Source organism: Bradyrhizobium sp. P5_C12 (genome assembly GCF_054049735.1).
On sequence record NZ_JBFULU010000045.1, the window covers coordinates 1 to 55,786 of the forward strand.

The window sequence follows — 55,786 nt, forward strand, 5'->3', positions numbered from 1 at the left end:
CTCAAAGCCAAGAGGGCGCAGGGAAGGCCGGGTGCCGGCTGGCACCCGCGGTCCGCTGCGCGAAAAGCACACGCAGGAAGAACCGCACAGCAGCATACAGGTGTAGCCAATCACTCGGCCTTCCCTGCGCAGTGGGTTGACGGCTTATGCCGTGCTCTCCCGGGAGCCGAGTTCGTTCTGGCCTCCCTCGCCCCGCGAATTGACGATGCCGTCCGCCCGGTTGGGCTCGCGAACATCTCCGCGACAGGCTTGACCGTAGCAACGACGGCCAGGACCACACGGTTTTGCCGTACGCGCGGCTCGCTTGTTCGCCGCATTATCCTCCGGCGTTGTCGACGTTGCCGGAAGAATGCTGGCGAGACGAACCTTTCAGCGCCGCTCATCCGCACGCGGTTTCGAGCTCACAGGGACTACCCGCCCTGCCCGCACCCTTTCGTGCCGACGCTGCCGCGTCCACCGCAACCCGGCTCACGACAAATGACGACACAAGATCGCCCCTCAAGGTCAAGCCGGGATGGGCAACACATACGCCATTTCCGAATTTCGGTAAAGTGGAATATTTTTGCGCAAGGAGATTGACAGGCGGCCGACACAGCCAGTGCCTGCCGGCGCGGAGGTGAGAACCGCGACGCGCAGACCGGCTCGCCCGGCCGGCATGCTGGCATCGTCCTTGCTGAACGACAGTCAATCCCTCAGATCCATGGTGGGTCTGTCTCATAGTGAGGCGATCGCATGCAACCGACGTCCCGTTTCGAAGCGACCATCCCGACACAGCTCCACGCCCTGATTTCCGATCTGCGTTGGCGCACGCAGATGCTCGACGCCGACATTTTGGAGGAAGAGCGGAAGGCCGGCATCTCCGACCCAAAGAACCCGGCCTACCCGATGCTCGCGCTGAACCTGAGGGTCCGGCGCGACAATATCCAGGTCAGCATCACGATCCTGGAAAGCCGCCTCGAGAAACAATCGACCGAGTGGCCCCACGCCGCCTGATGCGAATCGTCCCGGCCCGACCTGGCCACGCGACCTGCAGGCGGGCCGGGCGATGGCGCGATAGCTCCAGAGCCCCGTTCTGATGGAATCGGAACGGGGCTCTGGATTTTGACGCGTTTTCTTGACGCGAACCGGTCTCCGCTTCGCTGGAAAACGCTCTCTCGTCTGCGACGCGCATGGATTCGCGTTGCCAATCTGCAACGGTTCCCCACCGTCAGACGCCGGACAAAAGAAACTCCCAATGCGGCCACGAACCCCGCTCACAACGCCGTGAGACAAGCAGGGGAACTACGATGCGTGCACAACGCGTTTGGAAAGTGAATGGAGCCGCCAGCATCGGGCAGCTCCAGACCAGACTGGACGACCTGAACAAGCGTCTCAGTCAGCTCGAAAACCAGCACCCGGAAAGCTGGAACATCGACGAACTGAAATCGCGGGCGCTCAACCTGTCGCGCGAGATCGACGACATCCGCTGCGCCGAGGCGACGGCGGCATTGAGCGAGCTGCTGCGGAAGTAGCCAGGACCTCGCGATTCGAAGCTGCGCAAGGAACCAAGTTCCGCGGCCGCCATTTCCATGGAGAGCATGGAGCAAAATCATGACCAGGCACCTGAGGCGAGCCCATCTCGCGCGCGGCGTGGCCGGCGCGGTTTCCACGCTGGTCGTTTGCGCGGCGGCGGCATTCACCATCGCGCGCCACTTCGCGCCATGAGGGATGAGCTCGCATGACATCCGACCCAGAAGAGGCGGTGAGGCTGCAAGGCTACGGCGAGATGACCTTGCGCACGGCAATTGCGACGCTGATGGCGCTCGCGCCGCGCGACCGCTCGGAGGCCGCCGTCTTCCGCGTCCGCGACGGCTCGCGGCTAGCAACGAGTGAGATCGCCGAACTCGCTTCGGACTGGGGCATGGCGCCGGTGGCTGAAATCAGGTCGCCAAAACTCGTCCCGGACCAGCACTGGACGGACATCGTTCGCGGCATGGTGCGCGAGGCGCCACTGCCGTCGTTGATGGTGGCGTTCCTGCTGGGGGTGCTGGTGGCGCGGCGCTGATCGGCTTCGCAGCGCAGAAACCCGTGACGGTGTGCTGGAAATCCACGCAGGACTCGTCATTACCCCGCGCTTGTCTACCTCAAGCAATCTCGCGCTTGTGAAAACATGCTCCGGTTGCATGTGAACTGGTTCACGTTTGAACGCTCCACATGGTCCTAGCGTGGATGCGGGTCCGCTCGTTCGGTGCAGGCCGGGTCTGGGTCGCAGGACGACCTGACAGCAAAATCTGACAGCGAGGGCCCAAGTAACCGCCAACCGATCTCCAGAGGAGATTGCCATGACTCTGAAATCAGCAGCATCTTTGATGCGCACGCTCGTGGTGGCCGCCATTGTCTCGCAGACCACCGGTCCCATCGCCGGCAATCAGACGGCTGACACGGCGGCTCCAAATCAGACGGGCATCAATCGACCCGCTCCCGCACCCATGGTGGTCGCGCAAGGGCGCTGCTTCAACGGCAAGTGCTACTGATTGCCCGGGCTGATGACTACCGTGGTGCGTGCGTGATGGAGAATGGCGATGCCTACGCTTCCCATGAAGCTTGGAGTGCCGCTGGACCAGATGAGCGTGGTTTTCTTTGCGTCCCTCGCTCTCGCGGTTTGGCTCATCTATGTGTTCTGTCAGCGCAAATTCGCCGAACGCAGCGTCACCGGAAGCGGTGACTTCATCTATCAGATGCTGCCGCGTCAACTGGCAACACGTGAGGAATATTCGCACGGCTTCCTGATCTATTTCGGATCGATGGCGACAATCCTGGTGGTGCTATCGCTGCTGGGAGCAAACAACCTCGAGCAGCTCGGCGTCACGCTCCCGAAGCATCTCGGCTATCTGGGGGTTCCGCTCGCCCTCGCGTTCGTGCTGATGGGGGCGCTGCCGAACGTCCCTGGCCTCATGCTGATCGAGACGTATATGCGCCAGTACGCGCATGAGCGCGCCTACATTCCCGATGCCGCACGCGCCACAGCGGAGCGGATCGCCACCGCGGACTTCGATTTCACCGCCTACGCGGGCGAGGCGCTTCGATCGCCACAAATGCGCGGCATCCTGCCTGACGACTTCACGCGATCACGCCACACGCTCGAGCATAACTGGGCGCGGCTTTGCTGCCTCGTCTTTGCCCTGAAGTCCTATCGAATGGAAGGCTTCACCGGCGCCCTCGATGCGAGCCTCCTGCAGGATTACCAGAGCGATCTGGATCTCATCGAGAGCCAGAAAAAGTCCATGGAAGCCCAGGTGGAGGCCTATCGAAGCGCGCGTGAAAGCGATCCATATTACACGAACGAAGAGCTTCGCCGCTGCGTCGTGGATAATTTGCGCAAGCTCTACATCCTGCTCGGATGTGCGGTACGGCTCAAGACGCAGCCCAACGACGATATCGATCTGGCGCTGCGCCCATTTGGCGTCATGCTCAAGCGCACGCTGCGCCCCCAGGGCACAGGCGACTTACAGCTCGTCAGTCTGACGACTGTCGCAATGAGCGTCATCTTGCTGGGCCTCGCCGCCGACGGGCTTGGCCAGCTCGGCCTGTGGACGACGTCGCCCGTCTTTCCGCAAACGGTGATGCAGCCTTTCTGGGATGCCGCAGCGACGTTCGTGCCATACGCAACTGCGATCATCGTGGCCGATCTCGTGCGCAGGCGCGCGATCGACAAGGGACGATGGTTTGTGACCTCGGGCCAGCGCCAACGCGCAAGCGGAGCCAACTATGTCCGGGTGGCTGTGATTTGCGGCATCGCAGGATATCTCGCGCTCATTGTCTGGGGGCTTACCCAAGGCCCACCAACGCAAGACAGCTTCAGAATTGAGGTTCCCAGTGCCCTGCTCGCCATGGTGACGGGAGCATTCTACGTCTTTCACCTTGACAATGCGGAGGCCGGTCAGCGTCCGTCGCGTGCGTGGGAGCTTGGCGCCGAGACTGTCCTCACGGGGCTCTGCGGGCTCATCGCCGCCTGCGCCACATGGCAGATCATTCTCGGCACCGCGGGTGCCGCAATGGACAAAATCATCCTCACCACCCTGATCAATGCCGCAGTTGGGTTCGCACTTGCCTGGTACATCCCGCAAGCCGCGGCCGCACTCCGCTACGATCCGTTGGTCGAGGAAAGCCAGGAACGCGTGCGCGCGCTGCAAACGGCAGCCCAGGTTCGGCTGGGTGGCGCGGCCCCAATCTGGCTCGATCAGCAGCATCCCGCGCTTGACGGCACCTCGCCCCGCCTCGCTGCCGCCGCCGGCGTAGACGGGTTCGAGCGCGCAATCAGCTTGCTGCAACGTCCACAGTCTCTGACCGCCTGAGCCTGTCGCCTTTGCCAAGCCGGATCGGGATTGCCCGTCCGAGCTTGTCGGGGCTTCCGCATTGTGTGGCGAGGTCAAGAGCCGGATCAGCCATGCCGCCGCGGCAGACGCCCCTGCCCGGCCAAATCGGCCGTGGACCCGCCCCGAAATTCGTTGCAAAAAGGCGCATCCGAGGCGCTGGCGGCCGGTCCGCCAAGCCTCTGGAAAACGTCGACTTTTGGAAGAATGGTCGGAGTGGCAGGATTCGAACCTGCGACCCCTGCGTCCCGAACGCAGTGCTCTACCGGGCTGAGCCACACTCCGACAAGAGGCCGGCTTATAGCGTCGGGCTTGGCGCACCGCAAGCGGCCGATTTGAGGAATTTCGTCCCAGTGAAAACGGGTCTTGAAACGCTGATTTTACCGGCAGGCCCCACCGCCGCCGAGGCTGCCGCCCGGCGGCTCGCCGCGGGCGGGCTGGTCGCGTTCCCGACCGAGACGGTCTATGGGCTGGGCGCGGACGCCGGCAATGCCACCGCGATCGCCCATCTCTACGCCGCCAAGGGCCGGCCGGCCTTCAATCCGCTGATCGCGCATGTCGCCGACATTGCCGCCGCGCAGGCCATCGGCCGCTTCGATGCGTGCGCCCTGCGGCTCGCGGAGGCGTTCTGGCCGGGGCCGCTGACGCTGGTGGTGCCGAAGACCGCCGGCTGCCCGGTGGCGGATCTTGCCACCGCGGGCCTTGATACCGTCGCGATCCGCATCCCCGCCCACCCGGTGGCGCAGGCGATCCTGTGCGCCTTTGGCGGGGCGGTGGTGGCGCCGTCCGCGAACATCTCCGGGCACGTCTCGCCGACGCTCGCCGCCCATGTCGAGAGCGACCTTGCGGGCCGCATCGACCTGATCGTCGACGGCGGGCCGGTCGCGGTCGGCGTCGAATCGACCATCGTCGGCTGCTTCGAGACGCCGATGCTGCTGCGCCCCGGCGGGCTGTCACGCGAGCGGATCGAGGCCGTGCTCGGCGCAGCCCTGGCGCGGCCGCCGGCGGAGGCCGGGAGCGACGACAGCCAGCCGCTCGCGCCGGGCATGCTGGCCTCGCATTACGCGCCGCGCACCACCGTGCGCCTCAACGCGCGCGACGTGGCGCCGGGCGAAGCGCTGCTGGCGTTCGGGCCCGCGCACATGCCCGGCCTTGACGCCGCCTCGGCCGTCATGAATCTGTCGCCGGCCGGTGATCTCGATGAAGCCGCCGCCAATTTGTTCGGCCATCTTCGCGCTCTCGATGCGAAGAACCCACGCGCGATCGCGGTGATGACGGTGCCTGAAGACGATTTGGGCGAGGCGATCAACGACCGGCTGCGCCGGGCGGCGGTCGCGCGATAAGAAGCTTGAGAAGAGACGAGACCATGAACGTCAATCATTCCGCCACCCCGCCGCTTGCGCCCGAGCTGATCGAACAATTCCGCAGGATCGTCGGCGACAAGCACGCGATCACCGACGCGGCCGACATCGAGGCCTACGTCACCGAGGAGCGCAATCTGTTCCACGGCCGTTCGCCGCTGGTGCTGCGTCCGGGCTCGACCGCGGAGGTCTCGGCGATCTGCAAGCTCGCCTCCGCGCACAGAATCGCGCTGGTGCCGCAGGGCGGCAACACCGGGCTGGTCGGCGGCCAGACGCCGCACAATGGCGAGGTGGTGGTGTCGCTGCGCCGGCTCGACAAGATCCGCGAGGTCGATACCGCATCGAACACCATGACCTGCGAGGCCGGCGTGGTGCTGCAAATCGCGCAGCAGAAGGCGGCCGAGGTCGACCGGCTGTTTCCGCTGTCATTGGGCGCGGAGGGAAGCTGCACCATTGGCGGCAATCTCTCGACCAATGCCGGCGGCACGGCGGCGCTCGCCTATGGCGTCGCGCGCGAGATGGCGCTGGGGCTCGAGGTCGTGCTGGCCGACGGGCGCGTGCTCAACGTGCTGTCGAAGCTGAAGAAGGACAACACCGGCTACAATCTGCACAACCTCTTCATCGGCGCTGAAGGCACGCTCGGCATCATCACGGCGGCGACGCTAAAACTGTTCCCGAAGCCGCGCGCGGTCGAGACCGCGTTCGTCGGGCTGAAATCGCCGGAGGCGGCGCTCAAACTGCTCACGATCGCGCAGAGCGAGGCCGCGAATGCGCTGACGAGCTTCGAGCTGCTCTCGGAGATGGCGGTCGACTTCTCGATCCGCCACGGCATCGACGTGCGCGATCCGCTCGCGGAAAAGCATCCCTGGTACGTGCTGATGGAATTGTCCGCAGCCGGCGACGACGCCCGCACGCCGCTGGAAACGATCCTGACCCGCGCCATGGAAGAGGAGATCGTCGACGACGCCGTGATCGCGGCCAATCTCACCCAGCGCGCGGGTTTCTGGAAGCTGCGCGACGAGATGTCGTCGGCGCAGAAGCCGGAGGGCGGCTCGATCAAGCACGACATCTCCGTGCCCGTGGCCGCGGTGCCCGCCTTCATCGCGGAGGCCAATGCCGCCGTGGTGAAGCTGATCCCCGGTGCGCGGCCGGTGCCGTTCGGCCATCTCGGCGACGGCAATTTGCACTACAATGTCAGCGAGCCGATCGGCGCCAACACCGCGGATTACCTGGCGCGCTGGCACGAGATGAACGCGGTGGTGTTCGCGATCGTGCTGCGCATGGGCGGCTCGATCTCGGCCGAGCACGGCATCGGCGTGCTCAAGCGCGACGAACTGCCTGACGTAAAGGACAAGACCGCGATCGAGCTGATGCGGTCAATCAAGGCGATGCTCGATCCACTCGGCATCATGAACCCGGGAAAAGTGCTGTGAACGTGTCCGTCTCCCCTGCCCTCACGATCGATGCGATCAAGGATGCCGATGTCGAGACCGTCGTGGCGCTTTGGCAGCGCTGCGGCCTGACGCGGCCGTGGAATGATCCGCATGCCGACATCGCGCTGGCACGCCGTCGCGACAATTCGACGATCCTGATCGGCCGCGAGGACGGCGCGATCGTCGCCACCGCCATGGTCGGCCATGACGGCCATCGCGGCTGGGTCTATTACGTCGCGGTCGATCCTGACAGCCGCAAACGCGGCTATGGCCGCGTCATCATGGCCGCCGTGGAAGACTGGCTGCGCCAGGCCGGGATCTTGAAACTGCAGCTCCTCGTTCGTCGTGAAAACGCTCAAGCCAATGCGTTCTACGCCTCGCTCGGCTTCGAGGAATCCACCTCGGTGATGTTCCAGAAGTGGCTCGACGGCCGCGACACGACTCCAAAGAACTGAGATCGAGCCATGACCATTTCCGACCGCGTCCGCATCAAGGACGTCCGTGTGCTCTCGGACAATTGGACTCCCCTGAAGAACACCACGTTCGAATACCGGCGCGCCGATGGCGAGTGGCAGACGCAGCACCGGGAAACCTATGAGCGCGACAACGCCGCAGCGGTGCTGCCGTACAATCGCGCACGGCGCACGGTGATCCTGGTGCGCCAGTTCCGCCTGCCGGTGTTTCTCCGCGGCTACGACGATCTCCTGATCGAAGCCGCCGCCGGCGTGCTGGACGATGCCGCCCCGGAGGTGCGCATCCGCGCCGAGGCCGAGGAGGAAACCGGTTATCGCCTGCACCACGTCCACAAGGTGTTCGAGGCCTTCATGAGCCCCGGCGCCGTGACCGAGAAGCTGCATTTCTTCGTCGCCGAATACGAGCCGGAGATGCGCGTCAGCGACGGCGGCGGCCTTGCCCATGAGGGCGAGGACATCGAGGTGCTGGAGCTCGGGATCGACGAAGCCCTGGCGATGATCGCAGACGGACGCATCATCGACGCCAAGGCGATCATGCTGCTGCAATACGCGGCGCTGCATATTTTCAGGTGAGCTTGCTTACCCTCCCCCTCCAGCGGAAGGTAAGCGGCACCATCAACGCCGTACCATCCTCATCTGCAATTCTGGCCTGCGCCGCCCCACCCCCCGTTGAGCTCACCGCCGACTATCTCTAGTCTGGGCCTAACCAAGAACCAGGAGACGCGCCCATGTCCGCTCCGCGCGACGATGAATTCGGCTTTGCGCCCGACTACGACGCTCCCGTCCCCTATATGCAGCGCACGCGCGATTATTACGCGGCGATCGGCTACACCACGCCGTATCGCTGGGCGCACTACACCGAGGCGCCGTTCCAGCCGCTGAAGAAGACGCTGTCGCAGTCGCGCGTGACGATCATCACCACGGCCGCGCCCTACGATCCGGCCAAGGGCGACCAGGGGCCCGGCGCGGCGTATAATGGCGGCGCCAAATTCTACCAGGTCTATGACGGCGACACCTCGCAGCCCCACGATCTGCGCATCTCGCATATCGGCTACGACCGCAAGCACACCTCGGCGACCGACAATGGCACCTGGTTTCCGCTGCCGCAGCTCCTGAAGGCCGGCGCCGCCGGCCGCATCGGCGAGGTGGCCCCGCGCTTCTTCGGCGCGCCGACCAACCGCAGCCATCGCGTCACGCTCGACAACGACGCGCCGGAGATTCTGGCGCGCTGCCTCGCCGACAAGGTCGATGTCGCGGTGCTGGTGCCGAACTGCCCGGTCTGCCACCAGACCACGGCGCTGGTGGCGCGGCATCTCGAAGCAGGCGGCATCCCGACGGTGGTGATGGGCTGCGCCAAGGACATCATCGAGCACGCCGCCGTGCCGCGCTTTCTGTTCTCCGACTTCCCGCTCGGCAATTCCGCCGGCAAGCCACATGACGTCGCCTCGCAGGCGCAGACGCTCGAGCTAGCGCTGAAACTGCTGGAGAGCGCGAGCGGCCCGCAGACCACCATGCAATCGCCGCTGCGCTGGAGCGAGGACGCCTCCTGGAAGCTCGACTACAACAACGTCGCCCAGCTCAGCGCGGACGAGCTGGCGCGGCGTCGCGCCGAGTTCGACAAGCAGAAGGAGATCGCGCGCGGCAATCGCGCCGCCTGACGTCCTCCAATAACAACACATCAAGGGAGAGCGACGTGACGCGACCGTTCGAGGGCGTGAAGATCCTGGATTTCACGCAAGTGCTGGCCGGTCCCTATGCGAGCTACCAGCTCGCGCTGCTGGGGGCCGAAATCATCAAGGTCGAGCGGCGCGAGGGCGAGGACATGCGCCGCACGCCGCTCAGCCGCGAATGGGCAGAGCGCGGGCTGGCGCCGGCGTTCCAGGCCATCAACGGCAACAAGCGCAGCCTGACGCTGGATTTGCAAAAGCCCGATGCGATTTCCATCGTGAAGAAGCTCGCCGCTCAGGTCGACGTCGTCATGGAGAATTTCCGGCCGGGCGTGATGGACAAGCTCGGCATCGGCTACGAGGCGCTGTCCGCGATCAACCCAAAACTGATCTACTGCGCGGTGTCCGGCTTCGGCCAGACCGGGCCGGATCGCCTGCGGCCCGGCTATGACGGCAAGATGCAGGCGCTGTCCGGCATCATGGCCATCACCGGGCATCCGGAGACGGGACCGACCCGCGCGGGCTTTGCGGTGTGCGACGTGCTGTCGGGCGCCACCGCCGCGTTCGGCGTGTCGAGCGCGCTGTATCAGCGCGACCGCACCGGCAAGGGCCAGCTCATCGACGTCTCCATGCTGGAGGCGACGCTGGCGTTTCTCTCGGGGCAGATCGCGGACTGGTCGGTCGCCGGCCATCGCCAGCAGCTGTCGGGCAACCAGGCCGTGAGCCGCAGGACCACGGCCAACCTGTTCAAATGCGGCGACGGCCACATCCTGCTCGCCGTCAACAACGAGAAGCAGTACCGCGCGCTGATGAGCGCGCTCGGCCGCGAGGACACGCTGTCCGATCCACGGTTTGCCGACTGGTTCTCCCGCAACGAGAATGAGCCGGCGCTGCGCGCCATCATCGAGGCGGCGCTCGCGGCAAAACCCGCGCGCGAATGGGAGACGATTTTGGAAGACGCCGGTGCGCCCTGCGCCAGTATCTGGAAGGTCGAGGAGGTGATCGACCATCCGCAAATCAAGGCCCGCGGCGCGATCCAGGAGCTGGACACGCCCTACGGCCGCCTGCGTTTTGCCGGCAGCGGCTTCAAGCTCGCGCATGGCGGCGGCAGGCTGGACCGGATGGCACCGGAGCTGGGCGCGGACACGGATGCGGTGCTGGGCGAGCTGGGGTTCGATGCGGCGGAGATCGCGGGGTTACGGGCAAGGGAGATTGTGTGAGGGCTCGCGCTACACATTCCGCTGTCGTCCCGGCGACGGCGGAATTTTGGGCCGCAGTCGAATTTCAACAACAGCTAAAACAACGACCCCTGCCCGTCGTCCGCCGATCCAGCCGCAGCCTTCCGCACCGCGCGCTTCGGCTTCGACGCCTCCACCTCCGCCTCCATCTCCTCCGCGCTGATCGGCAGCAGCAATTGCTCGTCGTCATTGGCGACGCGGTTGACGCGGGTGGAGACCGGGTGCCAGGCGAATTCGCCGATCCGCGGGGCGGCCATCAGCGGCAACATCCCGTCGAGCTCGTCACCTCGGCAATCGAGCCAGCGCTCGAAATCGCGCGGGCTGATGGTCACGGGCACGCGGTCGTGCAATGTGGCGAGATCCTCGCTCGCCGCCGCCGTGACGATCGCGACCGTGTCGAGCTCCTCGCCGTTCGGCCCGGCCCAGGTCTCGAATATCGCGGCGAAGCCGAGCGGCGCGCCGTCGGCGCGGTGGATGAAGAACGGCTGCTTGCGGCCGCCCTCCGCCTTCCATTCGTAATAGCCGTCGGCGGGAATCAGGCCGCGGCGCCTGCGAATCGCGTTCTTGAAGGCGGGCTTCTCCAGCACCGTCTCGGAACGGGCGTTGATCAACAGCGTGAATCCACGGGGGTCCTTGACCCAGCCCGGCAGCAGGCCCCAGCGCATCAGGCGGAAGTGCCGCGCCCCGTTTTCGATCCATACGACCGGAATCGGTTGTGTCGGCGCGACATTGTACCGGGGCGGGAAATTCGGCTGCTCGACATAGCCGAACAGTTGCCGCAAAGCCGCGGGGGCCGAAGTTATGACGAAGCGTCCACACATCCTTGGGGGCCTATATAGGGTCCGTTCAGGTCCTTTTAACCCCGAACGTTAACACTGCGGCAGATGAGCTCAACGGTCTCCCAACCCGCGCGGACGCATGCACAAACGGGCCCCGAGGCCGTGGCCTGGGCCGAGCGGCTGCGCGTGGCCAACATCAACCCGCGGACCGGGCTTGCCACCGACTATCTCAACCATTTCAATGAAGCCGTGATGCTGCTCGAAATGGTCCCGGACATGCCGGAATGCGCCGAAGATTTTTTGACCTGGTCGCCGCTGTCCTATGCCGAGCATTTCACCGCCTCGAATTTCAAGGCGCGGGATCTGGCGATCGAGGCCTATGAGAAGGCCGAGCCCAGCGTGCGCGCCCAGTTCGACCACATCACCGACACCATGACCTCGATCCTGACCGCAGTCGGTTCCGCCATGCGCGAGGTCGAGAAGGACACCACCCGCGTCCGCCTCGCCGAGCAGGCCACGGCGTGGGTCAAGCCGCTGATCGCGGCCTGCGGCGGCATCATCAATGGCGGGGCCGAAGCCGACGTCGACACCATCATGTCGAACTGAGCCAGGTCCTTTAAGAAAATGTCCGCAATCGTCCAGCCCCAGCGTCCCCAGATCGCGGTCAGCGCGGCGATTTTTCGTGACGGCAAGGTACTTCTGACCCGCCGCGCCCGCTCGCCCGCCAAGGGGTTCTATTCGCTGCCCGGCGGCCGGGTCGAGTTCGGCGAATCGCTGCACCAGGCGCTCAAGCGCGAGGTGGATGAGGAAACCGGGCTTAAGATCGAGATCATCGGCCTCGCCGGCTGGCGCGAGGTGCTGCCGGCCACGGCCGGCGCCGGCCATTACCTGATCATGTCTTTTGCCGCCCGCTGGGCGGCCCGGGAGCCGGTTTTGAACGACGAGCTCGATGACTACCGCTGGATCGCCCCGGATGCCCTGGCGAGCCTCGGCGACCTCAAGCTGACCGGGGGGCTGGAGGAGGTCATCCAGTCGGCCGCGCGCCTGATCGGACACTGACCCCCGCCTTGCGCCCGCCGCCTCGAGGAGGCATACACCGGCCGATGTCCACGCGATTTCTGGCCATTTTTGCCCTGATTCTTGCCTGCGCCTCCGTGCCCGCCCGGGCCCAGGACGTGGCGGCGCCGTTTGACGGCGATCTGCAGCGGCTGGCCGAGATCCTTGGCGGACTGCACTACCTGCGCGGCATCTGCGGGGCCAACGAAGGCAACAAATGGCGCAGCGAGATGCAGGCGCTGATCGATGCCGAGACCCCCTCCGGCGAGCGCCGCACCCGCATGATCGCCGGCTTCAACCGCGGCTATAACGGTTTCCAGCAGACCTACCGGAGCTGCACCCCGGCCGCGACCGTCGCGATCCGCCGCTACATCGAGGAAGGCTCGAAGATCTCGCGCGATCTCACGGCACGCTACGCGAACTGATTTTCTTCGTCATTCCGGGGCGCGCGTGGCGCGAGCCCGGAATGACAGCGGCGGGAACGCTGTCATCGTCTTTGTCCACCGCCATTAACCGTTCCTAAAGATGTGGCCTAGCGGGCGTTAATACGCGTGCTACACCTTTCGAACAGCGCATCGCCGTGGATCGCGCCCCAGCCCTGTCGAGTTTCATGAGCCATCCAGTGTCCTATGCCCCCGCCCGCGCGCCGCTGCCCGACCACGAGCAGAAACAGGCCGCGCTGAGCTATCTCAACGAGGCCTGGGCCGAGGCGCGCCATGACGGCGTCGACGGCGACTGCCTGGCGCAGGCGAGCCTGTTCGCGGCGCTCGCCGAGCTGGTCGGCACCTATGGCGAGGACGCGGTGGCGAAATTCGTCGAGGGCTTTCCCGGCCGCATCCGCAACGGCGAATTCTCCGTCGACATCTCCCGGCAGTAGCCGCTTGTCGAAAATGACCCCGCCACGCGGGCGGGGCCAGTCTGCGGATGAATGACTTTGCAAACGTGTTTGCGAAGTCTGCCGCGTTTATCGCACGAAAGCCGTCTCGCCTGGTCAAGCATTAGTCTCACGACGGCCGGGAGATGTTCCCGCAGCGATCGGGAACGCGCTCCCTCCTCCCTCACGGCGCGACCTTGAGCGTCGCTTTCATGTTGGGATGGTAGCGGCAGTAATAATCGACTGTTCCCGCCTTCTTCAGAACCAACGTTGCCGATTTCTTCGGCGGCAGCGTCACGTCGAAATCGCCGTTCTTCGCGGTGGCGGTGTGAGCGAAGACGTCCTTGTTGATCCAATTGATGGTGTCACCGACCTTCGCCGACACATCAGCCGGTGAGACCACGAGATTCTCCATCGTGATCTCGATGGTCGCGGCTTGCGCCGGGACGGCGATCGACAGGAAGACGACCGCAAGCGCGATCGAAGCGAGGCGTCCCGGCTTCATCCCACACCCCCTATTTCAGCTCGGCCGCGACATGCTCGGCGTGCTGCTGATGGCCCTGAAAGATCTTCAGGCCGGTCTGCAGCAGGCTCTTCAGCTCGGCATTGCCGGCGGACGGGATGAGCTGGGTCTCCAGCGCGCCGTTGACCGCCTTGTGGTAGGCGACCTCGTTGGCAACATAGGCCTTGTCGAAGGCAGCACCGCTCAGCTTGTCGAGCTCAGCCAGCTTGTCGCTCGCCTGCTTCGACAGCGCCTTGCTGGTGTCGTTATCCTCGGGCGTGACGTTCAGCTTCTTGACCAGGGCGAGCGCCTGCTTGTTGACCGCCTCGTGGTCGCGCAGCATGTCCTCGGCAAACGCCTTCACGTCCTTGCTCCTGGCTTTCTTCTGCGCCTGCTTGGCCGCGTTGATGTCGATCACGCCCGCGGTGTAGGCGATATGGGCGATCTGTGGATCGGTGGGCTTGTCGGCTGCGCTGGCGCCCCGAAACAGCGTGGGGCTCGACAACAGAATTGCCGCGGCGAGCGCCGCGCTCCATCGGGTGAACATGTTTGACACTCCTGTGCTGCCGGGCGGTTTGCCGGCGTTGCTTCACAGGCATTGGATGGGATTTTCGCGCAAACGTTCCCGAAAAACTTCAGCCGCCGCTGCCGAGCCGCTTCAGCACTGATGCGGTCAATCGCTCGCAGCGCCAGCCGGCAAACGGGAACGCATCCATCACCACCGGACCGATCTCCTTCTCGACATTCTCGCGCAGCATGGTGCGGGCGCGGTGCAGCCGCGTCTTCACGGTCTCGGGCTTGACGCCGAGCAGATCGGCGGTCTCCTCGATGTTCATCCCCTCCATGACGCGTGCGACGAAGACCATGCGGAAGACATCCGGCAGCTCGTCGATGGCGCGTTCGACGACGCGCTGGATTTCACGTTGGGCCATGGTCCTTTCCGGGTCGCCTGCGGGAGAAACGGGAAACTTGATGATCTGCGCGTCGAGCACCTCTTCCGGCAGCGCGCCGATCTCGACATGCGGCATGCGGCTTCGCGCCCGGCCGAGCGCCTCGTTGATGGCGATGCGCGACAGCCAGGTCGACAGCCCGGACTCGCCCCTGAAGCCGTCGAGATGGGTGAAGGCACGGACATAAGTTTCCTGCACCACGTCCTCGGCCTCGCTGTCACTGCGCAGAATTCCCCGCGCAAGGCGATAGAGCCGGCGGTTATTGGCCTGCATGATCTCGCGGAGCGCGGCCTCGTCCCGGCGCCGCGCACGGTCGATCAGCTCGGCTTCCGATGCCCTGATTTCCGGGGTCTTTGCGCCGGCGGACAGGCCGGCGGCGGTCCGTTGCATGGCGGTCACCTGTCTCCGTTGGTTCCGGACATTGGATGCAGGCGGGCACAAAAGGTTCCCAACTTTCTTACCTCCCTTGGAGGGGTAGAAGGTCTTAATCCGTCTCGATCGGCAGCGCCGGATCCCTGGCCCATTCGCCCATGGACGCATCGTACAGCGTCAGCTTGTTGTAGCCGAGCTGCGTCAGCAGCAGGTCGATCGTCGCCGAGATGCCGCCGCCGCAATAGCAGATCACGGTCTTGTCGCGCGTGATGCCTTGGGCGGAGAACTTCGCTTCGGCATCCGCAAGCGAGGTCAGGGTCTTGTCGGCATTGGTCAGCGTTGCGGCTGGAACGTTGACGCTGCCGGGAATGCGGCCGGGCCGGCCGTAGCGGCTCGGCTCGAGGCCGCGATGAAATTGCGGCCCGAGCGCATTGACGATGACCGTTGCTGGATCGCCGATCCGTGCCGTGACAGCGGTCTTGTCGACGAAGAAGCCTGCGCGTGACGCGGCCTTGAAGGTCGTCGTGGGATAGCCCTTCGGAGCGCCGGTCTCGACCGGCCGCCCCTCGGCCTTCCATTTGTCGAATCCGCCATCGAGCACCTGCGCATCGACGCCGAGCGAGCGCAACATCCACCAGAACCGCGTCGCCCACATCAGCGTGCCGATGCTGTAGAGCACGATGGTCTTGGATGCGTCGGTGCCGTGGCGGCCGAAGGCGGCCTCTAGCTGGGCGACACCAGGCATCATGAAGAGCGGGCTTGCGGAGGTGTCGGAGAACTCGCCTTGCAGGTCGAGGAAATCGGCGCCGGGAATGTGGCCTGCCGCGAACGTCTTGTCGCCGGGGACTGCGCGATAGGGCACGTCGCTCCCGGGTGGAACAGGTTCGTTGTAGGTCGTGCAGTCGTAGAGGCGCAGATTGGGATCGCCGAGCAAAGCGGCGAGTTGGTCGGTGGCGATGAGGGGTTGGGTCATCGAATGCTCTCCCATGCTTCCTCGATGTCGTCCCGGCGAAGGCCGGGACCCATACCGCGTGATCTATCGGTGAACGTAGGTATCCGTACCGACGGGAAGGACTGGTAACCACCAGTCTTCGCCAAACGTCTCCCTGTGGTTATGGGTCCCGGCCTTCGCCGGGACGACACCGAGTGTGCAGCACAATCGTGCCACTTACCTGAACCCCTACGCCCTCAACGTCTCCAGAAACCGCACCGGCTCGCCCTGCGACGGCGTCACTAGTTCGCCCTGCCACATCACGCGACGGCCGCGGATGAAGGTGCCGACGGGCCACCCCTGGACGCGGACACCGTCATAGGGGGTCCAACCGGCTTTCGAGGCGACCCATTTGTTGGTGATGGTCTCGCTGCGCTTGAGGTCGACGATGGTGAAGTCGGCGTCGTAGCCGGCGGCGATGCGGCCCTTGCAGGCCATGTTGTAGAGGCGCGCGGGGCCGGCGCTGGTGAGATCGACGAAACGCGCCAGCGACAGGCGGCCGGCGTTGACGTGGTCGAGCATGAGCGGCACCAGCGTCTGCACGCCGGTCATGCCCGAGGGCGAGGCCGGATAGGTCTTCTGCTTTTCTTCCAGCGTGTGCGGGGCGTGGTCGGAGCCGAGCACGTCGATGATGCCCTGCTCGATGCCGCGCCAGATGCCGGCGCGGTGATCCGCCCCGCGCACCGGCGGGTTCATCTGCGCCAGCGTGCCGAGCCGTTCGTAGCATTCGGGCGCGGCCAGCGTGAGGTGATGCGGCGTCGCCTCGCAGGAGGCGACGTCCTTGTGGTCGCGCAGGAACTCGATCTCTTCCTTGGTCGAGATGTGCAGCACATGAATGCGCTTGCCGGTCTCATGCGCGAGCTTCACCAGCCGCTGCGTCGCCATCAGCGCCGCGGTCTCGTCGCGCCAGACCGGATGCGAGCGCGGATCGCCCTCGATGCGGAGCGATTTGCGGTCGTTGAGGCGATACTCGTCCTCGGCGTGGAACGCGGCGCGGCGGCGGATCACCTGGAAGATGCGGCGCAGGCTTTCGTCGTCCTCCACCAGCAGTGCGCCGGTGGACGAGCCGATGAACACCTTGACGCCGGCACAGCCGGGCGCGCGTTCCAGCACGGGCAGGTCCTGCACGTTCTCGCGGGTGCCGCCGATGAAGAAAGCGAAATCGCAATGCATGCGGTGATGGGCGCGCTTCACCTTGTCGGTGAAGGTCGCCTCAGTCACCGTGAGCGGTGAGGTGTTCGGCATCTCGAACACGGCGGTGACGCCGCCCATCACGGCGCTGCGCGAGCCGGTCTCGAGGTCTTCCTTCTGCTCCAGCCCGGGCTCGCGGAAATGCACCTGCGTGTCCATCACGCCGGGCAGGATATGCAGGCCCTTGCAGTCGATCGTCTCGGCGGCGGAGGCTTGCGACAGCGCGCCGATCTCGGCAATGCGGCCACCCGCGATACCAATGTCGCGGACAGCCTCGCCGTCCTGGTTGACCACGGTGCCGCCCTTGAGGATGATTTCGAAACGCTGGGTCATGGCTGAAGGCCCCTCTCATCCCCAAGCGCAGGGCTCGAGGTCTTGTCGTTTATGCGTTGCGGGCTTACGTTCCGGAGCAACATGTCGCAAGAGATTTTCGCATGAAATCAGCGTTTCTTCCCGACCGGGGCGTGGTCAAGGTCGCGGGCGAGGATGCGCGCAACTTCCTCAACGGCCTCATCACCACCGACCTCGACAGGCTCAAGCCGGGCCTGGGGCGATTCGGCGCGCTGCTGACGCCGCAGGGCAAGATCGTCGTCGATTTCCTGGTCACGGAGGTGCCCGAAGGCCATGGCGGCGGGTTCCTGATCGACTGCCCGAAAGCGCTGGCCGATGGCCTCGCCACCAAGCTGAAATTCTACAAGCTCCGCGCCAAGGTCACGGTGGAAAATCTCTCCGACGATCTCGGCGTGCTTGCGGCCTGGGACGGGCAGATCGCGGCCCAGCCGGACCTGGCCTTCGCCGACCCACGCAATGAGCAGCTCGGCTACCGCATCCTGATCCCCGAAGATCTCAAGCAGAAGCTGTCCGATCTCATCGGCGCCGAACTCGTCGACGCCGCCGAATACGAGGCCCACCGAATCGCGCTCGGCGTGCCGCGCGGCGGGCTCGATTTCATGTACAGCGATGCGTTCCCGCACGAGACCAACATGGACCGTCTTGCCGGCGTCGACTTCGACAAGGGCTGTTATGTCGGCCAGGAGGTCGTCTCGCGCATGCAACATCGCGGCACCGCGCGCACCCGCAGCGTGAAGGTTTTGCTCGATGACCTCTCGCCGGAGCTCGGCGTCAGCATTCTCGCCGGCGACAAGCCGGTCGGCACCATGGGCTCGTCGGCGCTAGGCAAGGGCATCGCGCTGGTGCGCATCGACCGCGTCGCCGACGCGCTCGATGCCGGCCAGCCACTCACCGCCGGGGGACTTGCCTTGACGCTGGCTGAACCCGAAGTCGTCCGTATTCCCCTGAAGCAGCCCACCGCATGAGCCGCGCCCCTCGCCTGCATCCCGACGGCCTGACACGTTGCCCCTGGCCCGGCGAAGATCCGCTCTATGTCGCCTACCACGACACCGAATGGGGCGTGCCGGAATATGACGACCGCGCGCTCTATGAGAAACTGATCCTCGACGGCTTCCAGGCCGGCCTCTCCTGGATCACGATCCTGCGCAAGCGTGACAATTTCCGCAAAGCCTTCGACGACTTCCAGCCGGAGAAGATCGCGCGCTATACGCCCAAGAAGGTCCATGCGCTGATGAACGACGCCGGCATCGTGCGCAACCGCGCCAAGATCGACGGCACGATCCTCAGCGCAAAATCCTATCTGGATATCATGGAGAAGGGCCCGGGCTTCTCGAAGCTATTGTGGGACTTCATGGGCGGCCGGCCCAAGGTCAACCATTTCAAGACCACCGCGAGCGTACCGGCCTCGACGCCGCTGTCGGTGCAGATCTCCAAGGAACTGTCGTCGCGCGGCTTCAAGTTCGTCGGCCCCACCATCGTCTATGCCTTCATGCAAGCGACCGGCATGGTCAACGACCATCTCGTCGACTGCCATTGTCACGCGAGCTGCAGCAAGACGCAGCGCAAGCCGCGCCTCAAAGTCAAATGACGGCGAAGAAGACCGCCGCGCGCGACGTACCGTCCCGCGCCTGGCAGCGCATGCTGTCGGGCCGGCGGCTCGATCTGCTCGATCCCTCCCCGCTCGATATCGAGATCGCCGACATCGCGCATGGGCTTGCGCGGGTGGCGCGCTGGAACGGGCAGACCACAGGCGCGCACATCTTCTCGGTCGCGCAGCACACGCTGCTGGTGGAGACCGTGATGCGGCACGAGACGCCGCGGGTCGATCAGCGCGTGCGGCTTGCAGCCCTGTTGCACGACGCGCCTGAATACGTGATCGGCGACATGATCTCGCCGTTCAAGGCCGTGCTCGATGGTCATTACAAGGCGGTCGAGAAGCGGCTACTCGGCGCCATCCACATCCGCTTCGGCCTGCCGCCGGTGCTGCCGGACGAGGTCACGCAAGCCATCAAGGCCGCCGACCGCGGCGCGGCTTACCTCGAGGCGACCGAGCTCGCTGGCTTCAGCGACGCCGAGGCCAAGCGCCTGTTCGGCCGCGATCCCGGCCTCTCCGACAGCGTCCGGCGCGACTATCTCACGCCCTGGACGGCGGCGCGGGCGGAGAAGCAGTTCCTCGAACGTTTCAGCGCGGTGTTTGCTTAGGCCTGTAGGGTGGGCAAAGCGCAGCGTGCCCACCAATTCGAGCAAGGTGCGGGATGGTGGGCACGGCGCTTAGCGCCTTTGCCCACCCTACAGGCACTCGCTATAATCGACGAAAAGGTCCGCCATGATCCACGTCTGTTCCCTCGCAGCCCTTCCCGAAACCGTCCGCCTCACCGGGGCCAGCCATGTGCTGACCGTGATGGCCAATGTCGATCAGGTGGTGCGGCCGGTCTCGGTGCTGCCGGCCAACCATCTCAAGGTGTCGATGGACGACATCACCGAGGAGATGGACGGCTTCACCGCACCATCCGAGGCCCATATCGACCAGGTGCTGAATTTCGTGCGCGGCTGGGACCGCAGCGCGCCGCTGGTGGTGCACTGCTATGCCGGCATCAGCCGCTCCACCGCGAGCGCGTTCGCGACCGTCTGCGCGCTCAATCCGCATCGCGACGAGATCGAGATTGCGAAAAAGATCCGCGCGGCTTCGCCGATCGCCTCGCCGAACCGGCGCATCGTGAGCCTCGCCGACCGCGCGCTGGGGCGCAACGGCCGCATGCTGCGCGCGCTCGACGAGATGGGCCCGGGCGCCATGATGGTGGAAGGCCGCCCCTTCGTGATCGAGCTCGAATGACGGCTGCGCACCACAATGAAGGTGCGCGACCTCTCCCGCAAGCGGGAGAGGTGCAGCGAGCCACCAGAGAGACCGTCTCAACCAAACGGCATATCTTTCTCACAACCCCAACGACATCAGCCGCATGAGCGACAAGCTCCTCACGCCGATCGAGATCGGCCTGACCGCCGCGATCGCCGCGATCGAGGATCATGAGCCGCTGATCCTCACCGCGCGCGGCAGTGACGGGCTTGCCGGCCTGCCGTTCGGTCCGTTCGATGCGCCGAGCCACCGCACCTTCGAGATCGGCCTGCGCGCCTGGGTCGAGGCGCAGGCGGGCCTGAGGCTCGGCTATGTCGAGCAGCTCTACACGTTCGGCGATCGCGGCCGTCATGCGGAGGCCGGCGATACCGGCGCGCATATGGTGTCGATCGGCTATCTCGCGCTCACGCGCGCCATCGATGGCGAGCTCGCCGCGACGGGCGCGAGCTTCGAACCCTGGTATCGCTTCTTTCCCTGGGAGGACTGGCGCGAGGCGCCGCCCGCGATCATCGCCCGCGACATTATCCCGGAGTTGACCAGATGGGCCGAGGAGGAGCCGCCGGAGACCACGCGCGCGCTGCCGCGCAGGGATCGCGTGCGGTTCTATTTCGGCCTCGACGGCGTCCCCTGGGACGAGGAGCGCGTGCTCGACCGCTACGAGCTCCTGTACGAGGCCGGCCTGATCGAGGAGGCGCGGCGGGATGGCCGCCCTGCGGCATTAACGCGCAAGACCCTTCCTGCGCTCGGCACCTCGATGCGGTTCGACCATCGCCGGATCCTCGCCACCGCAATCGCGCGGTTGCGCGCAAAACTGAAGTATCGCCCTGTCGTCTTTGAACTTTTGCCCGCCGAGTTCACACTTACCGAACTGCAGTACACGGTGGAGGCCATCTCCGGCCGGCAACTGCACAAGCAGAATTTCCGCCGCCTGGTCGAAACGGAAGCCCTGGTCGAACCGACCGGGGTGATGTCGACACAGACCGGCGGACGGCCGGCAGCGCTCTATCGCTTCCGCCGCGACGTGCTCCAGGAGCGGCCGGCCCCCGGCTTGCGCGTTCGCTCCCGGCGCTAGATTCTAGGATTTGCGTAACCGGCCCCTGCCCGCCGGTTGCCTGGAGGCTTCATGTTCGACGGTCCGTTTGACTTCTTTGCGCTGATCATTGCGATCATCGCCTTCCTGATCGCGGTCAAGGCCTCCAGCCAGGCGGCCGAGCTGCGCCGCCGGCTGGCCTCGCTCGAAGAGATGTTTTACGCGCAGCGGCGCGTGCAGCCGCCACCGCTGATGCCCGCGCAGGTGCGGGCTGAAGCGCCCGCAACAACCGCCGCCGAACCGCCGCCGCTCGCGCCCGAAGTCGAGCAAGCGCCGCCGCCGCCCGTCACCGAAGAGGTTTCGCCGCCGCCGCTCGAAGCGAGCGCGGAGGCCGTCGCGCCGCCTCGCGTGCCGGCCGCAGAGCCCGGCTTCGAGGAGCGTCTCGGTACCCGCTGGGTGGTGTGGATCGGCGGCCTTGCGCTCGCGCTCGGCGGCTTCTTCATGGTGCGCTATTCGATCGAGGCCGGCCTCGTCGGCCCCGGCGTGCGCGTGTTTCTCGGCGGCCTGTTCGCAGCCGCGCTGTTAGGTGCTGGCGAGTGGTCGCGGCGCAAGGAGAGCATCTCCAACATCGCGGCGCTGCCGATCGCCAACATCCCCGCGATCCTCACCGCGGCTGGAACGGCGGTGGCGTTTGCCACCATCTACGCCGCCTACGCGCTCTACGGCTTCCTCGTTCCCGCCACCGCCTTCGTGCTGCTCGGCATCGTTGCGATGGGCACGCTCGCCGCAGCGCTCCTGCATGGGCCCGCGCTCGCCGGCCTTGGCGTGGTCGGCGCGTTCGTGACGCCGATCCTCGTCTCCAGCGGCAAGCCCGACTACTGGGCGCTCTACGTCTATCTCGCGATCGTCACCGCTGCGAGCTTTGGCCTCGCCCGCATCCGGCTGTGGCGCTGGCTCGCGGTGACCACCATCGTCTTCGCCGTGCTCTGGATCTTCCCGGGTCTCGATACCGGCGACTTGCAGGTCGCGCCGCACGCCTTCCATGCCATCGCGGGCTTCGTGCTCGCAGCCCTCCTCGTCGTCTGCGGCTTCATGTTCGGCCCTGCGATCGGGGACGGCGAGATCGAGCCAGTCTCGTCGAGCTCGCTTGGCGCCTATCTGTTCGGCGCAATGCTGATCGTGCTGTCGAGCGCGCATGCGGACCTCGCGCTGATCGCCTTCACGCTTCTGGTCGGTGCGACGCTGTTCGTCGCCTGGCGCGCGCCGGCCGCAACGGGCGCGCTGGGCGCGGCCGCAGCGACCGTCTTCATCGTGTTCGCCGAATGGGCCGTGAGCGCCAATCCGGACATGCTGGTGCTGCCGGGCGGCCCCATGCCCGGCGTCGGGCCGGTCGCGACCGACAGCGCGGTGACGCTGCATTTGGTGATGGCAGTGATCTTTGCCGCCGGCTTCGGCATCGCGGGCTTTTTCGCGCAGGGCCGGTCGAGCTCGGCGATCATCCCGGTGGTGTGGTCGGCGGCAGCCGTTGCCACACCGATCGCGATCCTCGTTGCGCTCTACGCGCGCATCGCCCATCTCGATCGCTCGATCCCGTTCGCGATCCTCGCGGTACTGCTTGCTGCGGCCTCTGGCGCTGCGACCGAAGCCCTCTCGCGCCGCGAAGATCGGCCGGGGCTAGCGACCTCCATCGCACTGTTCGCAACCGGCACGCTCGGCGCGCTGGCGCTGGCACTGACCTTCGCGCTGGAAAAGGGCTGGCTCACCATTGCGCTGGCGCTGATGTCGCTCGGCACCGCCTGGATCTCGTTGCAGCGCCCGATCCCGGTGCTGCGCCGGCTCGCCGCCATCTTCGCAGCGATCGTCACCGCCCGCATCGGCTATGATCCGCGCATCGTCGGCGACGCCGTCGGCACCACGCCGATCTTCAACTGGCTGTTGTGGGGCTACGGCCTGCCTGCGGCGTCATTCTGGGGCGCGAGCATCTTCCTGCGCCGCCGCGGCGACGATGCGCCGTTGCGCATCGTGGAGGCCGCCGCGATCCTGTTCACCGCGCTGCTCGCCTTCATGGAAATCCGCCACATCGCGACCGGCGGCCGCATGACCTCGCCGCCGTCGCTGCTCGAATTCGCGCTCCAGGTCTGCGTGACGCTGGCGATGGCGATCGGACTCGAGCGGCTGCGGTTGAGGAGCCGTAGCGTCGTGCACAATGTCGGCGCGGTCATCCTGACCGCGATCGCCGGCCTCATCAGCGTGTTCGGCCTGCTGATCCTGGAGAACCCGTTGCTGTGGACCAGGACCGATGTCGGCGGCCTCGTGTTCAACCTGCTGCTGCTCGGCTACGCGCTGCCCGCGGTGCTGATGCTGCTGCTGTCCTACGCGGTGGTCGGCGAACGCGGCCGGACCTATGCCAACACCATCGCCGGCGGCGCGCTGGTGTTCGCGCTCGCCTACGTCACGCTGGAGATCCGCCGCTTCTATCACGGCCCGATCCTGTTGGACGGCGAGACCACCGGCGCCGAGCAATACACCTATTCGATCGGCTGGCTCGCCTTCGGCGTGACGCTGCTCGGCATCGGCATTCTCGTCAACTCCGAGCGCGCGCGGCTCGCGTCCGCCGCCGTGATCGCGCTGACGATCCTGAAAGCCTTCGTCATCGACATGTCGACGCTGACGGGCGTCTACCGCGCGCTGTCCTTCATGTGCCTCGGCATCGTGCTGGTCGCGATCGGCTGGCTCTACCAGCGCATCCTGTTCCGGCGGCAGGCACCGCCGCCGGCTCCGCAGGCAAGCACGTAATGGTCAGGCCGCGCGGACCGATTCCAGGAACTGCGCGACCTCGACCTTGAGACGGGTGCTGTCGGTCGCCAGCGACTTCGCCGCCGACAGCACCTGGGTCGAGGCCGAGCCGGTCTCGATCGCGCCGCGCTGCACGTCGGTGATGTTCGACGAGACCTCCTGCGTGCCGAGCGAGGCCTGCTGCACGTTGCGCGAGATCTCCTGCGTCGCCGCGCCCTGCTCCTCGACGGCGGCGGCGATGGCTGCGGACACCTCGGACAGCCGCTCGATGGTGCCGCCAATCTCCTGGATCGCGCTGACGGATTCCCCGGTCGCAGACTGGATTCCCGAAACCTGCGCCCCGATCTCGCCGGTCGCCTTCGCGGTCTGCTCGGCCAGCGCCTTCACTTCGGAGGCGACCACGGCGAAGCCACGGCCGGCTTCACCCGCGCGCGCCGCTTCGATGGTCGCGTTCAGCGCCAGCAGATTGGTCTGCCCCGCGATGGTGTTGATGAGCTCGACGACGTCGCCGATCCGCGCGGCCGCCAGCGACAGCTCGTTGACGCGCGCGTTGGTCCGCGCCGCCTGCTCGACGGCTTCCGCGGCCATCCGCGCCGAATCTTGCACGCGCCGGCTGATCTCGGTGATCGAGGACGACAGCTCTTCCGAGGCGGACGCCACGGCCTGGACGTTGGTGGAGGCTTCCTCGGACGCAGCCGCGACGACGGTCGCGAGTTCCTGCCCGCGCTGCGCGGTGCTGGTCAACGTGGCCGCGGAGGCCTCGAGCTCGGTCGAGGCCGACGACACTGTCCCGACGACCTCGCCGATCATGGCCTCGAACTTGCGGGTGATGGCGTCGACACGGCGGCCGCGCTCGATCTTGACCTCGGCATCGCGTGCCGCCGCCTCGTCGGCGGCCTTCTTGGCGATCAGCGCCTCCTTGAAGATCTGGAGTGCGTCCGCCATCGAGCCGATCTCGGTCTTCTCGCCACGATGCGGCACTTCGGCCGTGAGGTCGCCCTCGCCGAGCGACTGCATCGGACGGATGATCGAGGCAATACCACGCGACACGTCGCGCACGAGATAATAGGCGGCGGCGATCGCGATCACGACCGACAGCACGATGATGCCGACCAGCACGCGGAAGATCATGGCGTAGCTGTCGGCCGCCTGCTTGGTCTCCAGCTCGGCGCCGCGGTTGTTGAGCTCGATGCCCTTCTGGAGCAACGGGTCGGCCGCCTGGGCCATCTTCGCGACCTTGGTCTGCAACAGCTCGTTGGCCTCGGCCGGGAAACGGCCGACGCTCTTGCGCGACAGCGCCATCACCTCCTGCACGCCGTTCAGGTACTCGGCCCACGCCCTGGTCCACTGCTCGTAGAGCGAGCGCTCTTCGGCGGCGGTGATCAGCGGTTCGTAGACCTTGCGGGTCTTCTCGATGCGCTCACGCAGCGAGGCGAGGCGCTTCTCGGCGGCGTCCTTGCCCTCGGCGGTGTCCTGCATCAGGTGCAGGCGGAGCGCGACGCGCAGCTCGTTGATGTCGGCGCGAAGCGAGCCCAGCGCGCGCACGCTCGGCAACCAGCTCTCCGCGATCTCAACGGTATGGGCATTGATGTTCTGCATCGTGCCGATCGCCGTCACGCCGACGCCGGCAAGCGAGAGCACGAGGACCGTCAGCACGGTCAGAAGCTTGAAGACGATCGACAACTTCGACATCACACCAAATCCCGCTGATAGCCGGCAACGCACAAATCACCCGCGCCGCGATCGCCACGACGGCGGCGAGACGGAGGTCAGTTCAACAATGCTGGCTGATTCTTGTCTGGAGAGATTGCGCACATAGTTGCAAACAGGCGTTAACAGGAAGCTACGTAAAACTACGGGCGCGGCCGTGGCCGTCGTTATTGTCTGCAACCATCTGGTGCAGCCGAACCGATATCGCGTGCTGCGACGCAGGCGCGCTTGACGCATTGCAGCATTCGAACGCAACCGCAGTCACGCCGCCCGCACCGAGTCCAGGAAGCGAGCGACCTCGCTCTTCAGCCGGTTGCTCTCCTGCGACAGCGACTGCGCGGCCGAATGCACCTGCGCCGACGCGGCTCCGGTCTCGCCGGCGCCACGCTGCACATCGCCGATATTCGCCGAGACTTCCGAAGTCCCGTGGGCGGCGTGCTGAATGTTGCGGGAGATCTCCTGGGTGGCGGCGCCCTGCTCTTCGACGGCGGCGGCGATGGTCGACGAAATCTCCGACATCCGCGCGATGGTGTCGCCGATCTCCTTGATGGCGCCGACGGAGTCCTCCGTCGCGGTCTGGATCGCGCCGATGTGCTGTCCGATCTCGCCGGTCGCTTTCGCGGTCTGCTCGGCCAGCGCCTTCACCTCGGTCGCGACCACGGCAAAGCCCTTGCCGGCTTCGCCCGCGCGCGCCGCCTCGATCGTGGCGTTCAGCGCGAGGAGATTGGTCTGGCCCGCGATGGTGTTGATCAGCTCGACGACGTCGCCGATACGGCCGGCCGCCTTCGTCAATTCGGCAACGCGCGCATTGGTGCGCTGCGCCTGCTCCACCGCGACGTCGGCCACCCGCGCCGATTCCTGCACCTGGCGACTGATCTCGGAAATCGACGAGGTCATCTCCTCGCTCGCCGAGGACACCGATTGAACGTTCGCGGACGCCTCTTCCGAGGCCGCCGCGACGGCGCTGGCGCGGCCGCTCCCGCGCTCGGCCGCCTGCGTCAGCGTGGTGGAGGACGCTTCGAGCTCGGTTGCGGCCGACGAGACGGTCTCGATGATCTCGCCGATGGCGCCTTCGAAGGTGTCGGCGAGCCGCTGCATGTCCGCCTTGCGCTGCGTGCGACGGAGCGCGTCCGCCTCCGACTGTTCGGCACGCAGCCGCTCCGCCTCCGCCATGTTGTTCCTGAACACCTCGACCGCGCCGGCCATCTCGCCGATCTCGTCCCTTCGCCCGACGCCGGGAACGGAAATCGAGAGCTCGCCGCGCGCAAGCCGCGTCATCGCATCGATCATGGCGGAGAGCGCGCTCGAGATCGAGCGTCCGAGGAGGAAGCCGACCACGGCGAGCACGACGACGGTGACGGCGAAGGCGATCATCATCCACCGGCGCACGGCGTCGCGGGTCGCGGCTTCCGCAGCGTCGGCCTGCTTGTACAGGCTTTCGACCGCAGTCCGCACGTCGAGCATCGCCGGCTCGAGTTCGCGGAACGTCTTCATCATGCCGGCGTCATAGGCCGCGACCTGCTGCGCGGTCTCGGCCCATGCCACGAACTCGGACTGGTATTTCTGGAGCTTGGCCGTGATGTCCGTGATGACCGACGCGGGAACGGCGGCGGCTTCCATCGCCTTGGAAAATTCGGCGGCGGCCTTCTTCAGCTCCGCGATGTATTTCGGATCACGCCGCAGCATGAAATCCTTCTCGTGCCGGCGCATCGTCAGCATCCAGCTCGTCAGCCGCGGACTGTCGATCTCCTTCAGCTTCGCCTCGATGTCGTGCACCGCGCTGCGGAGCGAGCCGGACAGGCCGAGGGTCTCGTTCAGGCCGAGCTTGATCTCGGCGGCGACCAGCGCATTGAAATCCGACACGTAGCGCTTGAAGCCATCCTGGGCCTGCTTCATCCTGTCGGACAGCGCGCTCATGCCGCCGGCCGACATCAGCCGCTCCACCTCGTCGAAGTCGCGATTGATCGGCCCGATCAGCTCGGCATGCGCCTTGGCGTAGCTCTCGGTCCGGCGCTGCTGGAAGTTCTTCTCGTTGCGGCGGGCCTCCAGCATCTCGATCGAGAGCTGCTTGTCGAGGTCGGCGATGGCGCGGGCACGGTTGGCAACAGTGCGGGAGGCGTCCTGGGAGAGGCTGCCGAGCTCGTAGATCGCGCCAAAGGCGACGAGACCGACGAGGCCGAAGAATCCGATCGCCATGACCTTGTGGGTCAGGCGGATGGAGGCGCCGCTCATGAATGTGCTCCAAAACGCTCGATACGCAATACAGGGAGGGCGACTCAGCGCCCGGAATATTGCGGGGATCATGACTGCGTCGGTTTTCCGGAAGGTTAACCCGGCGCGGCTTTCGACGTGGCGCCGCAATATGCGCGCGCGCGACCGCCGCGCTCTTTCGCGCGGCGGTTGCAGGGATCTGGAGGAGAGCTGCCGCGGTCAGGCGGCGCGCACGGTGCCGAGGAACTTGCCGACCTCGAGCTTGAGGCGGTTGCTGTCGCCGGACAGCGACTGCGCGGCCGAGAGTACCTGTGCGGACGCCGAGCCGGTCTCGCTCGCACCGCGCTGCACGTCGGTGATGTTGGACGACACCTGATGGGTGCCCTCCGCCGCCTGCTGCACGTTGCGGGAAATTTCCTGCGTCGCCGCGCCCTGCTCCTCGACCGCAGCCGCGATGGTCGAGGAGATCTCCGACAGCTTCTCGATGGTGTCGCTGATGTCCTTGATGGCGCCGACCGAATGCTCGGTCGCGGACTGGATGCTCGCAATCTGCTGGCCGATCTCGCCGGTCGCCTTCGCGGTCTGCTCGGCCAGCGCCTTCACCTCGGAGGCAACCACGGCAAAGCCGCGGCCGGCCTCGCCGGCGCGCGCCGCCTCGATGGTGGCGTTGAGCGCCAGCAGATTGGTCTGGCCGGCGATGGTGTTGATCAGTTCGACCACGTCGCCGATCCGCGCCGCCGCCTTGGACAATTCGCCGACGCGGTCGGTCGTGGTCCGGGCCTGGTTGACCGCCTCGCTCGCCACCCGGGCCGATTCCTGCACCTGGCGGCTGATCTCGGTGATCGAGGACGACAGCTCTTCCGTCGCCGAGGCCACCGACTGCACATTGGTCGAGGCTTCCTCCGAGGCTGCCGCAACCACCGTGGTGAGCTGTTGCGTGCGCTCCGCCGTCGTGGTCAGTGTGGTAGCCGACGCTTCCAGCTCGGTCGAAGCCGACGACACCGTGCCGACGATCTCGCCAACGGCGCCTTCGAAGCTATCGGCGAGCTTGTGCATCTCGGCCTTGCGCTGCGCGGCGGCGGCCTGATCCTGCCTGATCTTGGCTTCGGCCTCCTCGCGCGCCTTCTGCTCCGACACGATCTTGAATTTCTCGACGGCACCGGCGACCTCGCCGACCTCGTCCTTGCGGCCGAGGCCCGGCAGCACGACCGAGAAGTCTCCGCCGGCGAGCTTCTCCATCGCCGCCGTCAACGCGCGCATGGGTCGCGCGATGCTGAAGACGGAGAAGATGCACGTGCCGATCAGGACCAGCGCGACCAGCACGCCGGTAACGAGCGATGTCCGCGCAACCGAGGCTACCTCCACTTCCGCTTCGGCACGCGTCTCTACACTCCTCTGCTTGGCAAAGTTGGTGATCTCGTTGGTCAGCTCGGAGATCTCTTCGTTGATCGGCCCGAGTGTTTCCTTGCGGATGCGGCCGACCTCGGCCGTCAGCTTTGCGAGCTGCCTCGCCGCCTCGTCGTTCTTCCCGTCGAGCGCGAGCTCCTGCTTGCGGATCGCCTCGATCTGCTGCTCGCCCTTCTGGAAGTTGCCGATCAGCACGATCAGCCGGTCGATCCGCTTTTGGTTCTCCGGCGAACGCGAGAGCTTCGCCATCTCACCCGCGAACTTCAGCGCCGCCGTCTGGCGGTCGTTGAAATAGGTGACGGCCTTCTGCATCTCGGCCGGCGAGGATGAAGTCAGAATATCACGAATGCCGATCTGCATCCCGCGGACCGACGCCTTCGCTTCCGCAGCGTTTTGCGCGATCGACTGCTGTCCAGATGCTCCATTACTGAGTTTCTGGACCTCGGCGCCGCCGCTCATCTGGAGGAAGATCATCAGCGCCACGAGCCCGATGGTCAGCGCGGAGGTGATGGCGAGCTTGGTGCCAATTCGCAGATTCTGAATGAGCGTCATTGAAACCTTCCCGGGATACGAATTGCCGCGACGAAGCGCGTGAACAGCCGGGAAGGCTAGCGGTCAGGTTCCTCATTAGCGTTAAGCAAGAGCTGCGCGGGCTGGGTACAAATACGGAACGTGCAGCGAAGGAGCACTTCGCGATTTTGCAGCCGGGGCATTCGTTAACGTCCGCCCGCTGTCGCGCTGGTTTCAACTTCCACTCTCGCCGACGAGGCTGATGCGAAACACCGGCTCCTTGTTCTCGTCGAGCAGCTCCATGCTCCATTGGGCATTCGGCTTCAGATTGCGCGCGATGGTGCCGAGCAGGTTGGCGCAGACCTCGGTCATCTCGGTCCACGCAGCGGCGCGGTCCTCGAACTCATACGGCTGGTCGGCGGCGCCGGAGTAGCGACCGGTGCTGATGCGGAAGAAGTACAGCGACATCGTTGAACCCTTTTATCGGGCCGCGCCCCCCGGCCGTACGCAAACTGGGGCGCGAACAGCTACCAACGCATGAAAGCCGCCGTCCGTATGACTACGGCGCGGCGGCTTGATGGCTACCGATGATGGTCAACAGGGCGTTCGCGCGGTGATGGCCGCGGCGGTCAAATTCAATCGGTCGAGCGGCGCAACTCGAGGGGGCCTTCGTTCCTGGCGGGCTCCGACCTGATTTCGGATTTGGCTTCCGATTTGACCGGCTCGAGCCGGGTGCTCTCGACGCGCGGCGTTTCAACGCGTGCGGCGATTTCGGTGTTCGAGCCGCCGACCGAACCGGTGTGCTCCGAGGTCCGCAGCGAGCGCGGACGGGCGACGGCGCGCGCCATCAGCATTTGGTTGCCGCCCTGGTGGTGGAAGTCGCAATAGGCGAAGCCCATGCCCGACACCGAGCCGCGGAAGCTGCGGTCGTCGGTCTTCTCCAAATTGAAGCACGGCTCGAACGGAATGCCCTTGATCGAGGCGCAGACGTTCTGGCCGCGGATCTGGAGCGTGTTGCCGGGAAGACGGAGGTGGCGGGTGGGACCGGCGCCGGAGAACTGCACCGCGCCGGCAGCGCCGAGATCGTCGAGAATGCGGCCCGCGCCGCGGGTGCCGTCGAAACAGGTGAAGGCAAACACCTTGCCGGCAACGAAGCGACGGGCTTCATCGGCATTCATGCTTCCGGCAATGGCCGGCGCAACCGTTACTGCCGCCGTGACGGCCCCCAATACAAAACGCGCAAGCATGCTCTTACTCCGACGAACCCCATGCAGCGGGCGATGCCTGATGTCTTTACCCGCTGCTTACCATACTAACAGTGGCGACATTGAAGCAGCTTGGTTGGTAAAGTCTGAACGCCGTTAGAGAATTTTTACCACGATGCGGCCGCGGACCTGGCCGGCCAGAATTTTGGCGCCCCATCCGGAAACCTCATCGAGAGGAATTTCCGTAGTGATTTCAGATAGTTTCGTCCGATCCAGATCGGACGCCAGGCGCTGCCAGGCGGCCCGCCGCGGTTCGATCGGGCACATCATGGAATCGATGCCGAGAAGGCACACCCCGCGCAAAATAAACGGCGCGACCGAGGACGGCAGGTCCATGCCGGCCGCCAGACCGCAGGCCGCGATCGCCCCGCCGTATTTCGTCATCGACAGCAGGTTGGCGAGCGTGGTCGAGCCGACGCTGTCGACCCCACCGGCCCAGCGCTCCTTGGCGAGCGGCTTGGCCGCCGCCGACAATTCATTGCGGTCGATCACTTCGGCAGCACCGATCTCTTTCAGATAGTCCGCTTCCGATGCGCGGCCGGTCGAGGCGATGACGTGATAGCCGAGCTTGGACAGCACGGCGGTCGCGACCGAGCCGACGCCGCCGGCCGCGCCCGTCACCACAACGGGGCCGCTCTTCGGCGACAGGCCGTGCTTCTCCAGCGCCAGCACCGAGAGCATTGCGGTGAAACCGGCAGTGCCGATCGCCATGGCGTCGCGCGCCGACAGGCCCTGCGGCAGGGCGACCAGCCAGTCACCCTTCACCCGTGCCTTCTCGGCATAGGCGCCGAGATGGGTCTCGCCCATGCCCCAGCCGGTGCAGACGACCTTGTCGCCCGCCTTCCACTGCGGATGTGAGGACTGCTCGACGGTGCCGGCGAAGTCGATCCCGGCAATCATCGGAAAACGGCGCACCACCGGCGCCTTGCCGGTGAGCGCGAGGCCATCCTTATAGTTCAGCGTCGACCATTCCACGCGCACGGTGACGTCGCCGTTCATCAGCTCGGCTTCGTCGAACTGCGTGAGCGCGGCTGTGGTGCCCTTGTCCGCCTTGTCGATCCGGATCGCCTTGAATGTGGCCACGACTGAACTCCCTGACTTTGTTTCAGGGGATGTTTAGCCGATCAGGCCGGCTGCGCAACCGCCCGTGCAACGGGTTTCTCCACGATCGGGAGATTGATCAGCGCCGACAGCACGCCGAACAGGATCGAGAGCCACCAGATCGGCGTGTAGGAACCGAAGCGCTCGAACACGATGCCGCCGAGCCAGACGCCGAGGAAGCCGCCGACCTGGTGGCTGACAAAGGCGAAGCCATAGAGCGTCGCAAGCCAGCGCGTGCCGAACATCAGCGCCACCAGGGCAGACGTCGGCGGCACCGTCGACAGCCAGGTCAGGCCGGAGATCGCACCGAACGCGATCGCCGAGAACGGCGTGATCGGGAACGAGATGAAGGCGAGCGTCGCGAGCGCACGGGTAAGATAGATCGCGGAGAGGATGTAGCGCTTGGGCAGGGAGTTCTGGAGGTAGCCGACGCTCAGCGAGCCGATGATGTTGAACAGGCCGATCGCGGCGATGACCCAGCCGCCGGTCTGCGCCGAGATGCCATTGTCGACCAGGAAGGCCGGCAGGTGAACCGTGATGAATGCGAGCTGGAAGCCGCAGGTGAAGAAGCCGAGCACGAGCAGCACGTAGGAGCGATGGCCAAAGGCCTCGGCGAGCGCCTTGGTGAAGGACTGCTGGTCGGCTGGCGCCTTACTCGCGGAGCTGTCAACCGGCGGCGTCGCGAGCGCCAGCGACAGCGGAATGATCAGCAGCATCAGAAAGGCGAAGACGGTGAGCGCCTGCTGCCAGCCGAAATTGTCGATCAGCGCCACACCGATCGGCGCGAACAGGAACTGGCCGAACGAGCCCGCCGCAGTGCCGGCGCCGAGCGCAAGCCCGCGCTTCTCGGCCGGCAGGAGCTTGCTGAACGCCGACAGCACCAGATTGAACGAACAGCCGGCAAGGCCAAAGCCCACCATCACGCCCGCGCCGATGTTCAGCGACAGCGGCGTCGACGAGTAGCGCATCAGCAACAGGCCGCCGGCATAGAGCAGAGCACCCACGCACATCACGCGGAACAGGCCGAAGCGGTCGGCGACCGCGCCGGCCAACGGCTGGCCCAATCCCCACAGCAAATTCTGAAAGGCGATGGCCAGGCCAAACACGTCGCGGCCCCAGCTGAACTCGTGGCTCATCGGCTGGACGAAGAAGCCGAGCGCCGAGCGCGGGCCGAAACCCAGCATGCCGATGGCGCAGCCGCAGAGGATGATGACGGCCGGCGTGCGCCAGGTGGAGGAACGTGAGTGCGGACCGAGCTCGCCCACTTGTGTCGACATGCACTTCCTCATCTGTCGTTGGCGGATCCGGAACAGGCACCGCAAGGTCAGCCGTTTAATGCAAATGCATGAAAATCCCAAGTCAAAAATGGTTGCGTTCCACGAAGAGCTCTCGCGGGAGCATTGCATTTCCCCGAGACCTCGCCCGACGACGGGCGCCCGCGCCAAGGCGAACGCGCCATGACGAGAATGTGTGCGGCAGGATCTAGCGGCTCCCGCCCCGGCGTGTTATCTTTGATTTACTCAGACTGAGCATATTTGAGCGCTGCTGAAATCGGACCCGGCCTCTCGGCCGGATTTCTCGGGCTCTATATATACTCATTATGAGCATATATAGGCATATCAAGACATGCACGGGAGGCTTCGATGCCGATCACTGGAATTTACGGCCCCGACGACTTTGCCAACCGGCCGAAGGGCCAAATCACCGCCCCTCGCCCCGCCCCGGCGCGGACCAGGTCCGCGCTGCCGATGCCGTCGCTGGCATGGACGCCGGAGGTCGAGCGGGCCACCGCGCATCTCTACGAGCGGGTGAAGCACGTGATCCCATCGATCGAGTGGCCGCTGATGGCGCCGACGATCAAGGCGATCAACGAGCTGAAGACGGCGCGGGGCGCGGTGATCCTCGCGCACAACTACCAGGCGCCGGAGATCTTTCACTGCGTCGCCGACATCGGCGGCGACTCGCTCCAGCTCGCGGTCGAGGCCACCAAGGTGAAGGCCGACATCATCGTGCAATGCGGCGTGCACTTCATGGCGGAGACCTCGAAACTTCTCAACCCGGACAAGACCGTGCTGATCCCGGACTCGCGTGCCGGCTGCTCGCTCGCGGCCAGCATCACCGGCGCCGACGTGCGGCTGTTGCGCGAAAAATTTCCCGGCGTGCCGGTGGTTGCCTATGTCAACACGTCGGCGGAGGTGAAGGCCGAGGTCGACATCTGCTGCACCTCGTCGAACGCGGTGCAGGTGGTCGAGAGCCTGAACGCGCCAAGCGTGATCTTCCTGCCCGACCGCTATCTCGCGACTTATGTGGCCTCCAAGACCGACGTGAAGATCATCGCCTGGAAAGGCGCCTGCGAGGTCCACGAGCGCTTCAAGGCTGCGGAGCTGCGCGAGCTTCGCGAGGCCGATCCGTCCGTGCAGATCATCGCGCATCCCGAATGTCCGCCTGACGTGCTGGCGGAAGCCGATTTCACCGGCTCAACCGCGCACATGATCAACTGGGTGCGCGAGAAGCGGCCGCGGCGGCTCGTGATGATCACGGAATGCTCGATGGCCGACAATGTACGCGCCGAGCTGCCGGACGTCGAAATGCTGCGGCCCTGCAATCTCTGCCCGCACATGAAGCGCATCACGCTCGCCAATATTCTGGACAGCCTGCTGACGCTTGGCGAGGAAGTGACGATCGACCCGGCCATCGCCGAGCGCGCAAGGCGATCGGTCGAGCGAATGATCAATCTGAAGAATTGAGCAACAAGCAACAGCAAACACAGCTGTCGTCCTGGCGAAGGCCGGGACCCATAACCACCGAACGGCGTGGTTGCAAAGGTCAGCGTCGAACGGCTCAGCCAACAACTGCTGCCGCGGAGTATGGGTCCCGGCCTTCGCCGGGACGACGGTTGAGAGCTTGGAGAAAGCCATGACAACAAACAACATCCACAACCTCACCCGCTCTAGCGACGACGTCGTCATYGTCGGCGGCGGCCTCGCGGGCCTGTTCTGCGCGCTGAAACTCGCGCCGCGGCCGGTGACGCTGATTGCGGCGGCGCCGCTCGGACAGGGCGCATCGTCCGCATGGGCGCAAGGCGGCATCGCAGCCGCGGTGGCCGAGGGTGACAGTGCCGAGGCACACGCCGCCGACACCGTCGCCGTCGGCGGCGGCATCGTCGACGAAGCGATCGCGCTCGGGATCGCGCGCGAGGCCGGCCCGCGGATTCACGATCTGTTGGCTTACGGCGTGCCGTTCGACCGCGATCTCGAAGGCAGGCTCGCCGTGGGGCGCGAGGCCGCGCATTCGGCGCGGCGCATCGTGCATGTCCGCGGCGATGGAGCCGGCGCCGCGATCATCGCGGCGCTGAGCGAAGCCGTGCGCCGCACGCCGTCGATCCGCGTGATCGAAGGCTTTGTCGCCGAAGCGCTGCTGACGGAGGACGGCGCCGTCACCGGTCTTCAGCTGCGCGAGGCCGGCAATTTTTCAGCGAGACCGACGATGATGGCCTCCCGCGCGGTGGTGCTCGCAACCGGCGGCATCGGCCATCTTTATGGCGTCACAACCAATCCGGTCGAGGCCAGCGGATCGGGCCTTGCGATCGCGGCGCGGGCCGGCGCAGTGATCGCCGACCCCGAATTCGTGCAGTTCCACCCGACCGCGATCATGGTCGGCCGCGATCCGGCGCCGCTTGCGACCGAGGCGCTGCGCGGCGAAGGCGCGACGCTGATCAACGCCAATGGTGAGCGTTTCATGCTGGCGCGTCATCCGCTCGCCGAACTCGCGCCGCGCGACATCGTGGCCCGCGGCGTGTTTGCCGAGATTGCGGCCGGGCGCGGCGCCTTCCTCGACGCGCGGGAGGCGCTGGGCGCACGCTTCGCCGAAAAATTTCCAACCGTGCATGCAAGCTGCATCGCCGCCGGCATCGATCCCGCCACGCAAGTCATCCCGATCGCGCCGGCCGCGCACTACCACATGGGCGGCATCGCGGTCGACGACCGCGGCCGCAGCTCGATCGACGGCCTCTGGGCCGGCGGTGAGGTATCGTCCACGGGCGCGCATGGCGCCAACCGGCTCGCTTCGAATTCGCTGCTGGAGGCGGTAGTCTACGCCGCGCGCATCGCCGACGACATCGCCGGCCGCGCGATCCCCTCGCCTGCCCGCCTCCCCGACGCGCTGGTGACGCCGCGCGGCGGCGCGCCGGATGCTGCGGTCGCAAAGCGCCTCCGCGCCATGATGAGCGCGCGCGTGGGCGTGATCCGCGACGGTGACGGACTTGCGGAGGCGGTACGCAGCTTTGCCACGCTCGAGCGCGAGGCAACAAGCATCGCACTCCGCAACATGGCGGCGGCAGCCCTGCTCGTCGCCGCCGCGGCCTGGACGCGGCGCGAGAGCCGCGGCGCGCATTTCCGCTCCGACCATCCGGCGGACGTGCCTGCGCTCGCGCAACGAACCATGACCACGCTCACTGCGGCGCGCGAGGTGGCGGAAAGCCTCATCGACCGCCCGCTGCCGCGCACCGCGCAACCCATGATCGCCTGATGGAGCCTTCGATGATCACCCCGACCTCTCTGCTCAATCCCGATGCCTTCCTGTCCCCGCTCGCGATCGACGAGGCCGTGCATCGCGCGCTCGATGAGGATCTCGGCCGCGCCGGCGATATCACCTCACTCGCGACAATTCCCGAAGCAACAAAAGCGCAAGCGATCCTGGTCGCGCGCCAGTCTGGCGTGATCGCCGGATTGCCGCTGGCGCTGGCGACGCTGCAAAAGCTCTCGCCCGACATCGAGGTGCGCGCACAAGTCCGCGACGCCGCGCGCGTCGCCCGCGGGCAGCACGTGCTGACGATCTCGGGCCCGGCGCGCGCCATTCTCACGGCGGAGCGGACCGCGCTGAATTTCGTCGGCCGGCTGTCCGGCGTCGCAACGCTGACGGCGGACTATGTGGCGCGAACCGAAGGCACAAGAATGCGCATCTGCTGCACGCGCAAGACGACGCCGGGATTGCGGGCGCTGGAGAAATATGCGGTGCGCTGCGGCGGCGGCTTCAACCACCGCTTCGGCCTCGACGATGCGATCCTGATCAAGGACAACCACATCGCGGTCGCCGGCGGCATCCGCCCCGTGCTGGAGCGCGCCCGCGCCCATGCCGGCCATCTCGTCAAGATCGAGATCGAGGTGGACACGCTGGCGCAATTGCGCGAGGTGCTCGACACCGGATTTGCCGACGCCGTGCTGCTCGACAACATGGACGTCGCGACGCTGCGCGAAGCGGTGCGGCTTTCGGAGGGCCGCGTCGCGCTGGAGGCGTCCGGTGGCGTCACGCTGGAGTCGATCGCGGCCATCGCGGCGACCGGCGTCGACTACGCGTCGGCGGGCGCACTGACGCATTCGGCGGCGAATTTCGACTGCGCGCTGGATATCGCGGCGTGAGGCGGTCTACTCCCTCCCCCCGTTCTTACGGGGAGAGGGTTGGGGTGAGGGGCCTCTCTCCGCAAATGCGATTGTCGAGAGACCTGTACCCCTCACCCGGATCGCTAAAGCGATCCGACCTCTCCCCGCAAGCGGGGAGAGGTAAGGAAGACTACCGTCGCTCGCTCACGCCCATCTCGGCGGAGCTCCTGGCTTCCTGGGCGAGCTCGGCCGAGAGCGCGGCGGTCTGCGCCGGCGTGCCCCAGCTCGGTTCCTCGCTGCCGTCGCCCCAGTTGCGCGGCCGGTAGAAGGTGTGGACGCCGGTCTTGTACATCTTCTTCATCTCGGCGACCCAGGACGGACGCACCCAATAGGCGTGGTAGTGGGTGGATTTGCCGACTTCGGGCAGCCAGATCTGGCCGTCGAGCATCGCCTTCGAAATCTTCTTGGCGCGTTCCCACATCTCGGGCTCGCGGATCACGTCGGCGTTGTTGTCGCAGGCGAAGGTGAACTGGCAGGCGAAATGGCGGTGCTTGTTCTGATAGACCGCGCCGCACACGGTGTCGGGATATTTGCCGGAGAACACGCGGTTCATCACGACCTGCGCGACTGCGATCTGGCCGCGCACCGCTTCGCCGCGGGCTTCGAAATAGACGGCTTCGGCCAGGCACTTCTCGGACTTGGCGCGCGACTTGTCGTCGAGCGCGAGCCGCTCGGCCGGCGATCTGGCGCGCTGGTTGTCGGCGTTGACCTCGCCCTTGGGCGCGACGCTCTCGCCGCTCTCGATGTCCTTGGCAATGTCCTCCGACGGCGGCGTCAGCGAGGCCGTCACCTTCATGTCGGGATCCGGCATCACGATCAACGGCTCGGCACCGGGCTGCCAGCTCTCGATGCTCTCGAGCGAGCCGCCGAGCGAGGAGCTGCCGAAGAACAGGTTCGAGGTCTTGACGCTGAAGGGATCGCGCGGCGGCGCCGCCGGCGCGGCGGCCCGCTTCAACGCCTCGAGTGGCTGAACCGCGAGCGAGCGCGCGGTGTCGCTGGCCTGGGGCGCGCTGGAATATTGCGGCAGGGGCGGCGCGCGCAGCGCTTCCGCGAGCTCGGGATCGAGCGCGGCCGCGGACTCCGGCGACATGGCTTGCGGTAACGCGACGGTCTTGGCGCCGAACACCGAGCTGTTGGATGTCGCAGGATCCGGCTGCGCAGGAGCAACGGACGGCGCCGCCGTCTCGGGGGCCTGCGTGGGTGCAACGGTTGCGAGGCGATCACCCTTCATGGAGCGATCGACCTTGGGAAAGTCGGAGGCCTGGTAACGCGTCGGCGCCTGGAGCGTCGGATTGCGCGTGACGGTTCCGGTGATGTCGCGGCCGTCGAGGCTCGCGAGGCGAACCATCGCGCTCTGCGGAACCGACGTGCCGATCGGGCGGGCAAAGCTGTAGGTGGCGAGCTGGATGGAGGACGCCGCGGAAAACACCTGCTTCTGCCAGCGCTCGGCGACGCCGGGCTGACGCGCCAGCAGCGAAGCAATGTCCTGATAGCCGGTCTCTCTCGGCATCAATGCGAAGATGCAGAGACCGATGCCGAAGGACGCGAACCGCGCGCCCTTCGGATGGTTACGCAACACAAACATCGATACGCTCACGCTACGCTTACGCCAGAAAAATCGAACCGCAGTACATCCGTGCAATTCGATCTTTATCGTGAGTATCTAATTTAGGTTGCCGGGGCGTTAATCGACGTTGCGCACGCGGCACACACAAGCAATCGCAGGTGTTTTCACGGGGCGATTGCGTGCCTTGGTAAATTTCCGCCGACGTGAAACGGTAAACAAGCGGTCAACGCGAATGGTGAAGGAACCCTTGCGCGCACGTATCATTACGGGACGCGTGATGAGTTCCCGTTGTTGCAACAACATCCGCTGTCATGCCCCGCGAAGGCGGGGCATCCAGTACGCCGCGGCTCATCGGTTCATCACAGCCGTCTCGGCGTACTGGATCGCCCGCCTTCGCGGGCGATGACAGCGAGTGTGTGGTTAGCACTCGCAACAACACCAGTGTCTCAAATGAAAGAGGCGGGGCCAAAGCCCCGCCTCTCTCAACTCAATCCTGCTGCGCTTCGGCTTACGCCTGGCTCGCGACGGCCTTGCCGAGCGCGGCCTGCGCGGCGGCGAGGCGCGCGATCGGGACGCGGTAGGGCGAGCAGGAGACGTAGTCGAGGCCGATCGCGTGACAGAAGGCGACCGAGGCGGGATCGCCGCCGTGCTCGCCGCAGATGCCGACCTTGAGCGAGGCGCGCGTCTTGCGGCCGCGCGCGACGCCGATCTTGACCAGCTCGCCGACGCCTTCCTGGTCGAGCGCCACGAAGGGATCGACCGGAAGGATGCCCTTGGACACGTAGGTCCCGAGGAAGCTCGCGGCGTCGTCGCGGCTGATGCCGTAGGTGGTTTGCGTCAGATCGTTGGTGCCGAAGGAGAAGAACTCCGCCGATTCCGCGATCTCGGCCGCGAGCAGACAGGCCCGCGGCAGCTCGATCATGGTGCCGACCTGATAGGCGATCTTGGTGTTGGTGTGTTGCATCACCGCCTTCGCGGTGGCGTCGATGCGCGCCTTGACGAGGTCGAGCTCCATCTTGGTCGCGATCAGCGGCACCATCACCTCGAGGCCGACGGCCTTGCCGGTGCGCTTCTCGGCCTCGACGGCGGCTTCGAAGATCGCACGCGCCTGCATCTCGGCGATCTCCGGATAGGCGATCGCGATGCGGCAGCCGCGGAAGCCGAGCATCGGATTGAACTCCGACAGCTCGCGCGCGCGGTCGGCCAGACGCCGCGGATCGGTGTTCATGGCGCGCGCCACTTCCTCGACCTCGGCATGGGTGTGCGGCAGGAACTCGTGCAGCGGCGGATCGAGCAAACGGATCGTGACGGGCAGGCCCTTCATGATCTCGAACAGCTCGACGAAGTCGGCGCGCTGCATCGGCAGCAGTTTTGCCAGCGCGGCGCGGCGCGACTGCTCGTCCTCGGAGAGGATCATCTCGCGCACCGTGCGGATGCGCGTCTCCTCGAAGAACATGTGCTCGGTGCGGCACAGGCCGATGCCTTCCGCGCCGAACTTGATCGCGGTGCGGGCGTCCTCCGGCGTATCCCCGTTGACGCGGACGCCGATCTTGCGGACCTGATCGGCCCATTTCATCAGCGTGCCGAACTCGCCGGAGAGCTCCGGCTCGATCATCGGCATGCGGCCGGCCAGCACCTGGCCGAGCGAGCCGTCGATGGTGATGACGTCGCCGGTCTTGAAGGTGCGCGAACCGATGCTCATGGTGCCGCGGCCGTAATCGACGCGGATGGTGCCGCAGCCGGAGACGCAGGGCTTGCCCATGCCGCGCGCGACCACGGCGGCGTGGGAGGTCATGCCGCCACGGGTGGTCAAGATGCCTTCGGCGGCATGCATGCCGTGGATGTCCTCGGGGCTGGTCTCGATGCGGACCAGGATGACCTTGCGTCCGTCGCCCTGGAGCTTGGCCGCTTCATCCGAGGAGAACACGATCTCGCCGGAGGCAGCTCCAGGCGAGGCCGGCAGGCCGGTCGCGATCACGTCGCGCTTGGCGTTGGGATCGATGGTCGGATGCAGCAGTTGATCCAGCGAGGCCGGATCGATCCGCATCACCGCTTCCTTCTTGGTGATCAGGCCCTCATTGGCAAGCTCGACCGCGATGCGCAGCGCCGCCTTGGCGGTGCGCTTGCCGCCGCGGGTCTGGAGCATCCACAGCTTGCCCTGCTCGACCGTGAACTCCATGTCCTGCATGTCGCGGTAGTGCTTCTCGAGCAGCGTGTAGATCCGCGTCAGCTCCTTGAAGGCCTCCGGCATCGCCGCTTCCATCGACGCCTTGTCGGAGCCGGATTCCTTGCGCGCCTCTTCGGTGATGTCCTGCGGCGTGCGGATGCCCGCCACCACGTCCTCGCCCTGCGCGTTGATCAGGAACTCGCCGTAGAGCTTGCTCTCGCCGGTCGAGGGGTTGCGGGTGAAGGCAACGCCGGTCGCCGACGTCTCGCCCATGTTGCCGAACACCATGGCCTGCACGTTGACCGCGGTGCCCCAGGATTCCGGAATGTCATGCAGCTTGCGGTAGGTCACCGCACGCGCGTTCATCCAGGATGAAAACACAGCTCCGATCGCGCCCCAGAGCTGGTCGTGCGGATCCTGCGGAAAATCCCTGCCCGTCTCGCGTGCGACCGCATCCTTGTACTTGCCGACCAGGTCGACCCAGTCCTCGGCGGACAGATCGGTGTCGAGCGTGTAGCCCTGGCTGTCCTTGAAGGTGTCGAGGATTTCCTCGAAGTGATGATGCTCGAAACCGAGCACCACGTCGGAATACATGGTGATGAAGCGGCGATAGCTGTCATAGGCGAAGCGGCGGTCGCCCGACAGTTCGGACAACGCTTCCACGGTCTGGTCGTTGAGGCCGAGATTGAGCACGGTGTCCATCATGCCCGGCATCGAGGCGCGCGCGCCGGAGCGCACGGACACCAGCAGCGGGTTCTTGGCATCGCCGAAGATCTTGCCGGTCAACTTGCCGACATAGTCCAGCGCCTTCTCAACCTGCGACTGCAATTCCTTCGGATAGGTTTTGTCGTGCGCGTAGAAATAGGTGCAAACCGAGGTCGGGATGGTGAAGCCCGGAGGCACCGGCAGCCCCAGATTGGCCATCTCGGCGAGGTTGGCGCCCTTGCCGCCGAGCAGGTCGCGCAGCTCGGATTTGCCCTCGGCCTTGCCGTCACCGAACGTGAAGACCCACTTGCCGGCCTTGATCACGGCTGGCGCTGCCTTGGCTGGAGCTGCTTTGGCTGGTGCTGCCTTGGCTGGTGCTGCCTTGGCGGCAACCTTCGGCGCAACCGACTTGGTCGCGGCCTTCGCGGCAGGCTTCGTGGCCGGCTTGGCAGCGGGTTTGGCAGCGGGTTTGGCGACCGGCTTCGGGGCGCTCTTGGCAAGCACCTTGCGGGCCGCCGGCGCGGCTTTGGCCGTGGCGGAGGACTTTGATTTCGCTGGCATTTTCGCTGGAGTTTTATTGGGCTTCGAGGCGGCTTTGGCCATAGCTTGCACACAACCTGCGAGAGGAATGGGAAATCGCGCGCCTTACACCACTTTGGGCAGGGTCGCGCAAGTCGAAGAGTTCCGGAAAATGAAGGCCTAGAGATGGAGCCACTTCAACAATCCGAGCCCGATCGCACCATTTATGATGAGAAAGATCGCGACGATCAGGTTGAGGAGGCGCGGCATGATCAGGATGAGCACGCCCGCAAGCAGCGACAGGATCGGCGAAATGTGGGCGACGGTGATGTGCATGAACTGTTTTTCCAGGCTTGGGTAGAGCAAAGGCGAATCGCGGGCGGATCATAGCGGACCCGGTTCCGCGGGTAGAGACGCGTGAGGGCGCGCGCGGGTTCCGCGCTTCGCGAAAACTGCCCGAAATTGCCGCGAATGTGGCTGCGCTTTTCCCGGAACATTGCCAAGTCGCATGCATTGGCAACCGGTCGCGCCACTGGCGCCGGCTGAAATCACTTCGAAGGAGTTGCCCATGCGGAACAGGATTCTCGCCCTCACAGCGCTTGGCGTTGCGCTCGGGACGCCGATCGCAGCGTCTGCGCAATCCAGCGTCACGGTTGGGCGCGCGCCCGTCGTGGTCGATGGCGGCCCGTCCATCGCGGTCGAACAGCGGCCGGCGTTTCGTCAATATGTCGTCCAGGAGCGCGTTCCAGCCTTCACTGTCCCGGATCGCGTCGTGGTCGGTGCCACCTTACCCGAAGCCGGCATCACTTATTATGACGTGCCGCAACGTTTCGGCGCGACGACCTATCGCTACACCGTCGTGAACGGCGAGACCGTGCTGGTCGAGCCGCGCTCGCGGCGCATTGTCGAGGTGCTCGACTAAATCAGTTCAACTCGATGTCCGGCGCGCCGATTCAGGCTTGGCGCGCATCGCGTAGTAGCGGACATCAGGCCCTGCCCGGTCTTCCCCCACCGGGTGGGGCTTTTTTCTCTCGTGTCCCGGGCAAGCGAAGCGCGACCCGGGACCCAGAAGCTACGAGCACGCGGCGGCATGGGCCCCGGCTCAGCAGCGCATCACGCCGCGAAGAGGCGGCGCGCTGCGCTGCGTCCGGGGCACGAGATCAATCCTGGATCTTGGAAAAATCCGCCACCGCGCGCGTGGCGCTGCGGATTTCGTTGAGCAGCTTGAGGCGGTTTTCGCGCACCTTTGGATCATCATCGTTGACGCGGACCTTGTCGAAGAACGCATCGACCGGCGGACGCAGTTTTGCCATCGCGCTCATGGCGGCAGCAAAATCTTCCTTGGCGACGGCGGCGCTGGCTTCTGCCTGCACTTCGCCAATCGCCTTCGCCAGCGCCTTCTCCTCGCCGAGGCTATAGAGCGCAGCATCGGGTGCGCCGTCGAACGTGCGCTTGTCTTTTTTCTCCTCGATGCCGAGGATGTTGCTGGCGCGCTTGATGCCGGCGAGCAAATTCTTGCCGTCGTCAGACTCGAGGAATTTGCCGAGCGCCTCGACGCGGCGGACAATCATCAGCAGGTCGTCCTGGCCACCGAGCGCGAACACGGCGTCGACGAGATCGTGACGCGCGCCCTGCTCGCGGAGCTGGACCTTGAGGCGGTCGGCGAAGAAGGCAAGCAGATCACTCGGAAGTTTTGCGCCATCAACTGCGATCGCCTTGCTTGGAAATCCGGACATTGCCGACCAAGCGTTCTTCAAGATCGAAAACCGCAGCGCGTTCTCGGTGATCAACCTGATCACACCCAGCGCCGCGCGACGCAGCGCATACGGGTCCTTCGATCCCGTCGGCTTCTCGTCGATCGCCCAGAAGCCGACGAGCGTATCGATCTTGTCGGCAAGCGCCACCGCAACGCTGACCGGATCGGTCGGCACGCGATCTGCGGGGCCCTGCGGCTTGTAGTGCTCCTCGCAAGCAGCTGCGACAGAGGCATCCTCGCCCTGCGCCAGCGCGTAATACTTGCCCATCAGGCCCTGCACCTCAGGGAATTCGCCGACGACTTCGGTCAGCAAATCCGCCTTCGCCAGATGCGCGGCGCGGGTCGTCTTGGCGACGTCGGCGCCGACCAGCGGCGCGATCTCGGCGGCCAAGCGTTCGATGCGCTTGATGCGCTCGGCCTGTGTGCCGAGCTTCTCGTGGAACACGATCTGCTCGAACTTCGGCAGCCGGTCTTCCAGCTTGGTCTTCAGATCGGTCTCGTAGAAGAACTTCGCATCCGACAGCCGTGGGCGGATGACGCGTTCGTTGCCGGCGACGATGGTCTTGCCGCCGTCGGGCGCCTCGATATTGGCGGTGAGGACGAACTTGTTGGTCAGCTTGCCCGTCTTGGCATCCCTGACGACGAAGCACTTCTGGTTGTTGCGGATGGTGGCGCGGATCACCTCTTCGGGGATCGCGAGATATTCCTTCTCGAACGATCCCATCATGACGACCGGCCATTCGACGAGGCCTGAGACCTCATCCAGCAGCACCTGATCCTCGACCAGCTCGAGGCCTTGCGCGAACGCCAGCTCCTTGGCGTCGGCGAGGATGATGTCCTTGCGCGCCTGCGGATCGAGAATGACTTTGGCGGCCTTCAGCTTGGCCTCGTAATCCTCGAAGCGGCGCACCTGGATCGCGGCCGGCGCCATGAAGCGATGGCCATAGGTGGTCTGGCCGGTCTCGATGCCATCCACCGAGAATGTCACGACATCGGGCTCTTCGGTTTCAAGTCCGAAGGTTGCGGTGATCGCATGCAGCGGACGCACCCAGCTCAGCGATCCCGGTTTTCCCGAGCGCGCGCCCCAGCGCATCGATTTCGGCCAGGGGAAGGTGCGGATGATCACCGGCAGAATCTCGGCCAGCACGTCGATCGCCGGGCGCCCGGGCTTCTCGATCAGCGCGATGTAGAAGTCGCCCTTCGGGTCGCGCTGGATCTTGGCTTCGTCGAGCGATGCCAGACCTGTCGCTTTCAGAAAGCCCTGCACGGCCGCCTCTGGCGCGCCCATTTTCGGTCCGCGCCGTTCGGTCTTCAGGTCGGGCTGACGCGCAGGGATTCCGTGCACGGTGAGCGCGAGGCGGCGCGGCGTCGCGAACGCCTTTGCGCCTTCGTAGACGAGGCCTTCGGCGACGAGCTTGTCGGTGACCATGCGGCGCAGATCGTCGGCCGCCTTGGCCTGCATGCGCGCGGGGATTTCTTCCGAGAACAGTTCCAGCAACAATTCGGGCATCAGGCCGCTCCGCCCGCTTCAGTATGTATCCACGCCTCGCCGCAGGCCTTTGCCAGCTCGCGCACGCGAAGAATGTAGCTCTGCCGCTCGGTCACGGAGATCACGCCGCGGGCATCGAGCAGGTTGAAGACGTGGCTCGCCTTGATGCACTGGTCATAGGCGGGCAGCGCCATCAGATGCGCCTCGCGCTTGCCGTCCTTCCAGCCCGCATCGAGATATTTTCTGCAGGCCGCTTCAGCCATCTTGAACTGCTCGAACAACATCGCGGTGTCGGCAACTTCGAAGTTGTGCTTCGAGTACTCCCGCTCGGCCTGGAGGAAGACGTCGCCATAGGTGACCTTGGCGTCGCCGTCGCGGCCGTTGAAATTGAGGTCGTAGACGCGGTCGACGCCCTGCACATACATCGCGAGGCGCTCGAGCCCGTAGGTGAGCTCGCCCGCGACCGGCGCGCATTCGAAGCCGGCGACCTGCTGGAAATAGGTGAACTGGCTGACTTCCATGCCGTCGCACCAGCACTCCCATCCCAAGCCCCAGGCGCCCAGCGTCGGGCTCTCCCAGTCGTCCTCGACGAAGCGGATGTCGTGCACGGCGGAATCGATGCCGATGGCGGCGAGCGACTTCAGGTACAGCTCCTGAAGGTTCGGCGGCGACGGCTTCATGATCACCTGGAACTGGTAATAGTGCTGCATCCGGTTCGGGTTCTCGCCGTAGCGGCCGTCCTTGGGCCGGCGCGAGGGCTGCACATAGGCCGCGTTCCAGGGTTTTGGCCCGAGCGCGCGAAGGGTGGTCGCCGGATGGAAAGTACCCGCGCCCATCTCCATGTCGTAGGGCTGCAGGATCACGCAGCCCTGCTCGGCCCAGAACCGCTGGAGCGCGAGGATGAAGCCCTGGAACGAGCGTTCCGGGCGCATATGGGCGGGCAATGAGGCGTCCATCGTCAGATCGGGCTCTCGCGGGGGGTTTTGAATCGCGCGGGACCGTATCGACGGCGGGGTTGGGAATCAAGGCAAAGGGGCAAATGGCGTCATTCCGGGGCGCCCGAAGGGCGAACCCGGAATCTCGAGATTCTCAGGTGCGCAATTGCGCACCATAGTTCGATGCGTCGCATCGCCCCGGGATGACGGCGTATGGAAAGACGCGGCTAACCCGGCCGATAAGCTCCGGTCACGGGATCCTGCTTCAGGGTCTGGATGTGCCCCATATGGGCGGCCTCGGCGACGCGCGAGAGGCGCATCTCCTCCAGCTCCTGGTTGATCCGGACAGCGGTCTTGTAGGCCCAGCGGACCACGGCAAGCCCGCCCAGGACGCCCGCGAAAGCGACGAACGGCGGCATCTGTCGATCCTTGTCTAGTGCTCAGCCCCCACGCGCATTCTCGCGCAGACCGGGCCGCGCCGCAATTGGCTCGGGCCGGACCAAATGGCGCGGGAGGGCGTCGCCTAGAACCCGAATTTCGCCCAAATCGCGCGCGTTTCGATCGCCGAGATCAGCTCATCCGGCAGCCCCACCATTGATTCCAGGGCCGAAAGCTGGCCCGCGCCGGGCGATTTCCGCCCCAAAAGGCCGGACAGCAGCCCACTCGGCTGTGCGATCACGGGGGTGAGAACCTTCTCGCCATAGCGGGCACGAAGAGTTGAGCGGAGATCGCCGATCCCGTCGGCGAGCCCCAGCGCGATCGAGCTGTCGCCGGCCCAGTACTCGCCGGTGAACAGGGTGTCGTCGGTGCCCTTCAGCCGCGCGCCGCGGCTCTCCTTCACCAGCGAAATGAAGATCTGGTGGATCTCGCGCTGGAGCGCCTTCAGCTTCGCCACGTCGTCGGGGTTTTCGGGCAGGAACGGATCGAGCATCGCCTTGTGCGCGCCGGCCGTGTAAAGCCGCCGCTCGATGCCGAGCCGCTTGATCGCTTCCTGGAAACCAAAGCTGCCGCCGACCACGCCGATCGAGCCGAGGATCGAGGACGGATCGCAAAAGATCTCGTCGCCCGCGCAGGCGATCATGTAGCCGCCCGACGCCGCGACGTCCTCGACGAACACCAAAACCTTCAGCTTCTTCTCGGCCGCGAGCTGCTTGATGCGCAGATAGATCTGGCGCGACTGCACCGGCGAGCCGCCGGGCGAGTTGATCACCAGCGCCACCGCCTTGGCGTTCCGAATCGAAAACGCCCGCTCCAGCACCCGCGCGACGCCGGCGAGCGTCATGCCCGGACGCAGCGGCGTCACCGCGCCGATCACGCCCGACAGCCGCACCACCGGCACCACCGCCGTGCCCGGGCGGAAGCGCGCCGGGAGATATTGCATGAGCTTGTCGGCCAGGCCGGAACCCTCGCGATCGTTCAATTGTTCGGCCATGCCGTCACCCCTGATTAACCATTTCTTATCACGCGACTGTCATTGAAGTTGGCTGGAACGTGTTTTGCAAATTCCCCGTTGGGAAGCTGCAATAAGGCAGCGGAGGAAACGCCATGAAGATCTATCTGCTGTTGATGCTGATCGGTGCGCTTTTCACGGCGATTCGCTTCACCTCGCCGCAGGAGCAGCAGACGGAATCGCTTCCGCAGTAGGCCGTCACGGCTCCGCCAGCGGCAAGATCGCCCTCCCTTCCAGAATATCCTTCACCTCTTTTTTAGGCACGCGTGACTCGTCGTTAAGCATCAGGCCCGGCAGCAATCGCGTCGGGGCCCGGCCGCCTTTGACTGCGCGCACCAGCACGCGGATCGCGGGACGACCCGCCTCGCCATGAACCGGCAGGACCGACAGGCTGCCGAAGCCGCGTGACAGCGCTGCCAAAACCTCAGCTATCCCATCCGCGCGCCAGATCAAGGTCAGCACACCGCTCGATCGGAGGATGCGCCGCGCCGCATGCACCCAGGCATCCAGCGTCTCGCCCGTCGCCACATGCGCGACCTGCCGCGCCTGATCCGGCGAGCCGCGATGCCGCGTGGAATCGTTGAAGGGCGGGTTCATCAGCACATGATCGACACTGTCAGGCACAAGCCCATGGGCCGCGAAGGCCTGCGCATCGGCCGTGACGTCGAGCACGATCGCCTCGGCCGAAATCCCATTCGCCGCCGCATTGGCGCGCGCGAGCTCCGCCAGCTCCGGATCGATCTCGACCAGGCTGAGGCTGATGCCGGGCACGCGCCAAGCGAGCGCCAGCCCGGCGGTGCCGATGCCGGCGCCGAGATCGACCACGCGGTCGCCTGCCCGGGCCTCTGTCGCCGCCGCGAGGAGAATGGCATCGTGTCCGGCGCGGTGGCCGGACCGCTTCTGCTTCAGGCGCAGCTGTCCGCCGAGAAAGGCGTCCTCGGTGAGGTCAGCCGCGGCCTCAGTCATCGCCGCGCAATTCGTGGCTGAGGCCCGCCTCGGTCAGAAGCTGCCGGGCCTCGTGGGCGTCGTCCTCATGGACCAGGATCCGCCGCGGCAAAATGCCGAGCGAGCCCTCGATAACGCTCATGTTCTGGTCCAGCACCAGATGATGGATATTGGCGCCGTCGAGCAGCGCGCCGATCGCCGACACCAGCACCATATCGTTGGTCCGAACCAGTTCTCGCAAAACACAGGCCTCCTGCCTGACGGGGGTTAAGCGGCAATGTCAATGGTTCCACGGCCCTTGCCGCATCCGCGTCCAGTTTCTATTGTCTTTGCATCAGAATAGCCCCTCCGGGGCAAATATTGGAGACCGGCGTGGCCGTCATCGTACCTTTCGAAACCCCCGGCGCGTCGATCGAAGAGCTGGTTGCCCTTGTCGCCCCTGACATGGAGCGCGTCAACGCGACGATCCTGTCGCGGACCGGCTCCGAGGTGACCATGATCCCGGAAGTGGCCAACCATTTGATCTCCTCCGGGGGAAAGCGGCTGCGGCCGATGCTGACGCTGGCCATGGCCAACCTTGCCGGCTACAACGGCGACGGCCACATCAAGCTCGCCGCAAGCGTCGAGTTCATGCATACCGCGACCCTGCTCCACGACGACGTCGTCGACGAGAGCGAGATGCGCCGCGGCAGGCTGTCGGCGCGCATGCTCTGGGGCAACGAGGCGAGCGTGCTGGTCGGTGACTTCCTGCTCGGCCAGGCCTTTCGCATGATGGTCGAGGTCGGCTCGCTGCGCGCGCTCGACATCCTCTCCGCAGCAGCCGCAACCATCGCCGAGGGCGAGGTGATGCAGCTCGCCGCCGCCAAGAACACCGCGACCACCGAGGACGAATATCTCGCCGTGATCCGCGGCAAGACCGCCGAGCTGTTCGCGGCCGCCTGCGAGGTCGGCCCCGTGATCGCCAACCGCCCGAAGGCGGAGCAGACCGCCTGCCGCTCGGTCGGCATGAATCTCGGCATCGCCTTCCAGCTCGTCGACGACGTGCTCGATTACGGCGGCAAAAGCGCAAAACTCGGCAAGAACACCGGCGACGATTTCCGCGAGGGCAAGATCACCCTGCCGGTGGTGCTCGCCTTCCGCCGCGGCAACGACACCGAGCGGGCCTTCTGGATCCGGGCACTCGAGCGCGGCGAGATCGGCGACACCGATCTCGACCACGCCCTCGGCCTGATGAACAAGCACCGCGCGCTCGAGGACACGCTGAGCCGCGCCCAGCACTACGGTGCCATGGCGGTCGACGCGCTGGCGCTGTTCCCGTCCTCGCCGATGAAGGGCGCGCTGGAGCAGGTCGTGGCGTTCTGCCTGGCACGGTCGCATTAGGTCTTCTCGTTTCGGCACGCTGCCCGCCTCACACTCGCCGTCGTCCCGGCGAAGGCCGGGACGACATCGTTGAGATAGCGCTCCTCTGCTCCCGCATCGTCATTGCAAGCGCAGCGAAGCAATCCAGAATCTTTCCGCGGAAACAGTCTGGATTGCTTCGCTGCGCTCGCAATGACGGAGTATGGCGCCCGGCCATCGTTCGCCAACTCGCATCTCAATTCGCAGCGACAGCTTCGCCGCTCGCTCCACCCGTGCATGCTTCTGCTCACCCGGTAACTTGCATTTTGCAAGCCACTCCCTTACCTTCCCGCCATGCAGCCCAAATCCCCCTCCATCCTGGAATGCCCGGTCGGCCGCGCCGTCGAAACGGTCGGCGAATGGTGGAGCATCCTGATCCTTCGGGATGCGTTTCAGGGCGCGACGCGGTTCGACGAGTTTTCGCAAAGTCTCGGGATCGCGCCGAACATCCTGTCACGGCGCCTCGCTCATCTCACCGACGCCGGCATGTTCGTGCGCCGCCGCTATCACGAGCGGCCGCCGCGTTACGAATATGTGCTGACGCAGAAGGCGCGGGATTTCTTCCCCGTGATCGCGACGCTGCTCGCCTGGGGCAACAAGCATCTCGCGCCGAAGGGCGAGGCCATCGTGCTGGCGAGCCGGGACGGCGTTCGTCCGCTCGATCCGGTCGTCGTCGACGCCGCCAGCATGCATCCGATCACGCTCGCCAACGCGGTCGTCGTCCCCGGCCCGCGCGCAAGCCGCGGGATGCGGCGGCGGCTCGCCTCGCTCAAGGCCATGAACCCGGCCGTTGCGCCGGCTGGAGACTGACATGCGTCGTATCGTCGTGACGGGAATGGGCGCGGTATCGCCGCTCGGCTGCGGTGTCGAACTGTCCTGGCGCCGGCTGCTCGCCGGTCAAAGCGGGCTGCGCGCCCTGCCCGAATGGTCGCAGGCGCTGCCGGCGCGCATTGCCGGCCTCGTGCCCGACAAGGCCAGCGACACCGACGGTGGCTTCGATCCGGCGCAGGCCGCGGCGCCAAAAGATCAGCGCAAGATGGACCGCTTCATCCTGTTCGCGCTGCTCGCCGCCGCGGAGGCGATCGCGCAGGCCAAATGGGCGCCCCAGGATGCAACGGCACTGGAACGGACCGCGACGATCATCGCCTCCGGCGTCGGCGGCTTCCCGGCGATGGTGGAGGCGGTGCGTATCACCGACCAGCGCGGTCCACGGCGGCTGTCGCCATTCACCATCCCCTCGTTCCTCGCCAATCTCGCCGCCGGTCACGTCTCGATCAAATACGGCTACAAGGGCCCGCTGGGGACACCGGTTACGGCTTGCGCCGCCGGCGTCCAGGCGATCGGCGATGCGGCGCGCATGATCCGCGCGGGCGAAATCGACGCGGCGATCTGCGGCGGCGCTGAGGCCTGCATCGATCTCGTCAGTCTCGGCGGCTTCGCGGCGGCGCGCGCGCTGTCGAGCGGGTTCAACGACGCGCCCGCGCGCGCCTCGCGCCCGTTCGATCGCGACCGCGACGGTTTCGTCATGGGCGAAGGCGCGGGCATTGTGGTGATCGAGGAGCTCGAGCATGCGCTGGCGCGCGGCGCGGCGCCGATCGCGGAGATCGTGGGATATGGCACCACGGCGGACGCCTATCACATGACGTCAGGTCCGCCCGATGGCGACGGTGCACGGCGCGCCATGGAGATCGCGCTGCGGCAGGCGCGGCTCGCGCCCGGCGAGTTGCAGCACCTGAACGCCCATGCGACGTCGACGCCGGCCGGCGACGAAGGCGAGCTTGGCGCCATCGCCGCGCTGTTCGGCCGCAACCGCAGCATCGCGGTGAGCGCGACGAAGTCGGCCACCGGTCATCTGCTCGGCGCGGCCGGCGGCCTTGAGGCGATCTTCACCGTGCTTGCCCTGCGCGACCAGATCGCCCCGCCGACGCTCAACCTCGAAAATCCAGATCCCGGCGCCGAGGGCATCGACATCGTCTCAGGCAGCGCGCGGCCGATGCCGATGCGGCATGCCATCTCCAACGGTTTCGGCTTCGGAGGGGTGAATGCCAGCGTGATCTTCCGCCGGTTCGGCTAGACGAGGACTTGCAATCACGCCGGGCATTGTTACCAAAGCGGGATGACCGAAACCAATTTCTGGCTGTTCCTGGCGGCCGCACTCGTCATCGCCGCCATTCCCGGCCCCGGCATCTTCTACGTCGCGGCGCGGACCTTGTCGGAAGGACGCGCGAGCGGCTTTGCATCGACCGCGGGCACAGCGCTGGGCGGCCTGGTCCATGTGCTGGCAGGCAGCCTCGGCATCTCCGCCATCATCCTCGCCAGCGCCGAGCTGTTTGCCGCCGTGAAGCTCGTCGGCGCGCTGTATCTGGTCTGGCTCGGCATCCGCACCTTTCGCAACGCCGGCCGCACGCTGTCGCTCGACAGTGAGGCCGTCGGCGACAAGCGCGCGTTCCGCGATGGCGTGCTGGTCGAGRCGCTGAACCCGAAGACCGCGGCATTCTTCCTGGCGTTCATTCCGCAGTTCCTCGATCCGGCATCCTCAAACCCGACGCTGCAATTCATCCTGCTGGGCGCGATCTCGGTCACCTTGAACACGCTCGTCGATGTCATCGTGGTGCTGATGGCCTCGGTGACGCGCACGCAACTGACCGGCCGGCCGCATCTGATGCGTCGCCTCACCCAGGGCTCCGGCGTCTTCATCGCGGGCCTCGGCGTTTCGCTGGCGCTGGCGCGGCGGCCGGCAAATGGCTAGCGTCCCGCACAGCCACTTCTATGAATCACACGGGCTGCGGCTGCATTATGCCGACTGGGGCAATGAGGGGGCGCCGGCCGTCATCCTGGTTCACGGCGGCCGGGATCATTGCCGGAGCTGGGACGTCATCGCCCGATCTCTGCAGCCGCATTTCCACGTGCTCGCGCCCGACCTGCGCGGACATGGCGATTCCGACTGGACCAGAGGCGGCAGCTACGCGCTGACCGAGTATGTGTACGATCTCGCGCAGCTCGTCCGCGCCGTCGCGGCGCCTCAGGTGATTCTCGTCGGCCATTCGATGGGCGGCATGGTGAGCCTGATCTTTTCGGGATCATTCCCCGAGCTGGTCTCGAAGCTGGTCGTGCTCGACGGCGTGACCATGTTGCCGGATACGCCGAAGCCGCCGGCGCATGAGCGCATCAGCAAATGGATCGGCCAGCTCGACAGGCTGCACGACCGCACGCCGCGTCGCTATGCGACCCTCGAGGACGCGGCGGCGCAGATGGTGCTTCACAACAAGCGCCTCGCGCGCGAACTCGCGCTGCATCTTGCAACGCATGGCTCACGACAGAACGAGGACGGCACCTATAGCTGGAAGTTCGATCCCTATCAGCGTGCCAGCGCACCGCACCGGCTCTGGCCGGACGACCACGTCGCGCTGTGGTCGCGCATCGCCTGTCCGACGCTGCTCCTGAATGCCGGCGAAAGCTTTCTGGCCGGCGCCAGGGCCGCGGGCCTGGAGCGTTACTTTCAACAGGCGCGCGTCGAGACCGTCGCCGGCGCCGGACACTGGCTGCAGCACGACAAGCCGCAAGAGGTGCTGGGCGCGATCCGAAAGTTTCTTGGGCTCGCCGAGGACGGCGCGGATTAGCTCCACCGCCGTAGGGTGGGCAAAGCGAAGCGTGCCCACCACTTCAATCGCGCGACCTGGATACATGGTGGGCACGGCGCTGTCGCGCCTTTGCCCACCCTACGGCGGCCGCGATTAGCTCAACGTCCCCGCATGCACCCACCAGCCGGGGTGATCGCTGCGGATCCTTTCGGCGGCGGCGTGCGTCTCGGCGGGCGCGCCGAAGATCGCAAAACAGGTCGCGCCCGAGCCGGACATGCGGGCGAGCTTGACGCCGCTCGATGCACGCAGCGCCTCCAGCACCTCGCCGATCACCGGCTCGATGCGCATCGCGGGGGCTTCGAGGTCATTGGCGACGGTTTCGAGAACGTCAACCCAATCGGCGATGGACGCGCCGTCTTCCGGCCAGGCCGGGGCGTCAAGGACGGAGGTGGCGCCCACCAGGAGCTCGCCATGACGCAGGCCCAGCGCCCGGAACACGTCCTGGGTCGCGACGGGCACGCGCGGATTGACCATGACGCAGGGCATGCTCGGCAACGCCAGCGGCAACAACTGCTCGCCGACGCCGGTCATGTCGCAGGCGCGCGAGAACAGGCACACCGGGACGTCGGCGCCGGTCGCGAGCGCGACCTTCTGCAGCCGGGGATCATCGAGCGACAGATTGTTGAGACGCGCCAGCAGCCGCAGCGCCGCAGCCGCATCGGCCGAACCGCCGCCGATGCCAGCCGCAACGGGGAGCACCTTGTCGAGCGCGAACGCTCCAAACTTCAGCCCCGGCACGGCTTCGGCCAGAAGCTTCGCCGCCTTGAACACGAGATTGTCGGCGGTATCGCCGCACGCCGCAGCCAGCGGTCCGGTGGTGGCGAGCTTCAGCTCACCGCCCGGCTCCAAGGTGAGCCGATCGGCGCAGTCCGCAAAGGCAACCACGCTTTCGAGATCATGATAACCGTCGGCACGACGGCCGACGACGCGAAGGCTCAGATTGACCTTCGCCCGTCCTTCTTCAATCAACGCCGGCATTGGCGGCACGCCCCCGAAACTCATCCTCGTTCGCGCATGATCTTATCGGAAAACCGCTGCACACTTTTCCGGATCATGCGCCCCAGATCAACCGCCCTTGCCGTCGTCCTTCTTCTTATCGGCCTGCGCGGCCGAGGAATTCGAATCGTCGGTCAGCCCGTTCGCGATCTTGGCCTCGATCTTCGGCAGATCGTCGGGCTCGGGCTTGAGATCGCGCGCATGCGCCCACTGGAACTTGGCCTCCAGCGTGCGGCCGACGCGCCAATAGGCATCGCCAAGGTGATCGTTGATGGTGGGATCCTCGGGCTTGAGGTCGATCGCGCG

54 protein-coding genes and 1 tRNA gene (1 of these 55 cut by a window edge) are annotated in these 55,786 nt (G+C 65.9%); 30 read left to right on the forward strand and 25 right to left on the reverse strand.

Annotation, left to right across the window (positions count from 1 at the left end; all coding sequences use genetic code 11):
* Positions 1-732 precede the first annotated feature (732 nt).
* From ACXJMY_RS29945 to ACXJMY_RS29965, 5 genes are all read left to right on the forward strand, one after another.
* A complete protein-coding gene (locus tag ACXJMY_RS29945) occupies positions 733-993 on the forward strand; it encodes a hypothetical protein (RefSeq protein ID WP_456622950.1) in 261 nt (86 codons plus the stop codon).
* A 293-nt stretch (positions 994-1,286) separates the two neighbouring features.
* The gene (locus ACXJMY_RS29950; protein WP_456622951.1) at positions 1,287-1,511 is read left to right on the forward strand and encodes a hypothetical protein; all 225 of its coding nucleotides are present in this window, start codon (positions 1,287-1,289) and stop codon (positions 1,509-1,511) included.
* Between the two features lie 206 nt (positions 1,512-1,717).
* Positions 1,718-2,044, forward strand: a complete 327-nt coding sequence (locus tag ACXJMY_RS29955) for a hypothetical protein (protein WP_456622952.1) — start codon at positions 1,718-1,720, stop codon at positions 2,042-2,044.
* 277 nt (positions 2,045-2,321) lie between these two features.
* Complete coding sequence (locus ACXJMY_RS29960; protein WP_456622953.1) at positions 2,322-2,513, forward strand: hypothetical protein; 192 nt, start codon at positions 2,322-2,324, stop codon at positions 2,511-2,513.
* Positions 2,514-2,561: 48 nt separating this feature from the next.
* Positions 2,562-4,334 carry a hypothetical protein gene (locus tag ACXJMY_RS29965; protein ID WP_456622954.1) on the forward strand — a complete coding sequence of 591 codons (1,773 nt, stop codon included), beginning with the start codon at positions 2,562-2,564 and terminating at the stop codon, positions 4,332-4,334.
* A 226-nt stretch (positions 4,335-4,560) separates the two neighbouring features.
* Here the strand turns inward: ACXJMY_RS29965 and ACXJMY_RS29970 are convergent.
* Positions 4,561-4,637 (reverse strand) — tRNA-Pro (locus ACXJMY_RS29970).
* A 68-nt stretch (positions 4,638-4,705) separates the two neighbouring features.
* Here ACXJMY_RS29970 and ACXJMY_RS29975 point away from each other — a divergent pair.
* From ACXJMY_RS29975 to ACXJMY_RS30000, 6 genes are all read left to right on the forward strand, one after another.
* Positions 4,706-5,695, forward strand: coding sequence for an L-threonylcarbamoyladenylate synthase (locus tag ACXJMY_RS29975; RefSeq protein ID WP_456622955.1), 990 nt, complete (start codon positions 4,706-4,708; stop codon positions 5,693-5,695).
* A gap of 23 nt (positions 5,696-5,718) precedes the next feature.
* Positions 5,719-7,146: an FAD-binding oxidoreductase gene (locus ACXJMY_RS29980; RefSeq protein WP_456622956.1), complete on the forward strand. Its 1,428-nt coding sequence runs from the start codon at positions 5,719-5,721 to the stop codon at positions 7,144-7,146.
* Positions 7,147-7,148: 2 nt separating this feature from the next.
* Entirely contained in the window at positions 7,149-7,601 is a 453-nt protein-coding gene (locus ACXJMY_RS29985) for a GNAT family acetyltransferase (protein WP_456623001.1), read from the forward strand.
* Between the two features lie 9 nt (positions 7,602-7,610).
* Positions 7,611-8,192 carry an NUDIX domain-containing protein gene (locus ACXJMY_RS29990; protein WP_456622957.1) on the forward strand — a complete coding sequence of 194 codons (582 nt, stop codon included), beginning with the start codon at positions 7,611-7,613 and terminating at the stop codon, positions 8,190-8,192.
* A 155-nt stretch (positions 8,193-8,347) separates the two neighbouring features.
* Entirely contained in the window at positions 8,348-9,277 is a 930-nt protein-coding gene (locus tag ACXJMY_RS29995) for a glycine reductase (protein ID WP_456622958.1), read from the forward strand.
* A gap of 35 nt (positions 9,278-9,312) precedes the next feature.
* Positions 9,313-10,506, forward strand: a complete 1,194-nt coding sequence (locus ACXJMY_RS30000; RefSeq protein WP_456622959.1) for a CaiB/BaiF CoA transferase family protein — start codon at positions 9,313-9,315, stop codon at positions 10,504-10,506.
* A 74-nt stretch (positions 10,507-10,580) separates the two neighbouring features.
* Here the strand turns inward: ACXJMY_RS30000 and ACXJMY_RS30005 are convergent, their stop codons facing one another.
* A complete protein-coding gene (locus tag ACXJMY_RS30005) occupies positions 10,581-11,345 on the reverse strand; it encodes an SOS response-associated peptidase (RefSeq protein WP_456622960.1) in 765 nt (254 codons plus the stop codon).
* 63 nt (positions 11,346-11,408) lie between these two features.
* On the opposite strand from ACXJMY_RS30005, the gene ACXJMY_RS30010 reads away from it, so the two are divergent.
* The 4 genes from ACXJMY_RS30010 (at position 11,409) to ACXJMY_RS30025 (ending at position 13,236) form a co-directional block, all read left to right on the forward strand.
* On the forward strand, positions 11,409-11,909 hold the full coding sequence (locus tag ACXJMY_RS30010) for a hypothetical protein (RefSeq protein ID WP_456622961.1): 501 nt from the start codon (positions 11,409-11,411) through the stop codon (positions 11,907-11,909).
* 18 nt (positions 11,910-11,927) lie between these two features.
* A complete protein-coding gene (locus tag ACXJMY_RS30015) occupies positions 11,928-12,362 on the forward strand; it encodes an NUDIX hydrolase (RefSeq protein WP_456622962.1) in 435 nt (144 codons plus the stop codon).
* Between the two features lie 44 nt (positions 12,363-12,406).
* Positions 12,407-12,784: a TIGR02301 family protein gene (locus ACXJMY_RS30020; RefSeq protein WP_188100177.1), complete on the forward strand. Its 378-nt coding sequence runs from the start codon at positions 12,407-12,409 to the stop codon at positions 12,782-12,784.
* Positions 12,785-12,969: 185 nt separating this feature from the next.
* On the forward strand, positions 12,970-13,236 hold the full coding sequence (locus tag ACXJMY_RS30025) for a hypothetical protein (protein WP_007594892.1): 267 nt from the start codon (positions 12,970-12,972) through the stop codon (positions 13,234-13,236).
* A gap of 181 nt (positions 13,237-13,417) precedes the next feature.
* Here the strand turns inward: ACXJMY_RS30025 and ACXJMY_RS30030 are convergent, their stop codons facing one another.
* From ACXJMY_RS30030 to ACXJMY_RS30050, 5 genes are all read right to left on the reverse strand, one after another.
* A complete protein-coding gene (locus ACXJMY_RS30030) occupies positions 13,418-13,738 on the reverse strand; it encodes a cupredoxin domain-containing protein (protein WP_456622963.1) in 321 nt (106 codons plus the stop codon).
* 10 nt (positions 13,739-13,748) lie between these two features.
* Positions 13,749-14,282 carry a DUF4142 domain-containing protein gene (locus ACXJMY_RS30035; protein ID WP_456622964.1) on the reverse strand — a complete coding sequence of 178 codons (534 nt, stop codon included), beginning with the start codon at positions 14,280-14,282 and terminating at the stop codon, positions 13,749-13,751.
* 88 nt (positions 14,283-14,370) lie between these two features.
* Positions 14,371-15,075, reverse strand: a complete 705-nt coding sequence (locus ACXJMY_RS30040) for an RNA polymerase sigma factor (protein WP_456622965.1) — start codon at positions 15,073-15,075, stop codon at positions 14,371-14,373.
* A 94-nt stretch (positions 15,076-15,169) separates the two neighbouring features.
* Positions 15,170-16,030: a sulfurtransferase gene (locus ACXJMY_RS30045; protein ID WP_456622966.1), complete on the reverse strand. Its 861-nt coding sequence runs from the start codon at positions 16,028-16,030 to the stop codon at positions 15,170-15,172.
* 207 nt (positions 16,031-16,237) lie between these two features.
* Complete coding sequence (locus tag ACXJMY_RS30050) at positions 16,238-17,572, reverse strand: dihydroorotase (RefSeq protein ID WP_456622967.1); 1,335 nt, start codon at positions 17,570-17,572, stop codon at positions 16,238-16,240.
* A gap of 101 nt (positions 17,573-17,673) precedes the next feature.
* On the opposite strand from ACXJMY_RS30050, the gene ygfZ reads away from it, so the two are divergent.
* The 6 genes from ygfZ (at position 17,674) to ACXJMY_RS30080 (ending at position 24,270) form a co-directional block, all read left to right on the forward strand.
* A complete protein-coding gene (gene ygfZ / locus ACXJMY_RS30055) occupies positions 17,674-18,555 on the forward strand; it encodes a CAF17-like 4Fe-4S cluster assembly/insertion protein YgfZ (protein ID WP_456622968.1) in 882 nt (293 codons plus the stop codon).
* The gene (locus tag ACXJMY_RS30060) at positions 18,552-19,178 is read left to right on the forward strand and encodes a DNA-3-methyladenine glycosylase I (RefSeq protein ID WP_456622969.1); all 627 of its coding nucleotides are present in this window, start codon (positions 18,552-18,554) and stop codon (positions 19,176-19,178) included. Before ygfZ ends, ACXJMY_RS30060 begins: the two co-directional genes overlap by 4 nt.
* The gene (locus ACXJMY_RS30065; protein WP_456622970.1) at positions 19,175-19,792 is read left to right on the forward strand and encodes a YfbR-like 5'-deoxynucleotidase; all 618 of its coding nucleotides are present in this window, start codon (positions 19,175-19,177) and stop codon (positions 19,790-19,792) included. Before ACXJMY_RS30060 ends, ACXJMY_RS30065 begins: the two co-directional genes overlap by 4 nt.
* A gap of 124 nt (positions 19,793-19,916) precedes the next feature.
* Positions 19,917-20,423, forward strand: a complete 507-nt coding sequence (locus ACXJMY_RS30070; RefSeq protein WP_456622971.1) for a tyrosine phosphatase family protein — start codon at positions 19,917-19,919, stop codon at positions 20,421-20,423.
* Positions 20,424-20,547: 124 nt separating this feature from the next.
* Entirely contained in the window at positions 20,548-21,516 is a 969-nt protein-coding gene (locus tag ACXJMY_RS30075) for an NUDIX hydrolase (protein ID WP_456622972.1), read from the forward strand.
* A gap of 51 nt (positions 21,517-21,567) precedes the next feature.
* Entirely contained in the window at positions 21,568-24,270 is a 2,703-nt protein-coding gene (locus ACXJMY_RS30080; protein ID WP_456622973.1) for a DUF2339 domain-containing protein, read from the forward strand.
* 3 nt (positions 24,271-24,273) lie between these two features.
* Here the strand turns inward: ACXJMY_RS30080 and ACXJMY_RS30085 are convergent, their stop codons facing one another.
* The 7 genes from ACXJMY_RS30085 to ACXJMY_RS30115 all read right to left on the reverse strand — a co-directional run bounded on the left by ACXJMY_RS30085 (position 24,274) and on the right by ACXJMY_RS30115 (position 33,751).
* Entirely contained in the window at positions 24,274-25,962 is a 1,689-nt protein-coding gene (locus ACXJMY_RS30085; RefSeq protein ID WP_456622974.1) for a methyl-accepting chemotaxis protein, read from the reverse strand.
* A 279-nt stretch (positions 25,963-26,241) separates the two neighbouring features.
* Entirely contained in the window at positions 26,242-28,212 is a 1,971-nt protein-coding gene (locus ACXJMY_RS30090; protein WP_456622975.1) for a methyl-accepting chemotaxis protein, read from the reverse strand.
* Between the two features lie 198 nt (positions 28,213-28,410).
* Entirely contained in the window at positions 28,411-30,150 is a 1,740-nt protein-coding gene (locus ACXJMY_RS30095; protein ID WP_456622976.1) for a methyl-accepting chemotaxis protein, read from the reverse strand.
* A 192-nt stretch (positions 30,151-30,342) separates the two neighbouring features.
* A complete protein-coding gene (locus ACXJMY_RS30100; protein WP_456622977.1) occupies positions 30,343-30,576 on the reverse strand; it encodes a DUF6894 family protein in 234 nt (77 codons plus the stop codon).
* 167 nt (positions 30,577-30,743) lie between these two features.
* Positions 30,744-31,355 (reverse strand): hypothetical protein, encoded by a 612-nt coding sequence (locus tag ACXJMY_RS30105; RefSeq protein ID WP_456622978.1) that lies wholly within the window; start codon positions 31,353-31,355, stop codon positions 30,744-30,746.
* Between the two features lie 114 nt (positions 31,356-31,469).
* A complete protein-coding gene (acuI, locus tag ACXJMY_RS30110; RefSeq protein ID WP_456622979.1) occupies positions 31,470-32,456 on the reverse strand; it encodes an acrylyl-CoA reductase (NADPH) in 987 nt (328 codons plus the stop codon).
* A 41-nt stretch (positions 32,457-32,497) separates the two neighbouring features.
* Positions 32,498-33,751 (reverse strand): MFS transporter, encoded by a 1,254-nt coding sequence (locus ACXJMY_RS30115; protein ID WP_456622980.1) that lies wholly within the window; start codon positions 33,749-33,751, stop codon positions 32,498-32,500.
* A gap of 366 nt (positions 33,752-34,117) precedes the next feature.
* Here ACXJMY_RS30115 and nadA point away from each other — a divergent pair, with 366 nt between their 5' ends.
* The 3 genes from nadA (at position 34,118) to nadC (ending at position 37,891) form a co-directional block, all read left to right on the forward strand.
* The gene (gene nadA / locus ACXJMY_RS30120) at positions 34,118-35,221 is read left to right on the forward strand and encodes a quinolinate synthase NadA (protein WP_456622981.1); all 1,104 of its coding nucleotides are present in this window, start codon (positions 34,118-34,120) and stop codon (positions 35,219-35,221) included.
* 169 nt (positions 35,222-35,390) lie between these two features.
* Positions 35,391-37,001: an L-aspartate oxidase gene (locus ACXJMY_RS30125; protein WP_456622982.1), complete on the forward strand. Its 1,611-nt coding sequence runs from the start codon at positions 35,391-35,393 to the stop codon at positions 36,999-37,001.
* Between the two features lie 11 nt (positions 37,002-37,012).
* A complete protein-coding gene (nadC, locus tag ACXJMY_RS30130; protein WP_456622983.1) occupies positions 37,013-37,891 on the forward strand; it encodes a carboxylating nicotinate-nucleotide diphosphorylase in 879 nt (292 codons plus the stop codon).
* A gap of 151 nt (positions 37,892-38,042) precedes the next feature.
* Here the strand turns inward: nadC and ACXJMY_RS30135 are convergent, their stop codons facing one another.
* The 3 genes from ACXJMY_RS30135 to ACXJMY_RS30145 all read right to left on the reverse strand — a co-directional run bounded on the left by ACXJMY_RS30135 (position 38,043) and on the right by ACXJMY_RS30145 (position 43,206).
* Entirely contained in the window at positions 38,043-39,497 is a 1,455-nt protein-coding gene (locus tag ACXJMY_RS30135; RefSeq protein WP_456622984.1) for a cell wall hydrolase, read from the reverse strand.
* Between the two features lie 490 nt (positions 39,498-39,987).
* Positions 39,988-42,954 (reverse strand): pyruvate, phosphate dikinase, encoded by a 2,967-nt coding sequence (ppdK, locus tag ACXJMY_RS30140; protein WP_456622985.1) that lies wholly within the window; start codon positions 42,952-42,954, stop codon positions 39,988-39,990.
* A gap of 96 nt (positions 42,955-43,050) precedes the next feature.
* The gene (locus tag ACXJMY_RS30145; RefSeq protein ID WP_007594951.1) at positions 43,051-43,206 is read right to left on the reverse strand and encodes a DUF3096 domain-containing protein; all 156 of its coding nucleotides are present in this window, start codon (positions 43,204-43,206) and stop codon (positions 43,051-43,053) included.
* 232 nt (positions 43,207-43,438) lie between these two features.
* On the opposite strand from ACXJMY_RS30145, the gene ACXJMY_RS30150 reads away from it, so the two are divergent.
* Positions 43,439-43,792 carry a DUF1236 domain-containing protein gene (locus ACXJMY_RS30150; protein WP_456622986.1) on the forward strand — a complete coding sequence of 118 codons (354 nt, stop codon included), beginning with the start codon at positions 43,439-43,441 and terminating at the stop codon, positions 43,790-43,792.
* Positions 43,793-44,030: 238 nt separating this feature from the next.
* Here ACXJMY_RS30150 and glyS read toward each other — a convergent pair whose 3' ends face one another.
* From glyS to ACXJMY_RS30180, 6 genes are all read right to left on the reverse strand, one after another.
* On the reverse strand, positions 44,031-46,136 hold the full coding sequence (gene glyS / locus ACXJMY_RS30155; protein WP_456622987.1) for a glycine--tRNA ligase subunit beta: 2,106 nt from the start codon (positions 46,134-46,136) through the stop codon (positions 44,031-44,033).
* Complete coding sequence (locus tag ACXJMY_RS30160; protein ID WP_135179137.1) at positions 46,136-47,071, reverse strand: glycine--tRNA ligase subunit alpha; 936 nt, start codon at positions 47,069-47,071, stop codon at positions 46,136-46,138. The genes glyS and ACXJMY_RS30160 overlap by 1 nt, the downstream gene beginning before the upstream one ends.
* A 206-nt stretch (positions 47,072-47,277) precedes the next feature.
* Positions 47,278-47,469, reverse strand: coding sequence for a hypothetical protein (locus tag ACXJMY_RS30165; RefSeq protein WP_456622988.1), 192 nt, complete (start codon positions 47,467-47,469; stop codon positions 47,278-47,280).
* A gap of 104 nt (positions 47,470-47,573) precedes the next feature.
* On the reverse strand, positions 47,574-48,482 hold the full coding sequence (locus ACXJMY_RS30170; RefSeq protein ID WP_456622989.1) for a S49 family peptidase: 909 nt from the start codon (positions 48,480-48,482) through the stop codon (positions 47,574-47,576).
* A gap of 216 nt (positions 48,483-48,698) precedes the next feature.
* The gene (locus tag ACXJMY_RS30175; protein WP_456622990.1) at positions 48,699-49,466 is read right to left on the reverse strand and encodes a tRNA1(Val) (adenine(37)-N6)-methyltransferase; all 768 of its coding nucleotides are present in this window, start codon (positions 49,464-49,466) and stop codon (positions 48,699-48,701) included.
* Positions 49,459-49,686 carry a putative signal transducing protein gene (locus tag ACXJMY_RS30180; protein WP_456622991.1) on the reverse strand — a complete coding sequence of 76 codons (228 nt, stop codon included), beginning with the start codon at positions 49,684-49,686 and terminating at the stop codon, positions 49,459-49,461. Before ACXJMY_RS30180 ends, ACXJMY_RS30175 begins: the two co-directional genes overlap by 8 nt.
* Before the next feature lie 131 nt (positions 49,687-49,817).
* On the opposite strand from ACXJMY_RS30180, the gene ACXJMY_RS30185 reads away from it, so the two are divergent.
* From ACXJMY_RS30185 to ACXJMY_RS30205, 5 genes are all read left to right on the forward strand, one after another.
* A complete protein-coding gene (locus ACXJMY_RS30185; RefSeq protein WP_456622992.1) occupies positions 49,818-50,825 on the forward strand; it encodes a polyprenyl synthetase family protein in 1,008 nt (335 codons plus the stop codon).
* 312 nt (positions 50,826-51,137) lie between these two features.
* Entirely contained in the window at positions 51,138-51,653 is a 516-nt protein-coding gene (locus ACXJMY_RS30190) for a winged helix-turn-helix transcriptional regulator (RefSeq protein WP_456622993.1), read from the forward strand.
* A gap of 1 nt (position 51,654) precedes the next feature.
* Positions 51,655-52,917, forward strand: coding sequence for a beta-ketoacyl-ACP synthase II (fabF, locus tag ACXJMY_RS30195; RefSeq protein WP_456622994.1), 1,263 nt, complete (start codon positions 51,655-51,657; stop codon positions 52,915-52,917).
* 42 nt (positions 52,918-52,959) lie between these two features.
* Positions 52,960-53,592 (forward strand): LysE family translocator, encoded by a 633-nt coding sequence (locus ACXJMY_RS30200; protein ID WP_456622995.1) that lies wholly within the window; start codon positions 52,960-52,962, stop codon positions 53,590-53,592.
* A complete protein-coding gene (locus tag ACXJMY_RS30205; protein ID WP_456622996.1) occupies positions 53,585-54,463 on the forward strand; it encodes an alpha/beta fold hydrolase in 879 nt (292 codons plus the stop codon). The genes ACXJMY_RS30200 and ACXJMY_RS30205 overlap by 8 nt, the downstream gene beginning before the upstream one ends.
* Positions 54,464-54,577: 114 nt before the next feature.
* Here the strand turns inward: ACXJMY_RS30205 and ACXJMY_RS30210 are convergent, their stop codons facing one another.
* Together ACXJMY_RS30210 and ACXJMY_RS30215 are read right to left on the reverse strand one after the other, a co-directional pair.
* On the reverse strand, positions 54,578-55,462 hold the full coding sequence (locus ACXJMY_RS30210; RefSeq protein ID WP_456622997.1) for a 4-(cytidine 5'-diphospho)-2-C-methyl-D-erythritol kinase: 885 nt from the start codon (positions 55,460-55,462) through the stop codon (positions 54,578-54,580).
* 87 nt (positions 55,463-55,549) lie between these two features.
* Positions 55,550-55,786, reverse strand: the final stretch of a protein-coding gene (locus ACXJMY_RS30215) for a tetratricopeptide repeat protein (protein WP_456622998.1). It continues 1,557 nt past the right edge of the window; 237 of the gene's 1,794 nt are visible here — the last part of the coding sequence; its start codon lies beyond the right edge, outside the window; the stop codon is at positions 55,550-55,552.

What these genes read in the sequence shown, in the direction of transcription:
- ACXJMY_RS30090 (WP_456622975.1), bottom strand. Translation starts at nt 28,212, where the DNA reads ATGAGCGGCGCCTCCATCCGCCTGACCCACAAGGTCATGGCGATCGGA.
- ACXJMY_RS30070 (WP_456622971.1), top strand. Translation starts at nt 19,917, where the DNA reads ATGATCCACGTCTGTTCCCTCGCAGCCCTTCCCGAAACCGTCCGCCTC.
- ACXJMY_RS30005 (WP_456622960.1), bottom strand. Translation starts at nt 11,345, where the DNA reads ATGTGTGGACGCTTCGTCATAACTTCGGCCCCCGCGGCTTTGCGGCAA.
- ACXJMY_RS29955 (WP_456622952.1), top strand. Translation starts at nt 1,718, where the DNA reads ATGACATCCGACCCAGAAGAGGCGGTGAGGCTGCAAGGCTACGGCGAG.
- ACXJMY_RS30150 (WP_456622986.1), top strand. Translation starts at nt 43,439, where the DNA reads ATGCGGAACAGGATTCTCGCCCTCACAGCGCTTGGCGTTGCGCTCGGG.
- ACXJMY_RS30015 (WP_456622962.1), top strand. Translation starts at nt 11,928, where the DNA reads ATGTCCGCAATCGTCCAGCCCCAGCGTCCCCAGATCGCGGTCAGCGCG.
- ACXJMY_RS30040 (WP_456622965.1), bottom strand. Translation starts at nt 15,075, where the DNA reads ATGCAACGGACCGCCGCCGGCCTGTCCGCCGGCGCAAAGACCCCGGAA.
- nadC (WP_456622983.1), top strand. Translation starts at nt 37,013, where the DNA reads ATGATCACCCCGACCTCTCTGCTCAATCCCGATGCCTTCCTGTCCCCG.
- ACXJMY_RS30160 (WP_135179137.1), bottom strand. Translation starts at nt 47,071, where the DNA reads ATGGACGCCTCATTGCCCGCCCATATGCGCCCGGAACGCTCGTTCCAG.
- ACXJMY_RS29945 (WP_456622950.1), top strand. Translation starts at nt 733, where the DNA reads ATGCAACCGACGTCCCGTTTCGAAGCGACCATCCCGACACAGCTCCAC.
- ACXJMY_RS30210 (WP_456622997.1), bottom strand. Translation starts at nt 55,462, where the DNA reads ATGCCGGCGTTGATTGAAGAAGGACGGGCGAAGGTCAATCTGAGCCTT.
- ACXJMY_RS29995 (WP_456622958.1), top strand. Translation starts at nt 8,348, where the DNA reads ATGTCCGCTCCGCGCGACGATGAATTCGGCTTTGCGCCCGACTACGAC.
- ACXJMY_RS29965 (WP_456622954.1), top strand. Translation starts at nt 2,562, where the DNA reads ATGCCTACGCTTCCCATGAAGCTTGGAGTGCCGCTGGACCAGATGAGC.
- ACXJMY_RS29950 (WP_456622951.1), top strand. Translation starts at nt 1,287, where the DNA reads ATGCGTGCACAACGCGTTTGGAAAGTGAATGGAGCCGCCAGCATCGGG.
- ACXJMY_RS30170 (WP_456622989.1), bottom strand. Translation starts at nt 48,482, where the DNA reads ATGGCCGAACAATTGAACGATCGCGAGGGTTCCGGCCTGGCCGACAAG.
- ACXJMY_RS30010 (WP_456622961.1), top strand. Translation starts at nt 11,409, where the DNA reads ATGAGCTCAACGGTCTCCCAACCCGCGCGGACGCATGCACAAACGGGC.
- ACXJMY_RS29960 (WP_456622953.1), top strand. Translation starts at nt 2,322, where the DNA reads ATGACTCTGAAATCAGCAGCATCTTTGATGCGCACGCTCGTGGTGGCC.
- ppdK (WP_456622985.1), bottom strand. Translation starts at nt 42,954, where the DNA reads ATGGCCAAAGCCGCCTCGAAGCCCAATAAAACTCCAGCGAAAATGCCA.
- ACXJMY_RS30035 (WP_456622964.1), bottom strand. Translation starts at nt 14,282, where the DNA reads ATGTTCACCCGATGGAGCGCGGCGCTCGCCGCGGCAATTCTGTTGTCG.
- nadA (WP_456622981.1), top strand. Translation starts at nt 34,118, where the DNA reads ATGCCGATCACTGGAATTTACGGCCCCGACGACTTTGCCAACCGGCCG.
- ACXJMY_RS30175 (WP_456622990.1), bottom strand. Translation starts at nt 49,466, where the DNA reads ATGACTGAGGCCGCGGCTGACCTCACCGAGGACGCCTTTCTCGGCGGA.
- ACXJMY_RS30075 (WP_456622972.1), top strand. Translation starts at nt 20,548, where the DNA reads ATGAGCGACAAGCTCCTCACGCCGATCGAGATCGGCCTGACCGCCGCG.
- ACXJMY_RS30025 (WP_007594892.1), top strand. Translation starts at nt 12,970, where the DNA reads ATGAGCCATCCAGTGTCCTATGCCCCCGCCCGCGCGCCGCTGCCCGAC.
- ACXJMY_RS30080 (WP_456622973.1), top strand. Translation starts at nt 21,568, where the DNA reads ATGTTCGACGGTCCGTTTGACTTCTTTGCGCTGATCATTGCGATCATC.
- ACXJMY_RS30030 (WP_456622963.1), bottom strand. Translation starts at nt 13,738, where the DNA reads ATGAAGCCGGGACGCCTCGCTTCGATCGCGCTTGCGGTCGTCTTCCTG.
- ACXJMY_RS30060 (WP_456622969.1), top strand. Translation starts at nt 18,552, where the DNA reads ATGAGCCGCGCCCCTCGCCTGCATCCCGACGGCCTGACACGTTGCCCC.
- ACXJMY_RS30100 (WP_456622977.1), bottom strand. Translation starts at nt 30,576, where the DNA reads ATGTCGCTGTACTTCTTCCGCATCAGCACCGGTCGCTACTCCGGCGCC.
- ACXJMY_RS30105 (WP_456622978.1), bottom strand. Translation starts at nt 31,355, where the DNA reads ATGCTTGCGCGTTTTGTATTGGGGGCCGTCACGGCGGCAGTAACGGTT.
- ACXJMY_RS30050 (WP_456622967.1), bottom strand. Translation starts at nt 17,572, where the DNA reads ATGACCCAGCGTTTCGAAATCATCCTCAAGGGCGGCACCGTGGTCAAC.
- ACXJMY_RS30165 (WP_456622988.1), bottom strand. Translation starts at nt 47,469, where the DNA reads ATGCCGCCGTTCGTCGCTTTCGCGGGCGTCCTGGGCGGGCTTGCCGTG.
- glyS (WP_456622987.1), bottom strand. Translation starts at nt 46,136, where the DNA reads ATGCCCGAATTGTTGCTGGAACTGTTCTCGGAAGAAATCCCCGCGCGC.
- ygfZ (WP_456622968.1), top strand. Translation starts at nt 17,674, where the DNA reads ATGAAATCAGCGTTTCTTCCCGACCGGGGCGTGGTCAAGGTCGCGGGC.
- ACXJMY_RS30095 (WP_456622976.1), bottom strand. Translation starts at nt 30,150, where the DNA reads ATGACGCTCATTCAGAATCTGCGAATTGGCACCAAGCTCGCCATCACC.
- ACXJMY_RS29990 (WP_456622957.1), top strand. Translation starts at nt 7,611, where the DNA reads ATGACCATTTCCGACCGCGTCCGCATCAAGGACGTCCGTGTGCTCTCG.
- ACXJMY_RS30205 (WP_456622996.1), top strand. Translation starts at nt 53,585, where the DNA reads ATGGCTAGCGTCCCGCACAGCCACTTCTATGAATCACACGGGCTGCGG.
- ACXJMY_RS30190 (WP_456622993.1), top strand. Translation starts at nt 51,138, where the DNA reads ATGCAGCCCAAATCCCCCTCCATCCTGGAATGCCCGGTCGGCCGCGCC.
- ACXJMY_RS30115 (WP_456622980.1), bottom strand. Translation starts at nt 33,751, where the DNA reads ATGTCGACACAAGTGGGCGAGCTCGGTCCGCACTCACGTTCCTCCACC.
- ACXJMY_RS30085 (WP_456622974.1), bottom strand. Translation starts at nt 25,962, where the DNA reads ATGTCGAAGTTGTCGATCGTCTTCAAGCTTCTGACCGTGCTGACGGTC.
- ACXJMY_RS30020 (WP_188100177.1), top strand. Translation starts at nt 12,407, where the DNA reads ATGTCCACGCGATTTCTGGCCATTTTTGCCCTGATTCTTGCCTGCGCC.
- ACXJMY_RS30065 (WP_456622970.1), top strand. Translation starts at nt 19,175, where the DNA reads ATGACGGCGAAGAAGACCGCCGCGCGCGACGTACCGTCCCGCGCCTGG.
- ACXJMY_RS30135 (WP_456622984.1), bottom strand. Translation starts at nt 39,497, where the DNA reads ATGTTTGTGTTGCGTAACCATCCGAAGGGCGCGCGGTTCGCGTCCTTC.
- ACXJMY_RS29980 (WP_456622956.1), top strand. Translation starts at nt 5,719, where the DNA reads ATGAACGTCAATCATTCCGCCACCCCGCCGCTTGCGCCCGAGCTGATC.
- ACXJMY_RS30045 (WP_456622966.1), bottom strand. Translation starts at nt 16,030, where the DNA reads ATGACCCAACCCCTCATCGCCACCGACCAACTCGCCGCTTTGCTCGGC.
- ACXJMY_RS30145 (WP_007594951.1), bottom strand. Translation starts at nt 43,206, where the DNA reads ATGCACATCACCGTCGCCCACATTTCGCCGATCCTGTCGCTGCTTGCG.
- fabF (WP_456622994.1), top strand. Translation starts at nt 51,655, where the DNA reads ATGCGTCGTATCGTCGTGACGGGAATGGGCGCGGTATCGCCGCTCGGC.